45 protein-coding genes (2 of these 45 only partly in view) are annotated in these 57671 nt (G+C 59.3%); 21 read left to right on the forward strand and 24 right to left on the reverse strand.

Annotated features, from left to right (window positions below):
- The 3 genes from TSACC_RS08320 to TSACC_RS08330 all read left to right on the forward strand — a co-directional run.
- Positions 1–1700: the final stretch of a DUF4962 domain-containing protein gene (locus TSACC_RS08320; RefSeq protein ID WP_153811340.1), read on the forward strand. 1813 nt of this gene lie to the left of the window's left edge; 1700 of the gene's 3513 nt are visible here — the last part of the coding sequence; its start codon lies off the left edge, out of view; it ends in the stop codon at positions 1698–1700.
- 108 nt (positions 1701–1808) lie between these two features.
- On the forward strand, positions 1809–2594 hold the full coding sequence (locus TSACC_RS08325; RefSeq protein ID WP_075078876.1) for an alpha/beta hydrolase: 786 nt from the start codon (positions 1809–1811) through the stop codon (positions 2592–2594).
- 112 nt (positions 2595–2706) lie between these two features.
- Positions 2707–3888: a hypothetical protein gene (locus TSACC_RS08330; RefSeq protein ID WP_153811341.1), complete on the forward strand. Its 1182-nt coding sequence runs from the start codon at positions 2707–2709 to the stop codon at positions 3886–3888.
- 81 nt (positions 3889–3969) lie between these two features.
- Here the strand turns inward: TSACC_RS08330 and pyk are convergent, their stop codons facing one another.
- From pyk to TSACC_RS08360, 6 genes are all read right to left on the reverse strand, one after another.
- Positions 3970–5373, reverse strand: coding sequence for a pyruvate kinase (gene pyk / locus TSACC_RS08335; protein WP_075078878.1), 1404 nt, complete (start codon positions 5371–5373; stop codon positions 3970–3972).
- A 77-nt stretch (positions 5374–5450) separates the two neighbouring features.
- Positions 5451–6335, reverse strand: coding sequence for an ABC transporter permease (locus TSACC_RS08340; protein ID WP_075078879.1), 885 nt, complete (start codon positions 6333–6335; stop codon positions 5451–5453).
- A 3-nt stretch (positions 6336–6338) separates the two neighbouring features.
- Positions 6339–7463: a polyamine ABC transporter substrate-binding protein gene (locus TSACC_RS08345; RefSeq protein ID WP_075078880.1), complete on the reverse strand. Its 1125-nt coding sequence runs from the start codon at positions 7461–7463 to the stop codon at positions 6339–6341.
- Positions 7460–8305 (reverse strand): ABC transporter permease, encoded by an 846-nt coding sequence (locus TSACC_RS08350; protein WP_075078881.1) that lies wholly within the window; start codon positions 8303–8305, stop codon positions 7460–7462. The genes TSACC_RS08345 and TSACC_RS08350 overlap by 4 nt, the downstream gene beginning before the upstream one ends.
- A 62-nt stretch (positions 8306–8367) precedes the next feature.
- A complete protein-coding gene (locus tag TSACC_RS08355) occupies positions 8368–10779 on the reverse strand; it encodes a glycosyltransferase (protein WP_084400318.1) in 2412 nt (803 codons plus the stop codon).
- Positions 10776–11525 (reverse strand): DUF2334 domain-containing protein, encoded by a 750-nt coding sequence (locus tag TSACC_RS08360; protein WP_075078882.1) that lies wholly within the window; start codon positions 11523–11525, stop codon positions 10776–10778. The genes TSACC_RS08355 and TSACC_RS08360 overlap by 4 nt, the downstream gene beginning before the upstream one ends.
- Positions 11526–11561: 36 nt before the next feature.
- Here TSACC_RS08360 and ftsH point away from each other — a divergent pair, with 36 nt between their 5' ends.
- Positions 11562–13607 (forward strand): ATP-dependent zinc metalloprotease FtsH, encoded by a 2046-nt coding sequence (gene ftsH, locus TSACC_RS08365; RefSeq protein WP_075078883.1) that lies wholly within the window; start codon positions 11562–11564, stop codon positions 13605–13607.
- 56 nt (positions 13608–13663) lie between these two features.
- On the opposite strand, the gene TSACC_RS08370 is transcribed toward ftsH, so the two are convergent.
- A complete protein-coding gene (locus tag TSACC_RS08370; protein ID WP_075078884.1) occupies positions 13664–17653 on the reverse strand; it encodes a PAS domain S-box protein in 3990 nt (1329 codons plus the stop codon).
- A 244-nt stretch (positions 17654–17897) separates the two neighbouring features.
- On the opposite strand from TSACC_RS08370, the gene dnaE reads away from it, so the two are divergent.
- The 3 genes from dnaE (at position 17898) to TSACC_RS08385 (ending at position 23479) form a co-directional block, all read left to right on the forward strand.
- Entirely contained in the window at positions 17898–21320 is a 3423-nt protein-coding gene (gene dnaE, locus TSACC_RS08375; protein WP_075078885.1) for a DNA polymerase III subunit alpha, read from the forward strand.
- A gap of 53 nt (positions 21321–21373) precedes the next feature.
- Positions 21374–22348: a UDP-glucose 4-epimerase GalE gene (gene galE / locus TSACC_RS08380; RefSeq protein WP_075078886.1), complete on the forward strand. Its 975-nt coding sequence runs from the start codon at positions 21374–21376 to the stop codon at positions 22346–22348.
- A gap of 69 nt (positions 22349–22417) precedes the next feature.
- A complete protein-coding gene (locus TSACC_RS08385) occupies positions 22418–23479 on the forward strand; it encodes a L,D-transpeptidase family protein (protein ID WP_153811342.1) in 1062 nt (353 codons plus the stop codon).
- A gap of 7 nt (positions 23480–23486) precedes the next feature.
- On the opposite strand, the gene TSACC_RS08390 is transcribed toward TSACC_RS08385, so the two are convergent.
- Positions 23487–24305 carry a helix-turn-helix transcriptional regulator gene (locus TSACC_RS08390; RefSeq protein WP_169809581.1) on the reverse strand — a complete coding sequence of 273 codons (819 nt, stop codon included), beginning with the start codon at positions 24303–24305 and terminating at the stop codon, positions 23487–23489.
- 108 nt (positions 24306–24413) lie between these two features.
- Here TSACC_RS08390 and TSACC_RS08395 point away from each other — a divergent pair, with 108 nt between their 5' ends.
- Genes TSACC_RS08395 through TSACC_RS08410 form a run of 4 tightly spaced genes read left to right on the forward strand, consistent with a single transcriptional unit; the run spans position 24414 to position 28223 of the window.
- Positions 24414–25205, forward strand: a complete 792-nt coding sequence (locus tag TSACC_RS08395; protein ID WP_075078889.1) for a 3-ketoacyl-ACP reductase — start codon at positions 24414–24416, stop codon at positions 25203–25205.
- Between the two features lie 6 nt (positions 25206–25211).
- Positions 25212–26588, forward strand: coding sequence for a glycoside hydrolase family 88 protein (locus TSACC_RS08400; RefSeq protein WP_075078890.1), 1377 nt, complete (start codon positions 25212–25214; stop codon positions 26586–26588).
- On the forward strand, positions 26585–27040 hold the full coding sequence (locus TSACC_RS08405; RefSeq protein ID WP_202815931.1) for a cupin domain-containing protein: 456 nt from the start codon (positions 26585–26587) through the stop codon (positions 27038–27040). Before TSACC_RS08400 ends, TSACC_RS08405 begins: the two co-directional genes overlap by 4 nt.
- Before the next feature lie 31 nt (positions 27041–27071).
- Complete coding sequence (locus TSACC_RS08410; protein ID WP_075078891.1) at positions 27072–28223, forward strand: Gfo/Idh/MocA family protein; 1152 nt, start codon at positions 27072–27074, stop codon at positions 28221–28223.
- 42 nt (positions 28224–28265) lie between these two features.
- Here the strand turns inward: TSACC_RS08410 and TSACC_RS21725 are convergent, their stop codons facing one another.
- Together TSACC_RS21725 and pdxR are read right to left on the reverse strand one after the other, a co-directional pair.
- Positions 28266–28424 (reverse strand): hypothetical protein, encoded by a 159-nt coding sequence (locus TSACC_RS21725; protein ID WP_153811343.1) that lies wholly within the window; start codon positions 28422–28424, stop codon positions 28266–28268.
- A gap of 81 nt (positions 28425–28505) precedes the next feature.
- Positions 28506–29981 (reverse strand): MocR-like pyridoxine biosynthesis transcription factor PdxR, encoded by a 1476-nt coding sequence (pdxR, locus tag TSACC_RS08415; protein WP_075078892.1) that lies wholly within the window; start codon positions 29979–29981, stop codon positions 28506–28508.
- Between the two features lie 77 nt (positions 29982–30058).
- Here pdxR and TSACC_RS08420 point away from each other — a divergent pair, with 77 nt between their 5' ends.
- Positions 30059–30526, forward strand: a complete 468-nt coding sequence (locus TSACC_RS08420; RefSeq protein WP_075078893.1) for a carboxymuconolactone decarboxylase family protein — start codon at positions 30059–30061, stop codon at positions 30524–30526.
- Positions 30527–30539: 13 nt separating this feature from the next.
- Entirely contained in the window at positions 30540–31289 is a 750-nt protein-coding gene (locus tag TSACC_RS08425; protein WP_075078894.1) for an SDR family oxidoreductase, read from the forward strand.
- Positions 31290–32118: 829 nt separating this feature from the next.
- Here the strand turns inward: TSACC_RS08425 and ybiA are convergent.
- Complete coding sequence (ybiA, locus tag TSACC_RS08430) at positions 32119–32571, reverse strand: riboflavin biosynthesis intermediates N-glycosidase (protein ID WP_075078895.1); 453 nt, start codon at positions 32569–32571, stop codon at positions 32119–32121.
- A complete protein-coding gene (locus TSACC_RS08435) occupies positions 32568–33884 on the reverse strand; it encodes a hemolysin family protein (RefSeq protein ID WP_075078896.1) in 1317 nt (438 codons plus the stop codon). The genes ybiA and TSACC_RS08435 overlap by 4 nt, the downstream gene beginning before the upstream one ends.
- 189 nt (positions 33885–34073) lie before the next feature.
- Here TSACC_RS08435 and speA point away from each other — a divergent pair, with 189 nt between their 5' ends.
- Genes speA through gcvP form a run of 4 tightly spaced genes read left to right on the forward strand, consistent with a single transcriptional unit; the run spans position 34074 to position 40259 of the window.
- Positions 34074–35999 (forward strand): biosynthetic arginine decarboxylase, encoded by a 1926-nt coding sequence (gene speA / locus TSACC_RS08440; RefSeq protein WP_075078897.1) that lies wholly within the window; start codon positions 34074–34076, stop codon positions 35997–35999.
- Positions 35996–37063, forward strand: a complete 1068-nt coding sequence (gene gcvT, locus TSACC_RS08445; RefSeq protein WP_075078898.1) for a glycine cleavage system aminomethyltransferase GcvT — start codon at positions 35996–35998, stop codon at positions 37061–37063. Before speA ends, gcvT begins: the two co-directional genes overlap by 4 nt.
- Positions 37060–37440, forward strand: coding sequence for a glycine cleavage system protein GcvH (gcvH, locus tag TSACC_RS08450; protein WP_075078899.1), 381 nt, complete (start codon positions 37060–37062; stop codon positions 37438–37440). The genes gcvT and gcvH overlap by 4 nt, the downstream gene beginning before the upstream one ends.
- Positions 37437–40259 (forward strand): aminomethyl-transferring glycine dehydrogenase, encoded by a 2823-nt coding sequence (gene gcvP, locus TSACC_RS08455; protein WP_084400319.1) that lies wholly within the window; start codon positions 37437–37439, stop codon positions 40257–40259. The genes gcvH and gcvP overlap by 4 nt, the downstream gene beginning before the upstream one ends.
- Here the strand turns inward: gcvP and TSACC_RS08460 are convergent.
- The 9 genes from TSACC_RS08460 to miaB are packed head-to-tail and all read right to left on the reverse strand — an operon-like array spanning position 40202 to position 52405.
- Complete coding sequence (locus TSACC_RS08460) at positions 40202–43093, reverse strand: glycosyltransferase family 117 protein (protein ID WP_075078901.1); 2892 nt, start codon at positions 43091–43093, stop codon at positions 40202–40204. The two genes, gcvP and TSACC_RS08460, sit on opposite strands and share 58 nt — an antisense overlap.
- On the reverse strand, positions 43086–46214 hold the full coding sequence (locus TSACC_RS22275) for a polyprenol monophosphomannose synthase (protein ID WP_202815932.1): 3129 nt from the start codon (positions 46212–46214) through the stop codon (positions 43086–43088). The genes TSACC_RS08460 and TSACC_RS22275 overlap by 8 nt, the downstream gene beginning before the upstream one ends.
- Before the next feature lie 33 nt (positions 46215–46247).
- Complete coding sequence (locus tag TSACC_RS08470; protein WP_075078902.1) at positions 46248–47558, reverse strand: hypothetical protein; 1311 nt, start codon at positions 47556–47558, stop codon at positions 46248–46250.
- Positions 47559–47567: 9 nt separating this feature from the next.
- Positions 47568–48089, reverse strand: a complete 522-nt coding sequence (gene def / locus TSACC_RS08475; protein WP_075078903.1) for a peptide deformylase — start codon at positions 48087–48089, stop codon at positions 47568–47570.
- A 2-nt stretch (positions 48090–48091) separates the two neighbouring features.
- The gene (locus TSACC_RS08480) at positions 48092–48511 is read right to left on the reverse strand and encodes an ExbD/TolR family protein (RefSeq protein ID WP_075078904.1); all 420 of its coding nucleotides are present in this window, start codon (positions 48509–48511) and stop codon (positions 48092–48094) included.
- Between the two features lie 16 nt (positions 48512–48527).
- Positions 48528–49163 carry a MotA/TolQ/ExbB proton channel family protein gene (locus tag TSACC_RS08485; protein WP_075078905.1) on the reverse strand — a complete coding sequence of 212 codons (636 nt, stop codon included), beginning with the start codon at positions 49161–49163 and terminating at the stop codon, positions 48528–48530.
- Between the two features lie 2 nt (positions 49164–49165).
- Complete coding sequence (locus tag TSACC_RS08490) at positions 49166–50233, reverse strand: hypothetical protein (RefSeq protein ID WP_075078906.1); 1068 nt, start codon at positions 50231–50233, stop codon at positions 49166–49168.
- Complete coding sequence (locus TSACC_RS08495; RefSeq protein ID WP_075078907.1) at positions 50230–51069, reverse strand: DNA-3-methyladenine glycosylase family protein; 840 nt, start codon at positions 51067–51069, stop codon at positions 50230–50232. Before TSACC_RS08495 ends, TSACC_RS08490 begins: the two co-directional genes overlap by 4 nt.
- The gene (gene miaB / locus TSACC_RS08500) at positions 51047–52405 is read right to left on the reverse strand and encodes a tRNA (N6-isopentenyl adenosine(37)-C2)-methylthiotransferase MiaB (RefSeq protein WP_075078908.1); all 1359 of its coding nucleotides are present in this window, start codon (positions 52403–52405) and stop codon (positions 51047–51049) included. The genes TSACC_RS08495 and miaB overlap by 23 nt, the downstream gene beginning before the upstream one ends.
- Positions 52406–52522: 117 nt before the next feature.
- On the opposite strand from miaB, the gene TSACC_RS08505 reads away from it, so the two are divergent.
- From TSACC_RS08505 to TSACC_RS08520, 4 genes are all read left to right on the forward strand, one after another.
- On the forward strand, positions 52523–53566 hold the full coding sequence (locus TSACC_RS08505) for an agmatine deiminase family protein (RefSeq protein WP_075078909.1): 1044 nt from the start codon (positions 52523–52525) through the stop codon (positions 53564–53566).
- A 69-nt stretch (positions 53567–53635) separates the two neighbouring features.
- The gene (gene rpsN / locus TSACC_RS08510) at positions 53636–53905 is read left to right on the forward strand and encodes a 30S ribosomal protein S14 (protein WP_075078910.1); all 270 of its coding nucleotides are present in this window, start codon (positions 53636–53638) and stop codon (positions 53903–53905) included.
- A 96-nt stretch (positions 53906–54001) separates the two neighbouring features.
- The gene (locus TSACC_RS08515; RefSeq protein ID WP_075078911.1) at positions 54002–54247 is read left to right on the forward strand and encodes an FmdB family zinc ribbon protein; all 246 of its coding nucleotides are present in this window, start codon (positions 54002–54004) and stop codon (positions 54245–54247) included.
- Positions 54248–54292: 45 nt separating this feature from the next.
- Positions 54293–55579 carry an STAS domain-containing protein gene (locus tag TSACC_RS08520; RefSeq protein ID WP_075078912.1) on the forward strand — a complete coding sequence of 429 codons (1287 nt, stop codon included), beginning with the start codon at positions 54293–54295 and terminating at the stop codon, positions 55577–55579.
- On the opposite strand, the gene TSACC_RS08525 is transcribed toward TSACC_RS08520, so the two are convergent.
- The 3 genes in view from TSACC_RS08525 to TSACC_RS08535 are tightly spaced (at most 20 nt apart) and all read right to left on the reverse strand, a layout consistent with a single transcriptional unit that may run on beyond the window.
- Positions 55576–57006 (reverse strand): SpoIIE family protein phosphatase, encoded by a 1431-nt coding sequence (locus tag TSACC_RS08525; RefSeq protein ID WP_075078913.1) that lies wholly within the window; start codon positions 57004–57006, stop codon positions 55576–55578. The genes TSACC_RS08520 and TSACC_RS08525 overlap by 4 nt on opposite strands.
- A 1-nt stretch (position 57007) precedes the next feature.
- Positions 57008–57397, reverse strand: a complete 390-nt coding sequence (locus TSACC_RS08530) for a response regulator (RefSeq protein WP_075078914.1) — start codon at positions 57395–57397, stop codon at positions 57008–57010.
- A 20-nt stretch (positions 57398–57417) separates the two neighbouring features.
- On the reverse strand, positions 57418–57671 hold the final stretch of the coding sequence (locus TSACC_RS08535; RefSeq protein ID WP_075078915.1) for a response regulator. It continues 2254 nt past the right edge of the window; the window shows 254 of its 2508 coding nt (coding positions 2255–2508); the start codon falls outside the window, past its right edge; it ends in the stop codon at positions 57418–57420.

The following is a 57671-nucleotide window of genomic DNA, read 5'->3' on the forward strand; positions in this document are numbered from 1 at the left end:
ACTTGCTCAAGTACATGGACGTCTCGAAAAAAATCCTTGGCGTCGACTTCTTTGGCACCCCATGGTTCGGAGAGACTGCGGATTACCGGCTGTACTTTGATCTGCCGCGCAATGGTCAGACGGGATCGCAAACGCACATCAATTTCGCGGATAGTGTCGGGTATGATTGGGCAGGCCCCAACTACATCCTGAGAAAGCTGGCGGGGGAATATAACATCCCGACGGCTCAGTGGCAGGCCGCCGAGTACGACGCAAAGAAGATCAACTACTCGAACAACGTCACATACAACACCGGTACATCCCCCTGGCTCAATCTCGTATGGTATAATCTGGCGGTGCCTGAGAACTCTCCCATAGCGGAGGGGCTGTCGACCTTTGGGTATTTCGATGATCTCGATTTTGCTGTCATGCGAACGGGGTGGGATGGCGATGAATCCGTCGTGGCTTATCAATGTGGGCCTTTCCTCGGCCATGGGGTTGAAGCCAAGAACACGACGAATTATGTGAACTGGGGCGGCAATCACGTCCACCCGGCAGCGAGTAACTTCTGCATTTTCGGCAGCGGCGAATGGCTGCTGCAAAACGCGGGCTATACGTACAAGATGACCGCCTACACAAACTCGCTCTTGATCAATGGCACCGGCCAGCTGGGCGAGGGCGCCTTTACCTTCAACTCCAAACCAGCGAGTGCGGCTGATCCAAATGGCACGCTCAACCCGGCGATCGACAATGACCTGAGCTTTACCAGTCCCGAGCTCGATTATGTTGTCGGCAATGCCACCGCATGCTATCCGGTTTCGGCGGGGTTAACCAAGTTCCGGCGGCATTTGCTATTCCTCAAGCCGGACGTGCTGGTGGTGGTGGATGATATTGCCTTGTCCGCCCCCAAACCGCTGGAACTCCGGTTCTTCCCGAAGCAGCAGACGGTCGTCCAGCAGGGAAATGTCTTCAAGACCCAGGGGCCAAAGGCGAAGCTCGATTTCGCGGTCCTGCGGATTCCTGCGGAGGTGCAGGCTTCCACCAAGACGGTCCCGGTCACGATCAATACCGGCGGCACTTCCAATCGCACCGCATACAGCCTCTCGACTACCAGCAATCTTGCCAGCATGTCCTCTGCGGTGGCTTTTTCCTGGTCGCCCAATGCGAGCACTCCCCGAGAGGTGACCTTCGTGGCCGAGCCCGATGGCTCGGTTTGGAAATTCAAGGCCGGCAAGCAAACAATCGTGCTGAATCGCAGCGACGATAGCGTCCGCCTGTTTACCTGCCTGGAGGCCGAGGGAGGGGCGCTGAGCGCGCCGATGGAGATATATGGCGACGAGGCTCAGACGGGGAGCGGCCGGTACGTGGCAGCGAAAGCAGGCTCGATCACCAACAGCCCCGATACGCTCACCGCACCCAGCGCACAGTATGCATTCAGCGTTCCTGCCACCGGGAATTACGCCATATGGGCGCGGGTGAAGGCAGCGGACGGTGGGAGCCATTCTTTTTACTTTGCGCTGAATCCGGGAGCGAGCACGGCTTACACGCTCAAGTCGACCTACCCCAATTATGGAAGCTGGGTCTGGATCAAACTCAACGGGGCGGCAGCACTCAACGCGGGAAATAACATCCTTGCGATTCGGTACCGGCAGGCTCTTTGCAAGATCGACCAGTTTTTGGTTACCGAGGACAGTTACTTTGTTCCCTCCGGCAGTTACTAGCCGATTTGCTCCGATGCCATGCGTCTGAGGTGGGCGCATGGCATTTCCAGGCTATTGAAAGACCGTAAAGAAGATCGCCTCCTGCCGCACTTTTGATACGACGTTCCCATGGCTTTTCTGGAATGTCGTTTCTTCTCCGAGTCCCTTGGTCTGTCGTGTTCGATGAATGTGATCCTGCCTCAGGCAACCCGAGGGCAGATCGGAATGAAGGGACGGGTGCGCGGAAAGAAGCACCCGGTGCTGGTGCTCCTGCATGGCATGAGTGACGACCATACGATCTGGGCGCGACGCACCTCGATCGAACGGTACGCCGCGGATCTCGGTCTGGCTGTGATCATGCCGGCTGGAAACCTGAGTTGGTATCAGGACATGGCGTCGGGTCCGAAATACGCCACCTTTTTCCGTGAGGAACTGCTGGAAACAGCACGCAGTTTCTTTCCGCTTTCAGAGAGGCGGCAGGATAACTTCATCGCGGGGCTATCCATGGGCGGGTATGGCGCGCTTTATCTCGCCCTGACCCAGCCGGAGAAATACGCGGCCGCGGCGAGTCTCTCGGGGGCGGTGGATGTGGCGAATATCGCAGACGGGCGCGACGAACATTGGCGGACTGTGATGCGGTCGGTCTTTGGGGATTTCACGAAGATCGGCGGCGGTGCATCCGACCTCTTTGCCATTTCCCGGAAACTCGTTCGTGCGGGAGTCAAACTCCCGGCGATTTATTCCTGCTGTGGTACGGAGGATCACTTGTTACTAGGAAATCGACGATTTGCAGCTCACGCAACGAAGCTCAAGATGCCGTTTACCTACGAGGAGCACGAGGGGTTTGGTCATAGCTGGGACTACTGGGATCAGCAAATCCAGCGAGTCCTGCAGTGGCTGCCTCTCAAGCGATGACGGGGTGCTCCCGTGGCGCGTTAGCTAATCCTGCACCGTTGCGGCTTTACTAATGCGCCCTCTTTACAAGGGCGATGGTTTCCCTTATTGGACTCGCAGAGTCCCATTTGCCGTGAACCTTCGGAACTTTTTTTTGCTCGCTGCTGCCGTCATCGCAACCTCTTCCTCCTGGGCCGAGATCGAGTGGGAGCCCGTGGTGTACCCCAAGGACGAGCTCTATCCATCGATGATCTTCAGCACGGCGACGCTCAAACCGGGTGAGGATGTATTTGCCAAGTGGGCAGGGCATGTTCTCGGTCAGGAAAACGGCGTCGTAGGGGTCAGTATCGATGGGCTGAAAAGCGGCGATATGGTACGCGTCGAGGTGAAACCCAATGCGGTAATGGAAGGGGGAGTCTTCGAGGGAAAAATCCCAAAACGGGCAGATACGTGGAAGATCTTTCCTAACCCCAAGTTTCGCTTCGATGCCTTGTTGTCCACGAAGCAGGCGACGCCGTTGAGCGTGACTTTCAAGGTATCGGTCAATGACAAGGATCTCGGCGAACAAACGCGCGATGTCACCTTGCAAACCATCAACGATTGCATGTTTGCAGTATCCGAGTCGGACGAGGAGGGGGATGTTTCGGATTACAGTTGGCTGTTTGCTGCTTATGTGAATGAAAACCATCCGTGGATTGATGGCATTCTCCGGGAGGCTCTGGATACGGGGATTGTGAGCTCCTTCGATGGCTATCAGAGCGGCGATCCCGCAGTGGTGGCGGATCAGGTGTTCGCCATCTGGCACGTGTTGCAGGAGCGGGGATTCCGGTATAGTGACATCACGACCACGGCGACGGATTCCGATGATGTCGCTCGCCAGCACGTCCGGCTATTCGATGACGCGATCAAGGCCCGTCAGGCCAATTGCGTCGATGGGAGTGTGCTCATGGCGTCGATCCTCAGAAAGATCGGCCTCAATCCCTATCTCGTCAGCATTCCCGGCCACATGTTCCTCGCGGTTGATCTTGATGAGGAAGGGGAGAAGACGATCGCTATTGAGACCACCATGATGGGTGAAAAAGCCGATGAGGCCTCGGAGGGTGTTGATTGGATTTCAAAAAAGGATCTCAAAGTTCGCCGGAAAGCTCCGGGCTGGTTTGCCTTTGAGGCGGCGGTGCAGGCTGGCAATGAAGAGCTTAACGACGCATGGGACAAGCTTGAGGATCCCAAGGAAATGGATTACCAGATCATCGACATCGCCGAAGCGCGCAAGATGGGCATCATCCCCATCAGCTATCGCGAGCCGTCGAAATAGGCGCGAAGTTCCAGCAAAGAAAAAAGCCCCCTGCGAGATGGATCCCGCAGAGGGCTGAGATGATCGGTTTGGCTGAGCGCTTTAGGCGACGCGGCGAACCTGGATCGAATCGAAGCGGTCCTTGCCCGTCATGACATCCGTGAGGACGACGAGCTGGGTGCCGACTTCGACCAGACCGAGTCGGAGAAGAACCTTCTCGGCTTCGGCAATGGTGTACTCGGGATTCAGGTCAAACGGCATCACGATGGGTAGGGTGGCCCAGTTCAGCGTGAGACGTCGCGCCACGTGTGCACTCGGCGTGAAGGCAAAGATGGGTGCCTCCGCCGGGCGCAGCTGGCTGAAGTGATCAGCCATGTATCCGCGCTTTGTGAAGACAACGATCTTCGATCCCGGAATGCTATTGGCGAGGGCGACGGCGGATTTGACCGCCTTTTGACGCACGTCGTTGATCTCGGCAAACTCGGCAAATTCCGCTCCACCGCTGCGCTCGATGCGGCGTGACACGCGGTCAAACACCTGCACGCACTCGACGGGGTACTTGCCCACGGTGGTTTCTCCACTGAGCATGATGGCATCGGCCTGTTCGAAGACGGCATTGGCGACATCCGTGATCTCTGCGCGCGTGGGGAGTGGGTTTTCGATCATCGATTCCAGCATGTGGGTCGCCACGATCACCTGGCGTCCCAGGGTGATGCAACGTTTCACGATGCGGCGCTGAATGATCGGGAGTTCTTCCATCGGGCACTCGATACCGAGGTCGCCACGAGCGACCATCACGACGTCGGCGCTGCGGATGATGTCGTCGATGACGGTGACGGCATGCTGGTCCTCGATCTTGGCGATGGCTCGGGCCTGACTGCCCGACTCGGCGAGGACACGCTTAAGGGCCTCGATGTCGGCGGCTTCACGACAAAAACTGAGTGCGACGTAATCCACGCCGACCTCGACGCCGACTTCGATGTCCTTGAGGTCCTTCTCCGTGAGGGGCGGGAGGTTGACCTTGACTCCGGGGAGGTTGATGTGGCGGCGGGAGCCGAGCACGCCCTGAGTCAGAACTTCACAGCGGATGCGATGGTGGTCTTTTTCGAGCACCTTCATGTGGATCACACCGTTGTCGACGAGAACGACGTCGCCGACCGAGATGTCATTCACGAGGCCCTCGTAATTGACGTCCACCGAATGGCAATCCTCACTCTTTTCACCGCGGACAGTGAACTCAAAAATATCGCCCGGAGTCAGGTTGAGCTTGGCCGGGAGGTCTCCTGTACGGATGGCAGGTCCCTGCGTGTCCATGAGTATGCCGGTGATGACACCCAGTTCGGCTGAGATGGCGCGAATGCGCTTGGTCACCTCCCGCACCCAGTCGTGCGGAGCGTGGCTCATGTTCAGACGGAAGACATTCGCGCCGGCGAGGATAAGCGCGCGGAGTTTCTCCGGCGAGTCCGTCGCAGGACCGAGGGTACAGATAATTTTCGTTTTTCGCATTAATGGATCGTGTGTGGAGTGGTTGCCCGGTGCCGGGCGCCGTCTCACCTGACGTGTTTAGCCTCGGGAAGCAAGTTCTATTCCTCGCTCCGCCTCCGCCCGATCCATAGGGTAAAGATAAAGATCAGCAGCAGCAGCGTTCCCAGGGCGGCGCCAAAGGGTTGGGCTCGGCCGGAGGTGAATTGTTTGTAAATCACCTCGCCGATGGTCGGGGGATCGCCTCCGCCCATGAGGTTGGTGATGGCAAACATCGCTATGGAGGGAACAAAGACGAGAAGCGCTCCGGCGACGATGCCGGGGCTGGTGAGAGGAATGATGATCTGGGAAAAGGCGCGAACTGGCCGAGCCCCGAGATCATAGGCGGCCTCGATCATGGCATTATCCAGCCGCTCCACGCTGGTATAGATCGGCAGGATCATGAAGGGTAGATAGTTATAAACGAGTCCTAATACCGCGGCGAAAGGGGTATAAAGGATGGTGATCGGCTCGGGCACGATCTTGGCTGCAACGAGGAAACTGTTGATCAAGCCTTCCTTGCTCAGGATGGTGATCCACGCATAGGTGCGGATAAGGAAGCTCGTCCAGAATGGGATCATCACCAGGGTGAGGAGCATGTTCCTCATATTCTCCGGTGATCGACCGATGTAATAGGCGACCGGGTAGCCGATGACCATGCAGATGCCGGTCGTGAGCAGGGCGTACCAGATCGAGGTCCAGAAGACCTTCAACCATGTCCAGTTGAAGGCTCGCTGGTAGTTCTCGAGGGTGAAGGTGAACTCGATTGTGCCCAGGCCGCGCTGTTCGCCGAAGCTCAGCGCGACCAGGGTCAGAGTCGGAACGATGACAAACAGAATCAACCACGCTGCCAGCGGGGCAAAGACCAGCCAGGCGACCCAACTGGGCCGCCGTTTATAGGCGGATGCTCCGAGGTTATCCGTTGCAGCGGCGCTGATCCCGGCCATCGGTTATTCGGCTTTCAGAGAGGTGACGAGTTCGTCGACCTTGGTCGCCTGTCCGCCGATATCCTTGAAGGTCTGCATTTTGGAAATCTGCTCCGCCGTTGGGAAGCTGGCGGGGTTTTCCTGCTGTTCCTTGGTGAGCAGCGGCCGGGCGGCGGCGTTCGGGTTCAGGTACGGAAATGCGTCGGACATTTTCACGCTGATCTCCGGGCGCAGGATGAAGTTCATGAACTGCTGCGCATTCGTCGGGTGCTTGGCGATTTTTGGTATGGCCAGGCTGTCGATGAAAAGGTGGGTGCCTTCTTTCGGAATGACCCACTTGAACTTCTTGTCGGCATTCAGCAGGAGCGCGCCTTCGCCGCCCCACACAACGCCGAGAGCGACATCGCCGTTGAGCAGCGCGGTCTTCGGGCTGTCGGAATCGTAGACCTTCACGAGCTGCACCCATTTGGCGACAGTCGGTTTGACCTTCTCGAGGTCGGCGTCGGTCATTTCATTGATCGGAATGCCCTGGGTCAGCATGGCCCAGGTGACGATCTCGCGAGCATCGTCGAGGACGACGATGTTTTTCTTGTACTTGTCCTGGAAGACATCGTTGAAGCCCGCGACTTCGTCTTTCACGAGTTCGGTATTTACGACGATGCCCACCGTGCCAGCCATGTAGGGGACGGTGTATTTATTGCCCGGGTCGAACGACATATTCAGGAACTCGGGGGCGATGTTCTTGAGGTTGGGAATCAGCGCATGGTCGATCGGGATGAGCAGGTTCTCCGCGATCAGGCCCTCAATGGCGTATTCGCTCGGCTGGATCAGATCATAGCTGCCTCCCCCCGCGAGGAGCTTGGCCAGCATTTCCTCGTTGGAGGCGTAGTTCTCCACCGATACCTGGATGCCGGTTTCCTTGGAGAAGGCATCGATGACGTCCTGCGGGATGTACTCGGACCAGCAGAAGATATTGAGCTTTTTCTCCTCCTCTTGCGGGGCGGGAGTCGTGGCAGCAGCCGCTGGCGACGAGCCTGGAGAAGATGCGGGTGTGGGCGTTGAGGCGCTGGGCTCCGGCGGTTTTCCACATCCGGCAAGCGAGAGCATTGCCAGGGCGGACAGCATCAGGTGGCGTGCGTTGTTTTTCATGGGCTTTTTCTACGGGTTAGTAGTTCGCTGGCGATCACCAGCACGACTGTGCCGATGACAAAAAGGGTGCTGAGCGCGTTGAGTTGCGGGTTCAGGCCCACCTTGGCCATGCCATACACTTTGAGAGGCAGGGTCTGGGATTGAGCATTCGTGGTAAAAATCGACACGATGTATTCGTCGAGCGACAGGGTGAAGGACATCAGCGCACCGGAGACGATGGCGGGAAAAAGATAGGGGACGATGACCTTCCAAAAGGCTTGCGCCGGAGTCGCACCCAGATCCTGCGCCGCCTCCTCGAGAAAAGGGTCGAGGCCTTGCAGGCGGGCCTGGACGCCAACGAGGACAAAAGGGAAGCAAAACGTCGTATGGGCGATGATCATCGCGACATGACCGAGTGGTAATTTGAGCAGATGGACAAATTCCGCACGCATGCTCACGCCCATGAGCACCTCCGGGATCACCATCGGGATAAAAATAAGCAGGCCGATGGCGCGTTGGAACGGGAACCGGTAGCGATAAAGCATCCAAGCTCCGATCGTTCCGAGAGCGGTGGAGATTACCATGGTGGCGGTGGCCACGATGAGGCTGTTCTGGAAGGCGTGGAGGATGGGGGCGTTGGTAAAAAGCTCGCCGTACCACTTCCAGGTAAAGCCCTCCCAGCGGATATTCAGCTTGGAGTTGTTGAAGGAGAAGATGATCAGCAGCAGGATCGGAATGTACAGGAACGCAAAAACGCCAATCGTCCAGGCTCCAAAGAGCCAGCGCTGTACCACCGGGCCGTGGATTTTACGGAAGAAGGCCGGAAAGGAGGAGGCCGCCATTCCGGGATCTGCTGCGGACATGCTTCAATGTAAGCAATTTCCGCGCCGAGCGTCCAGTTTTTGGGGCGGGTGTTCGGAGCTGTTTATTCCGGGGAGTTCGTCCAGAATTTCTGAAAGGCTTCCGTCCAGTCTCGGTTCTCCACCTTGGCGCGAGCAGCCGCGCCGAGACGTTCCCGCAATCCCGGGTCCTCGCTCAGGCGGCGAATCGCCTCGGAGAGTTCGATCGAGTCGAGCGCCTTGGTGACAAAGCCGTCCTTGCCGTGGCTCACAAGGTCTCGCGGTCCGCCGACATCGGAGACGATCACGGGCAGCCCGCAGGCCTGGGCCTCGATCACGACGTTGCCGAAAGTGTCCGTAGTGCTTGGGAAGACGAAGAAATCCGCGGAGGCGTAGGCCCTGGCCAGGTCCTCGCCCTTCAAATATCCGGTGAAAATCGCATCGGGGAGGAGCTTTTTCATCTCGGCGAGATACGGGCCATCACCCACGAAAAGCGGGCGTACCGGTGTCTGCCATTCGGCGAGGCGGCGCGTCGCCGCGACTAGTGTATCGAGGTTCTTTTCCTTCGAGATGCGACCGACAAAAAGCATGCCGACCTCGCCCTCCCGCAGCCCGCGCGAGCGCCAGAAATCGGCCTCACGCCGAGACCGGCTGAACAGCTTCGTATCGAGGCCTCTTGGCAGAATTTTCAACTTCTCCGCTGGAATGCCGCGATCCACCCAGCATTTTCGGTAGTCCTCGGAGTTCACGTACACGATGTCGAGCTGGCTGTAGAACCAGTGCATGAAATCCCACGTGAGCGTCTCCATGAAGGAGTCGTCGGTGAGGATGCGAACATACTGGGGGAAGTCTGTGTGATAGATGCCGACGGCGCGAATGCCGAGTGTCTTGGCGGCGAGCAGCGCGGCGAGGCCGAGCGGGCCGGGCGTACTGATGATGAGTTCGGAGTAGTTCTCGCGGATCAAATGCTCGAGGATTGCGAGCACAGGCGGGAAGCTGAGCCGCTGGAGTTCATACTCAGGGAGCTCAAATTCGCCCACCGGGGGGAAATTCATGAGTGGAATCCCGTGGTCGCCGATCTCGGACCGGCATGTCATCACCTTCACGTCGTGACCGGAAGCGACACCGGCAGCGATCATCTTGCGGATCGTGGTGGCCACTCCGTTGACGTCTTCCAGCGTATCGGTGAACCACGCCCGTTTGGTGTTTTGCAGGAAGGGTGGGATGGTCCCGGCAGCCGTGCGGGTGAGTTCGCGTGCCATCTCGCGCCGGGGCTGGCGCAGGGCATGCAGGTACGGGCTGAGCAGCCCGGCGATCGGCACGAGCGGGCTGATCGTCTGGATGCTCTCGATGAACTTTCCCGCCGAGAGCTGGGCGATGAATTGCGTAAAGAACCGATAGCCGAGTTGGTTGGCCACGAGATTGGCCATGAGGAACGCGCGACGCTCGGGCTCGACCACCCCAGCGGTTTCCCGGGCCATCGCGGCTTTCACCTCGGGCTTGGAGAAGTAACTGGAAAGCTCCTTCCAGAGCGAGGTATTACCTGCCATCGCGAGCTCGAACACCTTGCCCGAGGCGATGCCCTGGGCGAGGAAGCCGATTTTCTCGGCGAGGGTGAATTCCGTCGGGTCCTTGCCCTCCATGAAACGCGAAAACCCTTTCTCGATCAGGCCGGCCGCAGGGTCGCCCGGCTTGAGGGCAAACTTCGCCTTCAGGAACTGAAATGCCGTATTGTACGTGCCATGGGCGAGGGAGAGGGGAGTGCCTCCTTCTCCGGATGGGCTGCATTGCCCTTCGCGGATGTTTTTAAGAAATTCCGCCGCCGTGTCGCATCGGGGTGTTTCGGTCCAGGCGCGGCCTGGATAAACGCCGCCATGGTCGTCGGAACCGCCGACGAAGACTTTCTTCCAAGGCTCCCCGTGTGTCGGTTCGATTCCCGTGCGGGCGACAAAGGTCTCGATGGTGCGCGGAGTGAGCGCCTTGAGGCTGAACTGGGCGGCCTCGCTCCAGCGCGCCAGATAGCGCCCATTGATGCCCTCAAAATGGCGGAAGAGCAGGATGAGCTTCTGGAAGTGGAGGGGAGTGAGCTTGTCGTTGGGGCTCTGGAAGGGGTGGGCGACGGCGTGGGCGAGATTTGCCGCGGCGAGATACTTTTGAAACTCGAAGATATTCTCCCGCAGCGCCTGTATCTCCCGGTGTTGAGTCTCGGTAAGCCCCCAGACCAGTATGTGAACCCGGCACTCCTCATCGGGAAAATGAACCGTGACCTCCTCGCCAAAAATCACACCCGGCAGGTGGGCGATCTCGAGGCAGCCCGCGATCGTGTTGTGATCCGTGATTGTCACGTACTGCATTCCCGCGTCGCGCAGACGCTGATAGGTTTGCAGGGGATCGGAGTAGCTGGCGGGAAAGTCGAACCGGCGGAGCACCCAGTCTGCCGCCCGGGTACTGAACCGGGAGTGAATGTGAAGGTCGGCCTTGGAAATCGGTTGGTTCATACGCGCGCCCGGTGGAGCCAACCCTCATAGGTGATCGGCTCGCGTGCGGCAAGCGTTGCTCGCACAATCCTGAGCACCTGGCGACGGATGGCCGGATGCGACCAGTCCGGCGGATGCAGCCCGATACGTACTAGCGGATTCTCACCAAGGCGGTTCAGCAGGTAGGCGTTCCAACCCAGGCTGATTATCCTCCGCCAGGCCGCCCGTACGCTCCAGACGAGACTCTGGCTGAGATCCTCCCGCCCGGTCGCCAGATCCTTGAACGTCTGGAGGCGGGTGGTGTATTGAAAACCGGCGTCCTTTACCGCCGCCTCCGCCTCGGCGCCCAGCAGCCAGGCTGGGGCGATGAACCCGACCGGATGCAGGCCATTCTCCGCAAATTCCCTCTTTGCCTTCGCGAGACGTTCGGCAGCCTCCTCTTGCGAGAGGTCGAAGAACTCGCCCTCTCCCGCCGTGTAATGCTCGGTGATGAGAGACTTGAGCAACGTTGTCTGCTTGGGCGGGCGCAAATGATAGTAACCGTGGAGGACGACTTCGTGGCCGCAGGAGACGAGATTGCGCAATTCCCGGCAAAAAGATGCGTCATGGGCAACAGGCGCTTTTTTATGGTGATCCGGCACCACGAGGAGCGATGTACGGGATACTCCCGCGTCGGCGAGATCCGCCAGCATGGTGTGCACGACGGCCTGCGTGAGCGGGCTCACATCGTGAATTGAAACGACAAGACTCTGGCGCGGCGTTTGCATTTACGAAAAGCGTATGGTACGGGATGATGTTTACCGATGGCCGAAGACAACAAAAATCCACAACGAGAGCAGCGTCCGCCCGGCGGGAATGACCCGCAACTGAACTGGAGAGGCCTCGTCCTCTTCGCTATCGCGCTGGCTCTGATCGGTGGCGCGTTCCTTTTCCGGAACGGCAATTTCAATCAAACCGAGGTCATCACGACGAGTAAATTTCTCCAGCTCATCAAAGATGGGCAGGTCATCTCGACGGACCAGAAGCCGCTCGAGATCGTGGTTGAGGAAGGCCGCAAGACCGAAACGATCACCGGATTTTTCAAGCAGAAATCTGCGACAGACGGTCAGGAGGTCGAGGTGCCGTTCCGCACGCCGATGTTTGCTCCGATGAACGGAGCGGAGATTCGCGACGCGCTCACCACCGCGGGGCTAACCTATAATGTGAAGCCGGAGTCGAATCTCCTCGCGTCGGCGATCCTGAGCTTTCTGCCGATCGCCCTCTTCCTCGTGATCCTGTATTTCTTCTTCCGCTCGCAAATCAAGATGGCGGGCCGCAGCGCGATGAACTTTGGCAAGAGCAAGGCGCGCATGCTTTCCAAGGAAAAGAACCGCGTGACGTTCAAGGACGTCGCCGGTGTCGAGGAGGCGAAGGAAGAGGTTTCCGAGCTCGTCGATTTCCTCAAGGACCCAAAGAAATTTCAGCGCCTCGGCGGTCGCATCCCGAAGGGCGTGCTGATGGTCGGCCCTCCGGGCACCGGCAAGACGATGCTGGCCCGCGCCATTGCGGGAGAGGCGGATGTACCGTTCTTCTCGATCAGCGGTTCGGACTTCGTGGAGATGTTCGTCGGCGTGGGAGCCTCGCGTGTCCGCGACATGTTTGAACAGGGCAAGAAGAGCGCCCCGTGCCTGATTTTCATCGACGAAATCGACGCGGTCGGTCGTCACCGTGGTCATGGCCTCGGCGGCGGACACGATGAGCGCGAGCAGACGCTGAACCAGCTCCTCGTGGAGATGGATGGCTTCGACACCCAGGATGGCGTGATCATCATCGCCGCCACGAACCGCCCCGACGTGCTTGACCCCGCGCTCCTGCGTCCCGGTCGCTTCGACCGTCAGGTCAATGTCAGCCTGCCGGATGTGAAGGGCCGCGAGGAAATCCTCAAGGTCCACGCCCGCCGTGTGAAGATCTCGGCCGATGTCGACCTCTCCGTCGTGGCTCGCGGTACGCCCGGCTACTCCGGTGCGGAACTCGCCAACGTGATCAACGAAGCCGCCCTCCTCGCCGCCCGCAAGGGACTCAAGGCCATCACTATGGCGGAGATGGAAGAGGCCCGCGACAAGGTGCGCTGGGGCAAGGAGCGTCGCAGTCTCGCCCTCTCCGAGAAGGAGAAGGAAAACACCGCCTACCACGAGGCTGGGCACGCGATCCTGCTGGAGCTCCTGGAGCACACCGAACCCCTTCACAAGGTGACGATCATTCCTCGCGGACCGTCGCTCGGTTCCACCATGTGGCTGCCTGAGGAGGACAAGTATACGACCCGTAAGAACGAATTGCTCGATCAGCTCGTCGTGACGATGGGCGGTCGCGTTGCCGAGGAAATCGTTTTTGGCGATGTCACCAGTGGTGCTCGCGGCGATATCGGTCAGGCGACGGCGATTGCCCGCAAGATGGTTTGCGAGTGGGGCATGAGTGAAAAGATGGGCATGGTCGAGTACGGCGAGCACGATGATTACGTGTTCCTCGGGCGCGATCTCGGTCGTTCACGGGGTTACAGCGAGGCTACAGCCCAGGAGATCGATCGCGAGGTGCGCAAGCTTTGTGACGACGCCTACGCCCGCGCCAAGGAATTGCTGATCAAGCACCGCGACCGCCTGGAGGCCATCGCAAAGGCCCTGCTCGAGTACGAGACTCTCGACGGCATTCATATCCGGGAGATCATGGAGTTCGGTGAATTGCGGAACCCGCCGCGCAAGTACAAGGCGCCGCCGCCGCTTCCGCCCGAGCCGACCGATACCCCCGGCGGCACTGCCGAGCCGACTCAGGAGGACCTCCCTCCGGGTGGATTCCCTGCACCGGCACCAGCCTAGTCGGAAAGACCTCTTAAGCCGCATACGGGTGAAAATCCGTATGCGGCTTTTTTGCTCTAGATCGGGGTCTTCGCCTGAAAAGCCCGCCTTAGTACGGTGGCAAGAGTCTCGGAGCGAACTGGCTTGCTTAGGTAGTCGTTCATGCCGGCGGCAATGCAGTCCTCCCTGTCGCCTTCGACTGCGTGCGCCGTCAGGGCCACCAGCCAGGGACGCTTGGTCTCTGGATATTCTCGGCAAATGGTGCGGGCTGCTTCCAGGCCGTCCAGCTCCGGCATTTGTATATCCAGGAACACCACGTCATAATGTGACTCCCTCAAGCGATCCAGGGCCTGCCTCCCATCGCTCACGATATCGGCCTCATAGCCGAGGCGTCGCAGCAGCAGCGCGGCGACTCGCTGGTTCACGAGGTTGTCCTCGGCTACCAGGATGCGGAGAGGGCATGCTACGGCAAGATCCTCGTTCTGTTCCTGTGGTCTCGATTGCCGGTGCATTTTCCTGAGACCCATCGCATTGCGGATCGCGTGCGCCAGTTGACTGTTCTTGACCGGCTTGGAGAGGACCACAGAAATGCCAAGGTCTTCCGCGGACATGCGCTTCTCAGGCCCGATGGAGGTCAATACTATGATGGGTAATGCCGGGAGAGCTTTGCGGATCTCACGAATCAAGTCGTAGCCATCCATGCCCGGCATCACCACATCCAGGATGGCGAGATCGAAATTCTCTCCGAGGTGATCGAGGGCTTCCCGTCCGTTTTTGCACAAGGTAGCTGCCATTCCCCAGGACTTCACCTGCATCTTGAGGATGCCGAGGTTGGTCGGGTTGTCATCAACGATCAGTGCCTTCAGACCGGTGAGATCAAGCGTCTCGACAGACGCGTTCGCGGGGATCTCATCTGTCGGGTGCAGAGGAATTTCAAATTGGAAAATGGAACCTTTGTCGACGACGGACTCCACCCAGATTCGCCCCTTCATCATCTCGATCAGGCGCTGCGTGATGACGAGGCCGAGGCCGGTGCCGCCGAATCGTCGGGTGGTCGATGAGTCCACCTGGCTGAACGCCTGGAATAGCCTCTCCATTCGGTCAGTAGGAATCCCGATCCCTGAGTCCTTCACCTCCACCCGCAGAAGTGGCGTTCCGTCGGAGGAATTACGCTTTATCAACTTGATGAATACCTGGCCGCGCGGGGTGAATTTAATGGCATTCGTCATGAGATTGACAAAGACCTGCCTCAATCGCGCCGGGTCACCGAAACTGGCTGCAGGCAGAGCGGGGTCGAGCCAGCAAAGAAGTTCCAGACTCTTTCCGGCAGCCTGCGGTGACACGATGTCGACAGCCGACTCCACGCATTCGCGAATCGAGAAGGGGATATTCTCGAGTTCGAGATGGCCCGACTCGATTTTCGAAAAGTCCAGGATGTCGTTGATGATCGACAACAGCATGTCGCCGCTGCTGTGAATCGTGTCGACAAACTCTCTTTCCCGCGCATCGAGTTTCTCGTGAGTGAGCAACTCCGACATGCCGATGACGGCGTTGAGTGGTGTCCGGATTTCATGGCTCATGTTGGCGAGAAACTCTGCCTTTGCCTTTGCGTGAGCTTCTGCTCGCTGGGTGGCAATCTCCAGCTGGCGGTTACGCTCAGCCAGGAGGTCCGCCGCCCGATGGCGATCATCGATATCCTGGATCACGCCCCGGAGCGCGATCAATCGGCCAGAGTCATCCGTGACAGGTTCTCCACGAGTCTGCACCCAGCGGATATTTCCTTTTGCTGTGAGGAGACGGGCTTCAAATTCAAACGGCCGGATTTCTTCTGTAGCCTGGCGAATCAGGCTCTCCACCCGTTCCTGATCTTCTGCCAGATAGCAATTTATTGCGTCCTCCAAAGACACGCGTGTGCCAGGCGGGACTTCGTGGATTTGACAGGTGATGTCTGACCAGTAGGGCGAGGAGTCGCCGATTTTAACCTCCCAGTGCCCGATGCGTGCGATGCGACCGGCGGCTTTCAATAGCGCCGAGGCGGCTTGCTGGGCGGTGATCGCCGAGCGCAGTTCCTGCTCGATACGCTTGATCTCCGAGATGTCCTGCACGATCGAGCAGATCATCGCGCCCCTTTGGGGGTCATTGATGAGCATGCCTTGCAGCAATACTGGAAACCTATCACCGTTCTTTTTGATGAATTCCTTCTGGTAGGGGCCATATCGTCCATTCACTCGCAGGAGCCGGAGTTGTTCCTCTTCCTGCATTTGGTATTCTTGAGGCGTGATATCCCAGTAGGATAGGGCGGCAAACTCGGCCTGCGTGCATCCTACGCTATCGAGCAGCGATTGATTGGCTGCGATGAACTGGCCCGTTTCGAAATCATTCAAGGCCATCCCGACTGGTGCAAACTCGAAGATTCCGCGAAACTTTTGTTCGCTCGTCCTCAACTCGCTTTCCATTTTCCGCCGTTCTGTGATGTCCACTGATGTGCCGAGATACCCGGTGATTTCTCCGGCGTTGTCCCTCAATGGATAGACATACAGGTCGATGAATTTACGTGACCCATCTTTGCAGATGTAGGTCCATTCGCGTCGTTCGCTCCCCAGACGGTCTGCGATCGAGGTGAAGACCCGAAAGCCGGTGATCGGCTCGCCGAGTTGCTCTGTCAGCTCACGGGAGCGCTGGGCGATTTCTTCCGGGTCATGAATGATCGCCGGGGTCTGCTGGCCCACCATTTCCTCGCTCGTATAGCCGAGAAGGGATTCCGCGCCCCGGCTGAAATACGTAATGACTCCCTCTGGGTCCGCCGCGACAACTGCTACTCCGGTGGCGGCATTGAGAACAACGCGGAGCCGTTCTTCGCTTTCGCGCGCTCGTTCTTCGGCGGCTCGACGATCCGAAATGTCCGAGTGCGTCCCGATCACGCGCAGGGGGAGTCGATCGGCGCTCCACTCAAGTATTCGTCCGCGGTCGAGGATCCATTTGTACGTGCCATCGCGACAGCGGAGGCGGTGTTCGCTTTTGTAAATCGATGCTTCTCCGCTGACATGGCGAAAAAACTCGCGGCGAACCTCCTCCAAATCATCTGGATGCACCAGTGCCTCCCAGTCGGCCAGAGTGTCTCCGATTTCTTCCTCCCGATATCCCAGCATTTCCTTGCATCGCGCTGAGAGGAAGAGAGTCTTGGAGGTGGGATCGTATTCCCATATCCCATCGCCCGATGCCTCGAGCGCAAGCCGTAGTCGCTCCTTGCTCTCCCGGAGCGTTTTTTCTCCGAGCACTCTTTCTGTGACATCGGTCTGGAGGGCGACGAATTTGCGAACGGCTCCGGTCTCAGAGAGCACCGGGTCGATTCTCATCTGGAGATAAAACGGCGATCCGTCCTTGGTGTAGTTCAGGATGGTCTCTTCGCAACATCTGCCATCCCTCAGAGCGGTGCGAATGCGGTCCACCGTGACGGGATCTGTTTCGGGTCCCTGAAGGATTGCCCCCGGCTTTCGTCCGAGAACCTCGGAAAGACTGTAACCGGTCAGGTGCGTAAAGCTGTCATTAACCCATTCTATCAGTCCTTCCTTGTCGGTGATGACGACGCCGTTGATGGTGTGAGACGCCACGAGCGACAATCGCTCCAGCATGAGGTCCTGTTTCTTCTGGTCCGTGATGTCGGTGCAGGTGCCGATCACCCTCAATGGCATCCCCTCAGGATCCCTAAGGAAGACCTTTCCCCGCTCCAGGATCCACTTGAACGAGCCATCCCGACACTGCATGCGATGTTCGCTCACATACGAGGGGGATTTTCCATCCAGGTGGTTCTGGAGGGATGCTTCGGCGGACGACCGATCATCCGGATGAATGAGTGCGAGCCACTCGTCGGAGCAATGGCCGATTTCTTCTTCGGCGTAGCCCAGGATCACCTTGCAGAGATGCGAAACAAAGATCGTCTTGGCGGGAATATTCCTGTCCCACACTCCATGTCCCGAGCTTTCCAGGGCAAACAGCCAGCGCTCTTCACCCTCTTCAAGCGAAGCTTTCTGGCTTAGCTGACCCTCATTTGCGATGTCTCCTGGCATGAGCGTTTGGAGGAAAGGAGAGGTGGGAAATCGATAGCTTCTTAAAATCGGTTCAGACCAGCGTGCAGGTTTGCTCTCCGGCCAATCCTGCTCGTGCCTACGAAGTTACCTTGAAATCATAAAAACGTCACAGAAAACCGATCAAAAATACGCAGAAGTTCCGAATAAAATGCATGCAACTGGTTTTTCTCGGAAATCCCATCGGCACCTTGCCACTTTGACCCCCAGCCACTAGGTTGTCCCCATGTCCGGAAAGTCGTTCGTTCACCTGCATTGTCACACCGAATATTCGCTGCTCGACGGTGCGATCCGGACCAAGGATCTGGTTAAAAAGGCCGCCTCTCTCGGCATGCCAGCCGTCGCCATGACGGATCACGGCAACATGTTTGGCACGGTGGAGTTTTTTCAGGCTGCCCAGAAGGCGGGGGTGAAGCCGATCGTGGGCTGTGAGGCCTATGTCGCACCGGGGTCCATGCTGGACAAGGCGGCGGGTTCTGCTCGCGACGCTGCCTATCACCTGACGCTCCTCGTGCAGAATGCCGAGGGGTACAGCAACCTCGTCAAACTCATCAGTGCTGCCCACCTGGAAGGTTTTTACTACAAGCCGCGGATCGACCGGGAACTGCTGGCCAAGCACTCGGATGGCCTTATAGCGCTCAGTGGTTGCCTCAAGGGCGAGGTGAACCATCACATCCTCGCGGGGGACGGGGGCAAGGCCCGGGAAATTGCTGGACTCTATCGCGATATTTTCGGACCGGAGCGCTATTTTATCGAACTTCACGACCACGGCATCGACGCGCAGCGCCGCTGTAATCCCGAGCTGATCAAGATCGCCCGGGAAATGAAGCTCGACCTCGTCGCGGCCAACGACGTCCACTTCCTGGACCGTGCCCACCACGAGTCGCATGATGTGATGCTCTGCATCGGCACCGGCTCGATGGTGCTGGACGAGAAGCGCATGCGTTACGCGACCGAGCTGTATTTCAAGAGCCGTCAGGAAATGGAGCAGCTCTTCGGCGACATTCCCGAGGCCCTCGACAACACCCTCAAGGTGGCGGAGTTGTGCGACTTCCAGATGGAGTTCGGCAAGCCGAAGTATCCCGCCTTTGAGCCGCCTGCCGGGGTGACGCGCGAGCAATACCTGCGCGATCTGTGCTGGCAGGGATTGCGAGAGCGTTACGGCAATGAACGGGCCGAGAAGGACGAGGAACTCCGCAAGCGCCTCGAGTACGAGCTCGGGGTCATTGAGAAGACGGGATTCGTCAGCTATTTCCTCATCGTCTGGGACTTCATCAACTACGGCAAGGAGAACGACATCCCGGTCGGTCCCGGCCGTGGCTCGGCGGCAGGTTCGCTCATCGCGTACGTGCTGCGCATCACAGACATCGATCCGCTGCGGTATGGACTGATCTTCGAGCGATTCCTCAACCCGGAACGTATCAGTCCGCCGGATATCGACGTCGATTTCTGCATGGAACGCCGTGGCGAGGTGATCGACTACGTGCGCCGCAAATACGGCGAGCGCTGTGTGTCGCAGATCGTGACATTCGGTACGCTCGGCGCGAAGAGCGTGGTGCGCGACGTGGGCCGCGTGCTGGGCTGGAGCTATGGCGATGCCGACCGGCTCGCCAAGATGATTCCGAACGAGCTGAATATTACCTTGTCCACCGCGGCGGAAAAGAGCCCGGAGCTCAAGGCCGCGCTTGAGACCGAGCCCGCGACGCGCCAGCTGTGGGATCACGCCTCGGTGCTGGAAGGTCTCTGCCGCAATACCGGCATCCACGCGGCGGGCGTCGTGATCGGCGACCGTCCGCTGGACGAGTACATCCCTCTTTGCCGCGGCAAGGACAATGAAGTCATCTCGCAGTATGAGATGAACGCCCTGACCGAGCTGGGCATGCTGAAGATGGACTTTCTCGGCCTCAAGACGCTGACCATCCTGCAGCACGCCGTGCGGCTGATTCATGAGAAGAATCCCGGTTTCGATCTCGCGGCCATTCCGACCGACGACAAGGAGACCTTCGACATCTACAACCGGGGCGAAACTCTTGGTGTGTTCCAGATGGAAAGCGGCGGCATCACGAACTGCTGTAAGCGCTTCGATGTCGACAAGATCGACGACATCATCGCCATCGGCGCGCTTTATCGTCCGGGCCCGATGCAGTTCATCGACGACTACATCGCGCGTAAAAAAGGTCTCAACAAGATCGAGTACGCGCATCCGCTGCTGGCCCAGGTCTGCGCCGATACCTACGGCATCATCGTTTATCAGGAACAGGTGCAGAAAGCGGCGAATATCCTGGCCGGCTACTCCCTTGGCGACGCTGACCTGCTCCGCCGGGCGATGGGTAAGAAGGACAAGGAAAAGATGGCCAAGGAGCGCGTGCGCTTCGTCGAGGGCTGCGGCAAGGTCAACAACATCCCGCCTGGAACGGCCGACGCGATCTTTGACTTTATCGCGAAGTTCGCGGAATACGGCTTCAACAAAAGTCATAGTGCCGCCTACGGATGGGTTTCCTACCAGACGGCCTTCGTCAAGGCTCACTACCCGGTGGAGTTCATGGCCGCCTTGCTCACGCATGACGCCTCGACGACCGACCGCCTCGCCGTCGTCATCGCGGAATGCACGCGCATGGGCATCAAGGTGCTCCCGCCTGATGTGAACAGCAGTTTCCTGTTTTTCACCCCCGAGCTGTTCGGCGATCAGCGCGCCATCCGGTTCGGCCTCGCCTCCATCAAGAACGTGGGCGCGGGAGCGATGCAGGCGGTGCTGGAGGATCGGGAAAAGAACGGCCCGTTTACCTCGCTGGAGGATTTTTGCTCGCGCCTCGATTCCCGCACGGTGAATCGCAAGATCTTGGAAAGCCTCGTGAAGTGCGGCGCCTTCGATGGCTTCAAGAAGAATCGTGCCGAGCTCTTCGAGGACATCGAGCAGGCCATGGCCGCTGCTGCCGCCGTGCAGAGGGATCGCGCATCGGGGCAGGTGTCGCTCTTCGATGCGATGGACACCGCGCCCCAGAAATCCAAGGGTACTGCTCGCAAGGTGGAACCGTGGCCGCAGAATGAGATCCTCGCGCACGAGAAGGAACTGCTCGGCTACTACATCACAGGACACCCGCTTGAGGCTTACGCTGGTCACTTCGACAGCATAAAGGTAAGCAAGATCGCCGACGCCCTCCAGGTCGAGGAATCCGCCACCTTCAAACTGGCCGGTCTCATCACCTCGGTGGAACGCAAGTTTACCAAGAAAGATGGTCGTCCCTTCGCCATCATCGCTTTGGAGGACTTCACCGGGCAGGTGGAACTCACGGCGTGGGATGAGACTTATTCCGAGAATGCCGAACTGCTGGTTTCCGGGACGGTCGTGGCGGTTTCCGCCCGTCTTACGCGGCGGGAGGAATCCATCCGCGCCACGGCGAATTCCTTCAAACCGCTCAAGCCCAAGGCGTCAGCCCGCCCGGTGTGTCTGCGTCTTGCCCATGAAAAGCTGAGCGATGCGAGCCTCGCGTCCGTGCTGGAGGCGGTAAAGCGCCACCCGGGGAAGCGACCTCTGCTGCTGGAGTTCGTTCGCAAGGACGGTCCGCCGGTGGTCATTGAGGCCGACGACGATTTTTCCGTCGGCGACGAGGGTGCTTTACAGCGCGAACTGGCGATCTTTGCGGCTTGAGGGAAGTTTCGGAATTGCCTCATGACCAGCCTTCCAGCTAGGTTTCCCGGCGCATGAGTACCATTTTCGTCACCGGCGGTGCCGGTTACATCGGCAGCATCTGCGTCGAGCAGCTGCTCAACGAAGGCTATCGCGTAGCCGTCTTTGACAATCTCACTGAAGGCCACCGCAAAGCCGTCGATACCCGCGCGGATTTCTTCCAGGGCGACCTTTCGGACCGGACTGTCCTGCGTCACGCCTTTGACGAGGCCAAACCCGATGCCGTGATGCATTTCGCTGCCAGCGCGCTGGTGGGCGAGTCGATGTCGAATCCCTCGAAGTATTTCCGCAACAACGTTGCGAACGGTGTCAATCTTCTCGATGTTGCCGTCGAGTCCGGGGTGAAGAAGTTTGTCTTCTCCTCGACTTGCGCCACCTTTGGCATTCCCGAGCGCGTGCCGCTCGACGAGACGCTTCCCCAGCAGCCGATCAACCCTTACGGCGAATCGAAGCTCCTTTTCGAAAAGATCCTCCGTTGGTACGGGCAGATTCATAATCTGAATTTCACCGCCCTGCGTTACTTCAACGCCGCGGGCGCGACGGAGAAATTCGGCGAAGATCACCGCATCGAGACGCACCTGATCCCCAACGTGCTCAAGGTCGCTCTCGGCCAGAAGGAGTCCGTCGACATCTTCGGCACGGACTACCCGACGCCGGATGGCACCTGCATCCGCGACTACATCCATATCCTCGACCTCGCCCAGGCGCACATCCTGGCGCTGAAGTCTGAGAAGTCCGACTTCTACAACCTCGGCACCGGCGGCGGTACTTCCGTCCGCGAGGTCATCGATGCCTGTAGCGAAATCTCGGGCAAGAAGATCACGGCAATCGAAAAGCCGCGTCGTGCGGGCGATCCTCCGCGACTCGTGGCTGCCTCGGACAAGATCCGCACCGAGCTCGGCTGGGCTCCAAAGTACCAGGACATCCGCCAGATCGTCAAAGACGCCTGGGCCTGGCACGTCAAGAACCCCGGTGGCTACGGCGACTAGGATCGCCTGATCAGTCATTTATCTCATCGAAAGGCGGGCGTTTGCCCGCCTTTCGCATTTCCGGCAGGGGTGAAAATTTCCTCTCTGGGTATTTGCCGACTGTCTCCCGCTGTGCTGCATTACCGCATGCTTTTCTCCACGCGTGTGTTTTCGGCCCCTCAGGCCGGTTTTCGGCGAGTCCGGTTTTCCAGTGCAATCCTGGGGGGACTGGCCGCAATGGCCTGGCTCGGCGGCTGCGCCACGGTCTCCGATCGTCCAGGTGACGGAAAGACGGCGCGGGATGAAACGGTGAAGCTTCAGATCGTGCTGGATGCGTGGAAATTCGGTCCCGGGGTGGTGGATGGGCATCGCGGCGAGTTTACGGACAAGGCCCTGGAGTTCTACCGCGAGGCCAAGGGCCTGCCGAAGGGCTACCTGCCCGACACCTCCAACATCCAGCCGTACACCACGTACACGATCACTGCGGAGGATAAGGCCATGATCGGAACCATGGCCGAGAAACCGGAGGAGCTCGCCAAGCAGAAGCGCCTGCCGTACGTCTCCATGGCCGAACTCCTCGGAGAACGCTTTCATACCACCCCCGGTTTCCTGGCCGAACTGAATCCCGGCGTGAACATCGAGGCGTTGCCAGTTGGTGCGGTCGTCAAGGTGACGAATGTGCATCGCCCATTCCGGGTGGGGGACTATCCGTCGGCCTACCCGGCGGCGCCAAAGTCGGTCGCATCGATCCGGCACGTCTATGTGGATACAAAGACGCGAATGCTGGAGGTACGTGATAGTGGAAAGCTGATCGCAGCCTTCCCCATCACTCCCGGCTCGGAGGAACATCCGGCTCCGTTGGGTGACTGGAAGGTCGTCAAGGCCGTGCCGTGGCCCTGGTACCGCTATGATGAGGGCGTGCTGGAGCGCGGCGAGCGCACAAAGGTTTACTACATGCTTCCTCCCGGCCCCAATAGCCCGGTGGGCATTCTCTGGACGGGCCTGAACCGCCCGGGCATCGGCATTCATGGCACGACTTCGCCGGATACGATTGGCCGTGCGGGCAGCCATGGCTGCATCCGCCTGTCCAACTGGGACGCGGCGACCTTCTACACGCTCGTGCAGAAGAACGTGCCGGTCACGATTCGCTAAAAGAAGCTTAACGCGGCAGCGCTGCCCGCTGGTAGGCGCGGGGACTCATCCCCGCCTGCTTGCGAAACCAGCGGGCGAAATAATTCTGGTCGGTGAAGCCGAGCGCGTCGCAGGCCTGTTTGATCTTCGGATAGGTCTGCAGCGCACGTTGGGCGCGTTCCATCGCCACGGCGTCGCGGTATTCGCGCAGGGTGCGGCCTGTTGCCGCTTTGAAGAGGCGGTTCAGGTGATCTGGCTGGTAGCCCATCGCTCCGGCCAGCGCCGCGACCTCGGGTAACGGCTTGTCCGCGCCGCGCAGGAGCTTGTCAAAGCGCCTGACGTATCCCGGGAATTCCCCCGTACGCACCGGCAGGATGCCCACACAGCGAAAAAGCGTGTCGAGGATGCGCAGTACCGAGGCCGCCACGATCAGTCGATGCGCGGGGGCATGCGGATCGCTCAGGCGGGTGAGCTCGGAGAGTTCGCGCCGGACCGCGCCTGCCTCGGATTGCGTCAGCCTCGCGAGGGAGACGCCGTGTTTGACCGATCCCCGCCAATCCACATCCAGCACGAGACAGAGCGGACGGCGCCCTGTGGATTCCCGAAACGAGTGCTCACTGCGGGCAGGAAGGAAAATCACGCTGGCTGGTCCGATTTCCAGGTTGGCCCCGTCGGCGGTCATCACGCCTCGTCCACTCAGGTAGCAGAGCACCTGCGAGAAGGAATGCGAGTGCCGGGCGAGTTGGTCCACCTCGGGCAGGTGACGGTTCAGCCGCAGACGGCGAATGCGTGCGCCCGGCAGGCGAACGTCGAGTTCCTGGAAGAGGAGGGGGCGGTACGTTTTCACCGGCAACCAGAAGAAATTCAAATGGAGACAAAAAGAAAGTCGTTTTTGTGCTAAATGGCGCGGGTGGGGCCATGGCGCAGGAAAAGAAGCGCGTGTAAGGTCGCCAGCATGTCAACCCCCGCAGTTGTCCTCGTTACAGGTTCCAGCCGTGGACTGGGCCGTGGAGTGGCGGAAAAGCTCGCCGCCTCTGGCTACAGTGTGGCGATCCATTACGCCAATAACAAGCAGGCCGCGGAAGAAACCGCGGAGGCCTGCCGCAAGCTTGCGCCGATTCCCGAACAGCAGTTTGCCATCGTCGGCGGCAACGTTGGTGTCGCGGCCGACCGCCAGCGCATTCTTGATGAAACGCTCGCTGCTTTCGGCCATCTCGATGCGCTCGTCAACAATGCAGGCATCGCTCCGCGCATTCGCGCCGACATTGTCGAGGCGACGGAGGAGATTTTCGACGAGGTCATCGCCGTCAATCTCAAGGGGCCGTATTTCCTGTCCCAGCTCGCCGTCCAGTATTGGCTGAAAAACCCGGGCAAGTCCCGCCTCTCGACCGGCTACAAGCTCGTCTTTGTCAGTTCGCTTTCCGCCAATACCGCCTCGGTCAATCGCGGCGAATACTGCATCTCCAAGGCCGGTCTCTCCATGGCCTCGCAGCTTTGGGCCGTGCGCCTCGCCGCCGAGGGCATCCAGGTGCTGGAGCTTCGCCCGGGCATCATGGCCACCGACATGACCTCTGGCGTGAAGGAAAAATACGACAAGCTCCTCGCCGACGGTATCGTGCCGCAGAAGCGCTGGGGTAGCCCGGATGATGTCGGCCGCGCGGTCGAGTCGATCCTGGGCGGACATTTCCCGTTCTCCTGCGGGGATGTCATCAACATCGATGGAGGCTTCCACCTTCGCAGACTTTAATTTCGCATGATTACCATTCGCCAAGACCTCACGACCGCCTCGCTGGCGCCGAAGATCAAGAAACTCTGGGACGCCTCCGCTCCCAAGATCCTCTCGATCGACGCCGCGGAGAAACCCGGCGCCGCGACTCCCGTGTTCACCGTCCAGGGCAAGTACACCGCCCGCGGCTGGACCGAGTGGACGCAGGGCTTTGTCTACGGCTCCGCCATTCTTCAATACGACGCCACCGGCGATGAATCGTTTCTGACCCTCGGCCGCGACCGCACCCGCGAGCGCATGGCCCATCACATCACGCACATCGGCGTGCATGACCACGGGTTTAACAACGTATCGACCTACGGCAACCTGCTTCGCCTCATGGTTGAGGGACGTATTGCCTTTAACCAGCAGGAGAAGGATTTCTACGAGCTCGCGCTTAAGTGCACCGGCGCTGTACAGGCCGCCCGCTGGAGCCGCATCTCCAATGGCGAGGGTTATATTTACTCATTCAATGGCCCGCACTCGCTCTTTGCCGACACGATCCGTTCGCTGCGCGCCCTGGCCGTTTCCCACCAGCTCGGCCATGTCCTCATGGGTGAGCGCGATGCCCGCATTTCGCTTATCGAGCGTCTCATTCAGCACGCTCGTACGACCTCGCAGTTCGCCGTCTTCTTCGGCGAAGGCCGCGATTACTACGACGAGCGCGGACGCGTGGCCCACGAGAGCGTATTCAATCTCAACGACGGCAACTACCGTTGCCCGAACTCCCAGCAGGGGTTCTCGCCCTTTACCACGTGGACGCGCGGTCAGGCCTGGATCATCGCCGGGTATCCCGAGCAGCTGGAATGGCTGGCGACCCGCCCGGATGCGGAATTCGAGCCCTTTGGCGGCCGCGCCGCGGTGGAGGAGCTTTTCCTCAAGACCGCGCTCGCGAGCTGCGATCATTATATCGAAAACACGCCGACCGACGGCATTCCGTACTGGGATACCGGCGCGCCGTTCCTGCACAAGCTCGGCGACTACATGAACCAGCCGGCTCAGATTCACAACGACTGGGAGCCGGTCGACAGTTCTGCCGCCGCCATCGCTGCTCAGGGTCTCCTCCGTCTCGGTCGCTACCTCCAGCAGAAGGGCGACGCCCGTGGCGATCGCTACTGGCAGGCGGGCCTTACGGTGGCCGATACGGTATTGGCTGAGCCGTACCTTTCCACCGACGCGAATCATCAGGGCCTCATCCTGCACTCGATCTACCACCGTCCGAACGGTTGGGATTACATTCCGGAAGGCAGCAAGATTCCTCTGGGCGAGTCCTCCATGTGGGGTGACTACCACGCCCGCGAACTTGCGATCTATCTCCAGCGCATCATCGAAAACAAACCCTACTACACCTTCTTCTCCCTATGAGCATCATCGTATCGGATCTCGCACAGATCGAAGGTCGCCGCTTCCCGGCCCGCCGCCGCACGCAAAATCTCGTGAATGGCGTGGCCCCGATCAAGGCGACGAACTTCAGCATGGGCAACGTCACCCTCGACCCCAAGGGCGGTCAGGTGCCGTGGCACAATCAGGAACAGGAAGAAACCTACTTCATCGTCGAGGGAACCGGTGAGTTCTGCCTTGGCACGGAGCGCCAGGTCGTGACGACCGGCCAGATGGTGTACATCCCGTCCGGCGTGTTTCACCAGCTCACCAACATCGGCGATACTCCGCTGCGCATGATCTACTGCTACGGCCCCGCCGGAGACGTGGCTCACTGGCGTCAGGAGCTTGACGGCACCCTTCCCAAGGCGGGAGTGGAAGCTCCGCCGCTGCCCGAGGGCGCATGGCCGCAGTGCACCGATAAACCCACTGCCTAAGCATTACAGAAATCTCACACCTAAACTTTCCATGAAAAAACATTCCATCGGCATCATCATGAACGGCGTCACCGGACGCATGGGCACGAATCAGCACTACATCCGGTCGATCCTCGCCATTCGCAAACAGGGCGGCGTGAAAATCAGCGATGACGAAGTCATCTGGCCCGAACCCGTCCTCGTCGGACGCAGCGTGGCCAAGCTCCAGGCACTCGCCGCCATGGACAGCGGCGTCCGCTACACCACCGACCTCGACGCCGAACTCGCCAAACCCGAGAACATCATTTACTTCGACGCCCAGACGACGGGCCGCCGCGCTGACGCGGTGAAGAAGGCCATTGCCGCCGGCAAGCATGTCTATTGTGAAAAGCCGACCGCAGTTTCCACCGAGGCCGCCCTCGATCTCTATCGCGTCGCCACCAAAGCGGGTGTGAAGAACGGCGTCGTGCAGGACAAGCTCTGGCTGCCCGGCCTTCTCAAGGTCAAGCGTCTCCAGGAGCAGGGCTTCTTTGGCAAGATCCTCAGCGTGCGCGGCGAGTTCGGTTACTGGGTGTTCGAGGGACACAACATCCCGGCCCAGCGCCCGAGCTGGAACTACCGCAAGGAAGACGACGGCGGCATCATCGTCGACATGCTCTGCCACTGGCGCTACGTCATCGACAATCTCTTCGGTGAGGTGAAATCGCTGACCTGCCTCGGCGCGACCCATATCCCGGAACGCGTGGACGAGCAGGGCAAGACCTACAAGTGCACCGCCGACGATTCCGCCTACGCGACCTTCGAACTCGCGAACGGCGTGGTCGCTCATTTCAACTCAAGCTGGAACGTCCGAGTGCGTCGCGACGACCTCCTGACTCTCCAAATCGACGGAACCCATGGTTCCGCCGTGGCGGGTCTTCGCGAGGTGTGGATTCAGCACTACGGCAACACGCCGAAGCCGGTTTGGAACCCCGACATCGCGCAGCCGATCGACTTCTACGGTGGCTGGTCCAAGGTGCCGGAGCAGGAAAACTACGACAACGCCTTCAAGGTGCAGTGGGAACTTTTCCTCCGCCACATCGTGCTCGACGAGCCATTCCGCTGGACGCTGCTCGAAGGCGCAAAAGGCGTACAGATGGCCGAGCTCGGTCTGGAAAGCTGGGCCAAGCGTACCTGGCTGGACGTGCCTAAGCTTTCCGCCTAGGCATCGCCCTACCGGGTTTATTGTTTTGTGGAGTGGGCCGCGTCAGCCGACGGGCTGCGCGGCTTCCCGCTCCTGTTTTTTATCTTTCCGTTCGTCCTTCGGGGATTCCACCTCGCGGCGAACCTCTTCGTAGAACTCCTGGGATTCGGTTTCAGGGCCATGCAGGTCCTTCTCGGGGATATTGACGAAGTCTGCTTTCATAGCACCTCTAACGAAAGGCCGTTTCCGGCTTTTAGCCAGTGGGGGAAAGTGCTGATTGGCCTATCGGGCCGAACTCGCCATTTAGTCGAGCAGTTTTGCTACGGCCCGCACGCCACGGCGGAGTTCCTCAGGCTCCACAGCGGCGAAGCCGATTTGCACGGCGTTTCGCTTCTTCCAGTTCGTTGCCCATCGTGAAAGCGGCATGAGAGCAACGCCGGCACCACGCGCGGCGAGGCAGAACTGTTCATCATCAAAACCTTTGGCCAGCCAGCCCACGGTTTGGAGGCCGCAGCGAGCGGGCTGGATTTTCAGCCGGTCGCCCCATTCCGCTTCAGCTGCGTTCGTTAGCGTGGCGAGATGCTCGGCATAGATTTGCCGCATCCGGCGGAGGTGTCGGTCGAAATGTCCCGCTCCGATAAAGTCTGCGAGTACTGCTTGCGCCAGGGGGGCGGTGAAGCGATCGAGGAGTGATCTCGCCTCGGTCATCGCGTCGACGAGATGCGGCGGCACCACGACATAGGCCATGCGCAGGGAGGGAAAGAGCATCTTGCTGAAGCTGCCGGAGAAAATCACATTGCTGTCCGGAGCGAGGCTGCGCAGGGCGGCGAGCGGGCGACCATCGAAACGGAATTCACTATCGTAGTCGTCCTCAAAGATCCATGCGCCAGTTGAGCGAGACCATTCGATCAACTGCAAGCGGCGATTGAGAGGGAGAGCCACACAGAGCGGAAACTGATTGGCCGGGGTCACGTAGGCGAAACGTGCGCGGGGAGCGAGAGAAAGGCCTTCCTCCACCTGGAGACCATGGTGATCCACCGGTACCGGGACGACCCGGGCTTCCGCGGCTCGGAGGATTCCTGCTGCGCCGGGGTAACCCGGGTCTTCCACCCAGGCTTCGTCTCCTGGGTCCAGGGTGAGCCGGGCGATCAGATCCAGCGCAGGCTGAATGCCCGAGAAGATGAAAATCTGCGCCGGATCGCATACGACACCCCGGGTGGCTGCGAGATGAGATGCGATTCCCTCCCGCAACGAACGCAGACCAGCGACGTCGCCGGCCTGGAGAATTTCCCGTGTCGCCAGACGCATTCGTCGGGAAATAAGGCGGCTCCAGAGATCGGCGGGAAAGTGGCGGACGGAAGGGCGGTTGGCCGTAAAGGCGCGGACTTCGCGTAAGGCTTCCGGCGTTTTCGGAAAGGGAGAGTTCATCAAGAGCCGGCTCCGCTGAGAGAGCCTGCCGGGAACAAACCTCTCGCTCGAGACACTTGCCTTGGGAGCTTCAAAGAAGCGATCCGGGAGGTGGCGGTGCACCGAGGTTCCAGACCCGGGGCGGCTTTCCAGATAACCCTCGGCGATCATCTGCTCAAAGACGGCGACCACCGTTCCCCGGGAAACTCCGCTATCCCGGGCGAGCGTACGGGTCGGCGGCAGTTGGGTTCCCGCCCGCAGTCGACCTTCCAAGATCGCGCTGCGGAGTTCCCGATACAGCCAGTCGCCCAGCTTTTCATTCGCCCTGGGCGGACGGATAGGGAGGGACTGCGGGCGAGGGGTGCGGCTCATGGATAGTGGTCCAGTCCATAAATGGAAACTGGACCTTACGGGGAGACCAATATTCGCCGAGATTCCCCTCAGCAACCATGAATACCCGACTCAACTACAAAAAACACGGGCCCGACGCGGTAAAGGCAATGTGGGACGTTTCACTGTTTGTTCGGCAATGCGGCCTCGAATCTCGTCTGCTGCACCTCGTCTTCCTGCGGGCATCCCAGATCAACGGATGCGCCTTCTGCATCGACATACACGTGGAGGAGGCCATCGCGGATGGGGAAAATCCGACGCGGCTCCACCTGCTTTCCGTCTGGCGGGAAACGCCTCTTTTCAGCGACCGCGAACAGGCGGCCCTGGAATGGACCGAGGCCGTGACCCGAATCACGGAGGGCGGTCCCTCGGATGCCGTGTACGAGCGGGCGATGAAGCACTTTACCGAGGAGGAGTTGGTGAACCTCAACCTCGCCGTCGTGACGATCAACGGGTGGAATCGGTTCTCCATCGCCTTCCATGTCCCTCCGGCTCTCAAGAGCTTCTCCGGCCATGCCAACCCTTAACCCAAAGACAAAAATGAAAATCCTCATCGCAGGCGGAAACGGACTCATCGGAAAGAAACTCGCAGTTCTTCTCGAAAGAACAGGAAATGAAGTTGTGGCGGCCTCGCGTTCTTCCGGCGTGGATTTGATGACGGGGAAAGGACTTGATGCGGCAATTCGAGGCGTCGACGCGGTCGTGGACGTGCTGAACTCTCCCTCCTTCGAGGACCAGGCGGTCCTCGAGTTCTTCCAGGCAACCACGACCCATCTCCTCCAGGCTGAGGCTGCCACAGGTGTGAAACACCACGTGGCACTCTCGGTCGTCGGGAGCGATCGGGTGCCGGATTCCGGATACCTGCGCGCCAAGTCTGCTCAAGAGAACCTCATCAAGGCCGCTAACGTGCCGTTTACCATCTTACGCGCTACGCAGTTTTTTGAGTTCGCGCCAGGGATTGCCCAGTTTTCGGTGGTAGACGGAAAATATCGCCTGCCAACGGCCCTCATGCAGCCCGTGGCGGCGGATGATGTGGCGGCCTGTCTGGTAGAGGTGGTTTCTGCCGCGCCGCGGAACGGAATCCTGGAACTCGGCGGCCCCGAGAAGATCCGGCTCCATGAGTTCGTCGATCGCTATCTGAAGGCGACTGAGGTGCCCCATACGATTGAGATTGATCCGACCGCGACCTATTTTGGAGCGGCAATCGATGATCGCAGTCTGGTTCCACAAGGTCATGCCGTTTTGGGGAATCTTCGGTATCAGGACTGGTTGGAGAACCTCCGCTTCTAGCAAGGGCATTAACCCGTTCTCCTGCGCCTTTATGTTGGTCGGCGGAGATACGCTTGGCATGTTGCGACAGCCGCCCATTCCGCCGCTCAATACCTGAGGAGTTCTTCAACTTGTCGGCACCTTTCTTGGATGTTCCCGAAGAGCTGCCCAGGGCTTCTCGTTGGGTCGGTTCGAACTCTGAGGGTTTCCGAATGATGCGCGCTTCCCCAGAGTGAACTGCATAGTCGGCATGGTCTGTCCGTGGGCTGAATCTTTCTTATTTGCTTTCAGTTAGGCAGTTATGGTGTTTTTCATGGTTTATTCTTAAATATGCATGTCTGCGTATATGCTTTCATACAAATATGCATCTTTGCACATATGCGACCGTGGAATTTCTCTAGTTTCACGCTGTGCTGAAGGGCGCATTCGCTCTCGTGCGAACGGAGAGATTTGGGAATGATTTTGCTTATTTAAATAACGCATAAACGCCTGTTCGCATCAATGCGTTCAAATTGGCGAACGATTAATGCCGGCCATTCGTTGAATTCGCACTTGGCCGGATGTCCGCGGAGCCGGCAAGAAGCAGGGCAACCACGAGAGTCCCGGCGCTGGCTTTCGCATAATGTGCCAGGTGAATGAGGACCCGGTTTAGGGATTAAGAGCTCTCAATTGCGAAGGATGTCCCCGACTGGAGAGAAGCCGACGAGGGGATACCGGGGAAGGATGAAAGCCTCGGGAGTACTCGCATTGGTGGTCCCCAACGAAGATTACCGGACGCAGATGCTATGCTCACCAAGGGGCGACCCAACAAGCGAACGCCTACCTCGCCTCTGAGGCGAGATCCTATCGGCTACAGCTCTCCAGATCGCAGCTTGCTCCGGGCTTCCATCAGGATCTTGCCCAGCATGTTCTTTCCGCTCCCGTCTCCGCCATTGCCCCAGTAACTGTCCCGTGGGGTATGTTCGACGAGGAGGCTGTCTCCCGTGGAGAGCAGGACATCGCGGACGGATTGATGCTGTCGGACTTTCTCCGCGATGGCACGGCGCATGACGTCGTCCTTGATCTCTTCCCAATCCGGGCGGAGCGGGACATCCCGGCTGCGGCCCAGGTCGGCGGCTTCCCGTGGTGTCTCGGCGGCACGGATACATTCGCGGTAGGCCTCGTCGTGGAATTTCTGCGCTTGGAAATAATGCTCCGTCGTCGGCCAGACCTTCCCCTCCACCTCGATCGGGAGCCGGGCGAAGTTCGTCAGGAGGCCAAAAGCCTCGTTCGGTTTGTAAAAGCAGACAGACGTCGGATTCATGATTGCTCTTGTTCGCTGACACGCGTAATTCTGACGCGCCGGATTCCAGAGGCCTGAACAACAACGATTTCGACGCGGAACTCCTCCAGCTTCAGCTCGGCATCCCGGGCGATGGCTTCCGGGAACTGCCGCTTGATCCACGTCTCAACCGTCTCCCGGGGTTGGTACTCAAAGTTCCATCCTGTCTCCGCACGCAGTTCCCGCATGGAGAGGCTTCCGTCGACAAGGATCGAATTCTCGGTCTGCTCGTAGATGGGCCCCCGCTCGATATCGAGTTCATCGCGGATTTCGCCGACGATTTCCTCAAGCGCGTCTTCAAAGGTGATGATGCCCGCCATTTTCTCGTCGGCGTCCAGCACGACGGCAAGGTGGCTGCGGGAACTCCGGAAAAGCTCCAGCAGGGTCGGCAGGGGAGTGCGCGGGGTGAAAGTCAGCACGGGCCGGATCAGCGGCTGGAAAGATGCCTCTGGACCGAGCGCCTGGATCTGCCAGAGCCATTCCTTCACCAGTACCATCCCCAGCACGTCATCAATGCTGCCCTGACAGACCGGATAGCGACTATGCCCGCTGGCCTGGGCGATGCGCAGGTTTTCCTCCGTCGGCTTGTCGGCCCACAGGGCGATCACCTGATCGCGAGGCAGCATCACCTGCTGGGCGGTCACGTCGCGCAGGCGAAGGGAACGCACCATGATCTTGTTGATCAGGGCGTCGGAGCGATGGACGTGGCGGGAATGGCTCAGGACGTACTCCAGCTCGTCGGCAGAGAAGCCATGTTCCCCCTCCGATGCGGGCTGAAGCCCCGCCCAGCGCAGGAAGGTGTTGGCCGTTCCGTTCAGGATATAGATGAACGGGTAGAAGATATAATGAAAGACCAGCAGCGGAGCAGCCACCCCGAGCGAGACCTCGCGTGGGCGCTGGATAGCGAGCGACTTCGGTGCAAGCTCACCCAGGACGATGTGCAGAAACGTGATCGTCGCAAAAGCCAGCGTAAAGGCGAGCGTATGGTGGAAACTGACCGGAATGCCGAGCCAGTGAAAAATCGGCGTGAGCCAATGGGCGAGGAAGGGTTCGCCCAGCCAGCCGAGGCCGAGACTGGAAAGTGTGATGCCGAGCTGGGTGGCGGAGAGGCAGGCATCGAGGTTGTTGACCGCCTTGAGCGCCATCGGTACCCGCCAGTCGCCTTGGCGAAGCATGGGTTTCAGCTGACTGGCCCGGATCTTGACGATGGCAAACTCCGCCGCCACGAAAAAGCCGTTGGCGAACACGAGGAGGAGGATGACCAGCAACTGCCAGCCGAGAGTAAGTAAGGTCATCTAGATCAGGGGCGAACCAAGAGGCATTTTCTGCCGCCTGTCCCTCAAAACAAGCTTCGATACTGCGATTTTCATCACCTCGTGAGCCGCAGATTTTGTACCAGATTTGGCCTAAAGGAAAAAAATCGCGAGGCGGGCCGATAAGATGCATTGAAATGTAGGCCCGGAGCCTGTTATGTGCGCGCGACCATGTCTGATTTTGGTCGAGAAGATGCCATTGCTCTCTACAACGTGGATCGTTGGGGCGGAGGGTACTTTACCGTTAATAAACGCGGCAACGTCACTGTGATGCCGAATGGGTCGAGCGACCAGAAAATCGATCTCACCGAGATCATCCGCGAAGCCAAGTCGCGAAATCTCAGTTTTCCGCTGACCGTGCGTTTCCACGACCTCCTGCGTGATCGGGTGGAGACGATCAACCGCGCTTTCGCCGATGCCATCGCGGAATCCGGTTACCAGAACGTCTACCGCGGCGTATTTCCCATCAAGGTGAACCAACTGCGTGAGGTGGTGGAGGAGATCCTGGATGCGGGCAAGCCATGGCATTTCGGCATCGAGGCGGGCAGCAAGCCTGAGCTCATTGCCGCCATGGCGCTGCACAGCGACCCTGAGAGCCTGATTATTTGCAACGGCTACAAGGACACGTCGTTCATTCGCAATGCCCTCGTCGCTCGCAAGCTCGGCAAGATCGTCATTCTCGTGGTCGAGAAGCTCGAGGAGCTCAAACACATTCTCAAGGTAGCTGCCGACATGAACGTCGAGCCGATGATCGGCCTTCGTGTGCGCTTGCTTTCCAAGGGCGCTGGCAAATGGGCCACCAGCGGTGGTGAGAATGCGAAGTTTGGCCTGTCGACCGCCGACCTTGTACGCGCCAGCGACATGCTGGCCGAGAACGGACTTTCCCAGGCTCTCAAGCTCGTCCATTTCCACGTCGGCTCGCAGGTGCCCGATATCGGCACGATCAAGCGCGCGGTGAAGGAAGCCTCCCGCTTCTACGCCAAGCTCTCCAAGATGGGCCACCAGATCGAGTACCTCGATGTCGGCGGCGGTCTGGGCGTTGACTACGACGGCTCGCGCACGACCTTTGACAGCTCGACCAACTACTCGCTGAACGAATACGCCCGCGATATTGTTTACAGTGTCATGGAGGTGTGCAACGCCGAGCATGTCGCGCATCCCACCATCGTGAGCGAAAGCGGACGCGCCATTGTGGCCCACCATTCCGTGCTCATCGTTGAGACCTTTGGCTCGATTGAGAAAAACTCCATTAGCACCGATACGGTGACCGCCGAACCGGGCGACCCGCCGCTGGTGCAGGATATCATCGAACTTTCCGAGAACATCGGGAAAAAGAACCGCCTGGAGAGCCTGCACGACGCGCAGGAAATCCGTGAGCGTGCGCAGTCGATGTTTGACCTCGGTATGCTCGACCTTCGCGCCAAGGCTCGCATCGAGACCGTCTACTGGCAGATTGCCGAGGAGGTCGTCGCGATGTTCCGCGGGATGCGTTACATCCCCGAGGAAGTGAAGGAAATGGAAGTCGCGCTCGGCGACCAGTTCCTGTGCAACTTCAGCGTTTTCCAATCGCTCCTCGATCACTGGGCGCTCGGCCAGCTTTTCCCGGTCATGCCGATTTCGCGACTCAACGAACTTCCCGACCGTAACGCCACGATGGTCGACATCACCTGCGACTCGGATGGCAAGGTGAGCAAGTTTGTCGACCTTCAGGACGTGAAGGAAACCCTGCCTGTGCATCGCTGGGTTCCCGGCGAGCCCTACTATATGGGTTTCTTCCTCGTAGGCGCCTATCAGGACATCATGGGCGACATGCACAATCTCTTTGGCCGCGTCAATGAGATGCACATCTATCTCGATGAGGACGAGGATGCCGGCTACTATGTCGAGGAGGTGCTCCCCGGTAGCACGATCGGGCAGGTGTTGACCCTCACGCAATGGGACACCAATGAGCTGGCCCGCCGCATCAAGGCCCAGGTCGACGCTGCCATCAAGGGCGACCGGCTCAAGCCTAATGAGGCGATGAAGCTTCTCGACGACTACGAAAAGAGTTTAAATACCTACACCTACCTGAATTTCGACGACCAGAACACGAAGTGAGCGCACGCCGCACCCCATTATATGATAGCCATCTCGCCGCAGGCGGCCGGATGGTGGACTTTGCCGGCTGGGAGATGCCGGTTCAATACACCGGAATCCTCCAGGAACACTCCACGGTACGAACCGCTTGTGGAGCTTTCGACATCTCCCACATGGGCGAGTTTTTCGTCTCGGGTGCGGGTAGCGTAGCCTGGCTCGATGGCCTGCTGACCAACAAGGTCGCGGCGCTGGAGATCGGGCAGGCACAATATTCGCTCATGCTCAACGAGCAGGGCGGTGTGATCGACGATTTGATCGTCTACCGCATGGGCGAGGAGAGTTTTCTCATCATCGTCAACGCAGCTAAGATCGACGAGGACGAGGCCTGGATGCGGAAGCATCTCGTTCCCGGCATCGAGTTTGCCAACAAGAGCGACGACTACGCTGCTCTGGCGATTCAAGGGCCCAAGTCGGGCGCGGTTTACGAGGCGCTCTTTGGGCAGCCTCTTCCGGAGCAACGCAATCGCATCGTGGTGCATGGCGACATTTACGCCGTGATCACAGGATACACGGGCGAGGTGGGATTTGAGATCGTGGTTCCCGCTACCAAGGCTGCCGAGTACTGGGACAAGGTGCTCGCCGCCGGAGCTGTACCGGCGGGCCTGGGCGCACGCGATACCCTGCGCCTGGAGATGTGCTATCCGCTCAATGGCTCCGACCTTTCGCCGGAGCATACCCCCTTGGAGGCCGGACTCGGCTTTTTCGTGGATGTGCTCAAAGGCGACTTCATCGGCCGCGAGCGTCTGCTCGAGCAGAAGTCCAAGGGACTGACACAACGCCTCTCCGCTATCGAGGTCATTGGAAAGTGTCCGCCGATTCGTTCGCACTACCCGGTGCTCGCCTTCGGCAAGAAAGTGGCCGAGACGACCAGCGGCGCGCTTTCGCCCAGTCTCCAAAAGGGAATCGCCCTCGCGTATCTGCCAATCGAGCTTGCCAAGGTCGGGCAGGAACTTGAAATTGAAGTTCGCGGAAAAGCGTACAGCGCCGTCGTAGTGAAGAAACCTTTTTACCAGCCGAAACCATGAATGTTCCCGATGATTTGAAATATGCCGAAAGCCACGAATGGATCCGAGTCGAAGGAGACATCGGTACGGTGGGAATCACGGATCATGCGCAGGAAGAGCTGACCGATATCGTCTTTGCCGAGCCTCCGAAAGTCGGCGAGACCTTCGGCGTCAAGTCGGCTGCGGCCGTGGTGGAATCCGTCAAGGCGGCCAGCGACATTTACACTCCGGTTTCCGGTGAGATCGTGGAGATCAATCCCGCCATCGTCGACAATCCGGCTCTGCTCAACACCGACCCGCATGGCGAAGGCTGGATCTTCAAGATCAAGCTCTCCAACCCGTCCGAACTCGACGCGCTTCTCGACGCTGCTGCTTATCGTGAGCTGATCGCGAAATGAGCGGGGTGCCATTCGCCCGCCGTCACATCGGTCCCTCGGCAGCCGAAGTCGCAGAAATGCTCCACACCATCGGTGTGGAGACGCTCGACGCCCTCATCGATCAAACCGTGCCGGCGGAAATCCGCCGCCGCGAGTTGCTCAATCTCCCGGACGCCCGCTCGGAGGAAAAGGCCCTCAGCGATCTCGCCGAGATCATGGAGCACAATGAGCTCAAGCAGAGCCTCATTGGCATGGGCTACGCGAATACGCATCTTCCCGCGGTGATCCGCCGCAAGATCCTGGAGAATCCTGGCTGGTACACAGCCTACACGCCGTATCAGGCGGAAATCTCCCAGGGTCGCATGGAGGCGCTGCTCAATTTCCAGACGATGATCTGCGACCTCACGGGGATGCAGATTTCCAATGCCTCCCTGCTCGACGAGTCCACCGCCGCCGCCGAGGCGATGGCGATGGCTCGCGACATCAAGGGCGGCGACACGCTTTACGTCGCGGAGGATTGCCATCCGCAAACCATCGCGCTGCTGCGCACTCGCGCGGAGCCCATGGGCATCCGCGTTGTCGTGGGCTCGGTCCACCAGCTTCCCTCAGAACCCGTTTTTGGTGTGGTTGTTCAATACCCGGCGACCGACGGCGTGATTCACGACCTGCGTTCCGTGGTGGAAAAAATCCACGCGGCAGGAGCTGTTGCCATCGTGGCGGCGGATCTTCTTGCTCTCACGCTGATCACTCCTCCGGGAGAATGCGGCGCGGATATCGTGGTCGGCTCGGCCCAGCGCTTTGGCGTTCCCTATGGCTACGGCGGACCTCATGCCGGTTTCCTCGCCACCAAGGATGAGTTCAAACGCAAGATGCCGGGCCGTTTGATCGGCATCTCCCGCGACGCGGAGGGCCGTCCGGCCCTGCGTCTCACCTTGCAGACTCGCGAGCAGCACATCCGTCGCGAAAAGGCGACGAGCAACATCTGCACGGCTCAGGTTCTGCTGGCTGTCATTGCCTCGATGTACGCGGCCTATCATGGCCCGGAGGGGCTGAAAGGTATCGCCCGGCGCATCCATGGAACGACCCGTAAACTCGCGGCTGCCCTGCAGGCGAGGGGATGGGCGGTTCATCAGGGGCCCTACTTCGACACCATTCGGCTATGGCTGGCGGGTGACTATGCGAAGGACCTCCTGCGTCTGGCCGAGTCTCGCGGCATCAATCTCCGCAAGCTCGACGAGCACGCGATCACGCTGACGCTGGACGAAACCTGCGACGACATCTCGGCCCTGCTCGATCTCTTTGAGTTGACGCCTGAGGACGTGGCTGCCGAGGTCGCCGAGATCATTCCCGCCGCCCAGCAGCGTACGAGCGAGTTTCTTACCCATCCGGTCTTCAATTCCTATCATACGGAAACGGAACTGCTGCGCTACATCCAGCGCCTCGAGTCGCGCGACTTGTCGCTCACGACCTCGATGATTCCACTCGGCTCCTGCACGATGAAGCTGAATGCGGCAGCTGAGATGTACCCGGTCACCTGGGAAAAGGTCGGCGGTTTGCATCCCTTCATCCCGAAGCATCAGGCCAAAGGGTATCATCTCATGTTCCGACAGTTGGAGCGCTGGCTCGCTGAGATCACGGGCTTTGCCGCCGTTTCGCTCCAGCCGAATGCCGGTTCCCAGGGCGAATACGCGGGCCTGCTCGCGATCCGCGCCTACCTTCATTCCAAGGGCGAAACCCAGCGCAATATCTGTCTGATCCCGACCTCCGCGCATGGCACCAATCCCGCCAGCGCCGTCATGGCCGGTCTCAAGGTGGTGGCGGTGGCGTGTGATGCGCTCGGCAACATCGACGTGGCCGACCTCGACAAGAAGATCGAGGCGCACCGCGATTCCCTCGCCGCGCTCATGGTGACTTATCCGTCAACGCATGGCGTCTTCGAGGAGGGCATCAAGGCGATCTGCGCCAAGGTTCACGCCGCAGGCGGTCAGGTTTACATGGACGGCGCCAACATGAATGCCCAGGTCGGCCTCTGCCGTCCGGGCGACATCGGCGCGGACGTCTGCCACCTGAATCTCCATAAGACCTTTTGCATTCCGCACGGCGGAGGCGGTCCCGGTGTCGGGCCGATCTGCGTCGCGGCGCATCTGGCTTCCTTCCTGCCCGGTCACTCCGTGATCAGCCTCGGACGCGAACACACCGTTGGCGAAATCGCCCAGGCCCCTTGGGGTAGCGCGAGCATCCTCGTCATATCCTGGATGTACATCGCCATGATGGGACCGAACGGTCTCGTCGAGGCGACCGAAGCCGCCATTCTCAACGCGAACTACATCGCCGCCCGCCTGGAGAAGTATTTCCCGATCCTTTACAAAGGATCGCAGGGCCGCGTTGCGCACGAGTGCATCGTGGACTTCCGCGAGTGGAAGCAGCGCGCCGGGATCGAGGTGGAGGATGTGGCCAAGCGCCTGATGGATTACGGCTTCCACGCTCCGACCATGAGCTGGCCGGTACCCGGCACGCTCATGATCGAGCCAACCGAGAGTGAATCCAAGGCCGAGCTGGATCGTTTCTGCGATGCGCTCATCGCCATTCACCAGGAGCTCGTCGAGATCGAGCTGGGAACGCTTTCCAAGACGGACAATCCGCTCAAGAACGCTCCGCACACGGCGCAGGCCGTGATCGCTGACGACTGGGCGCATCCGTACAGCCGCGAACGCGCCGCCTATCCGGTGCCGCGCTTGCGCGAGCACAAGTTCTGGCCCGCCGTTGCCCGAGTGGACAACGTCTACGGCGACCGCAACATCATGTGCTCCTGCCCTTCCGTCGAGGAAGTCGCAGGTTGAGTCCCGCTGCTCGGGGGAACTCCACCGCCTGGTGAGAGGTTCCCTCCGGGCTGGGCGAGGCTCTGGAATTCCGGCTCATTCCTCCACGACTTGAAGAAGTCGTCATTGAGGATTTGCTCACGCATGCTGACGCCGCCGATCTCGATGGCTTTTCGTGCAGTGTCGTAGAATTCCTTCTTCTTGTTTAGCGAATAATAGACGCGGGCGAGCAGGAGGAAGTTTTGCGCATTGGTCGGTTCGATCCGAATCAATCGTTCTGCCGGCGCCAGAGCATCCTGCCACTTGCTATTTACTCCGTAGTAGGTGACAGCAATTCTCAGCATAGCGGGATCGTCCGCCAGGTCGTTGGTACCTTTGTTGACGACTGCCTCAGCCTTTTCCGACTCTCCGACTCGGGAATAGAGCTCGATCAGCTTGTCGACGATTTCGCGGTTGCGGGGCTGCTGTGCGAGGGTGTCCTTGAGCCCGCGTATCTCTCCCTCTGTTTTCTTGCGTTCCTCAGCCATGATGGCGAGACGCCAGAGCGGGAGATTGTTGTAGTCCTTTTCCAGCGCCTTCTGGAAGAGCGCGATGCTGGTGTCGAAGTCTCCCTTGTCCCACAGCAGGCGAGTCAGCACTGCAATGACTTCGATGTTTTCCGGCCAGAGCTCAAGCGCTTCAAAATACGCACGGATCGCCTCATCCTTCATTTTGCGATACTTGTAGATGTTGCCAATCGTCTGTCGCAGTTTCGAGAAGGAACGCTGGGCGTCGTAGTCGCTGGCGTATGAGGGATCGTTGAGGAGTTTGGCTTTGTAATCCTTCCAAAAGGCAAAATCCCTGGCGACCGCTTCTGGCGGGATGCGGTCCAGCTTTGTCTTGCTTAGCTGGTAAACAAGGCCATGCGGTATCGCGTAGTCATAGGTCCACGGGATGGAGAAGCTCTCCTCGATGAAGAAGTCGTGCCGGTCCTTGTTTTTCTCCCAAATCCATTTCAGGATGGCTCCCATTTCAAAGGAGTAATCTGCCTGCTCTTCCTTGGAGGCCGTCTTTTTTGCATCTTCGGTGATGACCTTGCACTCCTCGGGAGAGGGGAGAGCTATGGTTTCCTGCGGGTAGGTGTTTTCCCGGCCCAGCCATTTCTCAAAGGCGTTCTTCGGCTTCGGACGCGCGGTCGTGTAGTGATCCCGCAGATACTTCATGTAGTTGGACTCACCGAGCGCGTTCTGGGTGATGATGTAAAGGTCGCGTCGATCAAAGCCCGGGTCACGCTTGAGCGCAGCTGGCTGCGGGCTTTCCCCGAAAATCATGTACGTCGGGACGAAGCGCCCGGGATCCGAACCGCCAATCACGATGGACCCCTTGGGCAGGTCCTTCAGCATGTCATGGCCAAACATCCAGCCAAACCAGTGATTTCTCTGGCTGGCCTCGGAGAAATTCACCAGGAAACCGTAGGCCGGCATGATCGGAAGGAGCGCCGTGATCCAGATGAGCTTCGTCCGTCTCCGCGTCAATGCATCGAGCAGGTAGCCGCCGCCCATCACGCACAGCAGTGAGAAGATGAGGTTGGTATAGGTGTGATACGGCATTTGCAGCCACCACCCGTCAGCGTCGATCTTGGCACCGTCCAGGATGGGCTGAAGGAACGCGGCGAGAACAAATGCGATGTGTAGCAGATAGATCCAGGTGCGGCGGTTGAGCGACAGTCGGAGGGCAGCCAGGATGGAGCAAAAGTAAAAGATGATGCTGAATGGCGTGAAAGACCGGTTGAGCTGAAGCCAGAAGAATCCAGCCCACTCCACGAGCACTTCCCGCTTGCTGCGTTCCACCTCTCCAGCCTTGGGCTTCGTTTGCTCGCCCGGATAGGTGCCCATGAAGCGCCCGAGAGTCTTGATGCTCTGTTCTGTCAGCGGCCCTTGATATTGGGAGCGGTTGATGGAATAGAAGAATCCCTGCGCCTCTCGCGTGTAGCTCCAGTTCATCGGCGGATTCGTGGACGATGCCAGCGGCATGTACACATAGGAAAGAAGTCCCGCGATTACCGCAAAGGGAAGAAATGCGATCAACTTGACCCGGATGCGCAGTCGTCGCTTCCAGAGCAGAAATGCTCCTCCGATTGCAACGCAATAGGCGAGGCGGATGGCGGTTTTAAGGACCAGGACATCGCCTGAAAGGATGGCAAAGCCCAGATAAACAAGGAGCGCCGTGACCATGGCAGCGAGCAGCCAGTCCCAAAATGCACGGCGGCGCAGGAGGAGGATGAGGAGAAAAGGCAGCGGGGAAAGGACGAGCGTGAGATGGTGATTGCCAAATGAGAGAGCCAGGACAAAGAAGGCTCCGATCATGAGGCTGTCCCGTTGCGGGCCATGCACCCACCGGTAGAGCAGCAGGAGAAAGATCGCCGTCATCAGGGCATGCAGGCCGTAGACCTCCGCGATGACTGCCTGCGACCAAACCGAGAAGCTGAAGGCAAGAGTCAGGGCGAAAGAGCCGGATATGACGATGTTGGCCCAGCGTTGACCGGCTTCCCCGAAAAAGCCCATCCATCGCAGGATGTTGTTGCTCATCATGGCGGCGATGCCGACAGCTCCCGCCGTGCAAACTCCGCTCCACACAGCGACCTCCCAGGCCATGTTGCCGAGTGGCAGAAGTTGGAAGAGCCAGGAGGTGAATGTCCACAGCGGATATCCGGTCGGATGCGGCACGCCGAAATGCCCTGCGGCGACGAGAAACTCCCCTGAGTCGAGCAAGGTGACATTGGGGGCTGCGGTGTAACCATATACCGCCAGGGAGACGAGGAATGCTCCCAATCCACAGAGCCAGTCGGCGCGGGAGAAAATTCGACGCTTATTCATGATTCGATTCCTTGGGAGTCTGGGCTGGATTCTTCGTCGCGAGGCCCAGTTGGAGGGTGCGCAGAGCTGCCTCGATCGCGATGCCGATGGTCATCTTGGTCTCTCCATCGCGGCGCTCGGTGAACACGATCGGGACCTCGACGAGCCTCGCTCCTGCCTGCCAGAGGAAATAGTGGAGTTCGACCTGGAAGCCATAGCCCTCGGTCTTGAATTTCTTCCAATCCAGCGGACGAAGCACAGAGGTGCGAATCGCCTTGAAGCCGCTGGTCGCATCGGTCAGCGGGAGTCCGGTGACTGCGCGGACATAGCGCGATGCCGTCGTGCTCAGGAGCAGTCGATGCTCCGGCCAGTTCATGACGCGCACACCGTGGAGATATCGGGAGCCGATCGCGACATCTGCTCCCCCATCGAGAGCGTCGATCAGGTGAGGCACATCTGCCGGATCGTGAGAAAGATCGGCGTCCATCTCGAGGCAAGCCTCGTAGCCATGCTCTATACCCCAGCTAAAGCCATCGCGATATGCGCTGCCCAGCCCGAGCTTGCCTGATCGAGCGAGGAGATGGATGCGCTGGCCAAATAGTTCGTGCTTCTTTACCCAGTCGCCAGTGCCGTCGGGAGAGTTGTCATCGACGATGAGGACATCCACTCTCGAGTCTGCCGACAGCACCTTGGCCAGCGTGACGGGGAGGCTTCGGATTTCGTTGTAGGTCGGGATGATCACGACTGCCCGACGGATGGGAACCCGCTCTGCCGGACCCGCGTTGGGCGAGGTTATCCCAGTCGGTCTATCCGATATCAGAAGCGATTTGAAGCCGGGTGCGGGAGATTTTGGTAAAAGTCCGATGGCGACAACACCCAACCACCCGAGCCATCCCAGAGCACTGAGTGCCAGGCTTGCGCCGTACCACCAGGGAGGCGCAAACCGAAACTCCACGCTTTTGGCGCCCGGAGGCACGTAGAGCCCGAGAAGAGCGCCATCGACCTCGTCCGTCCCTGCCGTGCGGCCGTCGATGGTTGCCCGCCAGTCCGGATGAAAGGCGAGAGGTAATACAAGCCAGCCCGGGGAGGGAACCGTGGGCAGCGAGATCGTACGGTATCCGAACCGGGTTTCCGGGGAAACCGGCGAGAGGCTGGGCATCGAAGGATTGGACCTTTCATTCAAGACGTAACCATCATTTTCCAGTCGACCGATCCTGCCAGGGATCGGCTCATCCTGGGGCAGGACGGCGATCGATTCCACCTTGGCGAGCCGCAGGGAGGCCTGGGCAAACTCGGCCATCTTGACGTCGCCATCGACGTATTCGTGCGCCATGAAGGCGGGGAAGAGCGCGGCCGGATTTTCCAACACGAGAAAATGCTCGTTTTCAAATGCGGTCGGGAGCATCCGGGAGAACTTCGCCTGCGTTTCCGTATCGAGATCAGGGTCCTTTTTGTCGATCAGGACGTAAGCGATGCCGCCGATCTTGAGATAGGCTTGCAGGTAATCGGGAGAGATCCATGCGACGGACTGCAGGTAGCTCATTCCGCGCTGCATGAGATAGGCGTTGAAGGCCTCATTGTTAAGCCCTCGACCGGAAAGATGGGGCGTCAGCAGATAGAAATATCGGCCCGACATGGGATAGACCCATCCCGCCTTCGGGGCTTTTTTCAGGAATTCCTGCGTAGCCAGAAAGTCTGTGAACGTCTGGCGATCCAGCGGACTCTGGAAGAATGGCTTGAAGTAGGCCGAGGTGTCGGCAACTGCCAGGACAAGAGCTGCGGCGCCCACCGCCCATTTGGGAAAGCGGGAAGGCAGGATCAGGTAAAGCAGATATCCCGCGGTGCCGGTCGCTCCCGCGAGAAAGAAAATCCCGATGATCTGGGAGAAATCATGAGGAGCTCTGAGGTCGGCGTAAAAGGGAAGCCAGCCGATCAGGCGGAATCCCGGCACGAGGAGATAGATCGCGCAAAAGACCGCTCCGATGCCTGCGCGCCCGGCAAGGCTCCTGGGCAGGAGGGAAAAGATAATCCAGGGTTGGATGAGAAAGAGCACCCATGAAATGGGCACCGCCACATCGTTGGCCGTGACGGCGAGTTTCAGGAATTCCAACTGGCCAGTGAGAATCGAGAACGGCCCGAAGGACAGCCAGTGCAGAAAGAGAAACAGGGCGATGCAGAGCCGGCAGGCCTTTCCTGCCACGCTGTCGTAGAGCGCTGCAGGCTTGAGCAGAAGGACGGCTCCCAGAATGATTGCGGGAACGAGCCCGAGATAGTTGCCGCCCTGCGCCGTCGTCGGAGCGAAGACTGCTTTCATGCCGGAGGAGAGCAGCCCATCCCGGTCCAGCCACAGCAGGTTCGATTTCAGGGAAAAGGCACGCAGCCAGCCCTGGAAAGGGGCGATTTCAAAAAGCGTGACAAAGCGCATTTCCCGTACGGCCGGCAGGTTGGGCAGCACGCCGAGGAGGGAGATGACGATGATTGCCAGCAACCACGGCGCGGCCGCGACATGCCACGTGCGCTGCTTCCAGAGAATCACTATGGCGAGGTAGAAAAACAGGGCGGGAGCGAGGAGCGCTGCGGCCTTTCCATACGTGAGGAGGAGGAGGGAAAGAGCCCCGCTGAATAGCAGGGCATTTAGGAAGGTGGAGCGCTCCGCCATCGCTGTGGCGCTCCACATGACAAAAGGAATGACAGCAAAAGCCGCGACAAACACCATATGCTCCACCCCACCGAGGCGGACATAGATCGATGCGGTGAGGAGGAATGCAAAGGAGGCTATCGTTCCGGACAGAGGATTGCCGGTGAGGCGACGAATCCAGCCGCAGACGCCGAACATCGCAATGAGCAGGCAGAGCATCCCGCCCACCTTTGGTCCAGCAAAGATGCCACCGATGGCCGACGCGGCCAATAGCCACAGGCTCGTCACTGTATGGCTGATCAACGGCGCAAGCGAACTGCCTTGCAGAAAATTCGATGTCCACCAGGCCGGTCCGCTCCCGCTGTTCCAGCCGTCCTTGATGTCAATAGCGCGGGCGACGTTTGCCAGCATCTCCTGGTTGGAAGGAGGTTGCGCTATCCAGAATGCTCCCAGGATACTTAAGAGAACGACCGGAAAAAGCCATTTCAGCCAGCCACGCTTCATAAGGAACTCCTGCTATCGTTGGAAAGGATCGTGCTAGACATGCGAAGGGGAACCGGGCTTGGGACGGAGTGCCACCATGATCATGACGAACACCGCCAGCATGTAGTAGTAGTTGCAAAACGCCTGTTTGCCGAAGAGGAACATCACAGAGTGAATTGCGACCAGGGTAAATGCCCAGTCCCAAAGTGTGCAGGAGCGCTTCACCAGAAGATAGAGGGCGCCTGCACTGAGAATGGCGATGTAGATCGCGAGCAGCAGAAGTCCAGGCAGCCAGAAACCGAGTGTTCTTTTGCAAAGTGCGACGATCGACAAGGCATCGTCCCGGAATGGCATTCCGATGAGAAGGTCGATCGTGCTGGTGTGGAAGCCTTTGATATCCCAGAGGAGGAATGGGCCGAAAATGAGTGCGCATGTGAGGGCCATCACCCCGGCGCCTTGCAGGGCTTTTCTCCACCCGACTGAACGAAGGATGTAGATCAATGAGGGTACGGCCACGAGGAAGCCGTATTGTTTTGTTGTGACGATCACTCCGAGCACGGCGCAGGCGAGCAGCCAGCGCTGTTTGATCAAGAGGACGGCAGTGAGCACTGTCAGGGCGGCGGGAATGGTGTCCACCCAGGCTTGTTCCAGCATGAAAAGCCCGACAGGGAAGCTGAGAAAGAGCAGAGCGCCTTGCTGGCTTTCCGTGACATTGCGACCCGCTGTGCGGTTGAGCCAGTAAAAGCAGACAGCAGCGAGCGCGGTGCAGATCACCGTCGCGTATCGGATGTCACCCAGCAGCCATGTCGGGATGGTAAAGAGAAGCAAACCCGGCCAGTAGGTGAAGCGGGGCACGTAGTCGTAGGCTCCAGAGTACATATCCGGAAACTCGATCGAGTACGGGTTCTGCCCGGTGAAAAGATATCCGACAGCGTCCCGGTCGATCATGAAGACATCGATCTGAGGATCTGGCGATGCCATGAGGGTGAGAAACTGCGTGTAAAACAGCAGAATGATCACGGCCACGAATGCCCAGTACCGACGCCGCTCCGAGAGCGCCAGGCCGACGGCATACACGATCAGCGCGATAAGCAGGGTGAGCTTGATCGCGAAATAACTGGCGACCATGGGCATCGCGACCGGCACATACATGATCCTGGGTTGGATGATGGCGAGACCGATAAAAAGCAACGTCGCTCCCGAGATGACCTTGGGCACACTCTCTTCCCGATATTTTGCGAGCCGGTAGCTGAAGAAAAAGAGGATCGTCGCCAGAGCCAGCACGACGATCGCGCCCCAATGGTACATGCCGCGCGAAACCCACAGCACGATACCTAATGCAAGCGTGTAAAAGACGGGAATCATCCCTCCGGTCTAGAAATTAAGCGCCTTGCGATCCTTGTCCGACATGCGATCGATGAAAAGCACGCCCTGCAGGTGGTCATACTCGTGCTGGACCGCGCGAGCGAGGAGTCCATCAGCTTCAAAGTTCAGGGCCTGACCCTCGGCATCGATGGCCTTGACCTTGACCCGAGGCGGGCGATCGATGTCGGCGCGTATGCCGGGAAAGCTGAGGCAGCCCTCGACTCCAGCCTTGGGTTTGCCGATGAGTTCCAGCTCGGGATTGATAAGGACCATGGGCATGTACTCTTCCAGAGCGACCTTTTTGCCATCCACCCACATGGTACTCGGGCGGTCCTTGATGCCGTCGACATCGATGACGCAAAGCTGGAGGGGGCGGCCGACCTGCTGGGCCGCGAGTCCCACGCCATCGGCCTCATACATCGTTTCGAGCATGTCGGAGATCAGTTGCAGAAGATCGCGGTCGATCTTTTCGATATTGCGTCCTTTGGCTCGCAGGGCGGGATGCCCATATTCGACTATCTCGAGGATCATGGTCAGGGAGTGTTTGGCGGTTGGGTGAATGCCGGGATATTGCTGATGCCCGCCTCTTTGAGGGCATCGAGGACCTGCACGACCACGCCGAATGGCGCTTCACGATCGGCCTTCATTGCTATGGATCGCTCCGGATGTTGTTGCCGGGCTTGCTTGAGCGTGTCGGCAAGTGAGGCGAGAGCAACAGGCTTGCCGTCCAGCGTGATGGCATCGGCATTTTTGACTTCCAGGAGGACGGGGGCGTTTTTCTCGGCTGGTCCGGCTTCGGCCGTCTTTGAGTCAGGGAGATTGATCTTCATCGTCGGCTGGTTCTTTTGGAACGTCGTCGTGACGATGAAAAAGATGAGCAGGATGGCCAGGATGTCGATCAGCGAGACAATGATGACCGAGGGCGCCTTTTTCTTTCGGGTATAGAACCGCATGGACCGGTCTCCTGGTTTATGCGCCGTGCTGGGGATAGCACTTGGCGATGAGATCGGAAACCATCGACTCCATCTCCACGCTCATAACCTCGATACGGCGTTGAAAGTGATTATAGGTAACCAGGCAGGGAACCGCCACTCCGAGGCCCGCGATCGTGGTGTTCAGCGCTTCAGCAATTCCCCGTGCGACCAGCACGGGATCGGACCCGATGGAGGCAAAGATGCCTACCAGACCGGAGAGAGTACCGAGCAAGCCGAGCAGCGGAGCGATGCCGGTGGCGATCTCCAGGACGACGAGACCGGCTTCCAGCCGCGCCACCTCGTGGCGGGCTCGAGTCTGGACGGCTTCGATCGTCTCGCCGCGCGGCCAGGAGAGGTGGCTGATCACGGTATTTACGATACGACCGAGAGCGGAGGGGTTCTGTTTGATGAGCTTTTGCAGCGGCTCAAGGCTGTCGCCCGGTTGCAGGCGCTCAATTTCTGCGCTGATTGACGGGGGAAGAACCGCGTTTCGGCGAATGGCAGTACCTCTCAGGATCATTACCGTGACAGAGATCACGGATAGGATCAGCAGGAGGAGCATGAAGAAGCCTCCCTTGATGAAGAAATCCAGGGCTCCTTGAATGATCGAGGCGAGCGGGAGTAGTTCCATGGTCAATTACCGAGAATAGTAAACGAGTATTCGATTTCAATGCGCCCGCCCTCGAGCAAGGGGACGAGTTCCGGCGGGATGCGCGGGATCTCAGCATCACTGATTGCCCGTACACTGCAAGACGCAAAGCTTTCATTGGAGGTGTTTTCCAGCACCTTCAATTGCTCGATTTTTCCGTCCTGCCGGACGACGAAGCTCACCCTCAGAGTACCCACATTAAGCAGGCTCATGTCCTGCCTCACGTAGTAGTACCAGCGGGAGCCGATGGCGTCCGAAATCATCTTTTTGTACCTGCCCAGAGGCGTTCCCGTGGCTTCCAGAGAGGCGCGGCCGCGGTTGGAGATATTGCCCTTGAGCCGTGTAATACGTGTCTGCGGTTGGTAACCGGGAGCGCCCGGGGGTTGGGGAGGCTGCTGCGGCTGCGGGGGCTGTTGGGCAGTCTGCTGTGTTGGCTGCTGCTGAGGTTGTTGAGGCTGTGGCGGAGTTGGTCGCGGGGTCGGCGTGGCTGTAGGAGTAGGCTCCAGCAGGGCAAGGGGTGTGGTTTGCCGGGGAGTCATTACCGGGCGCGGCGTGGGGGTCGCTGTCGGTTGGGGCGTTGGCTGTTGTTGCGCCTGCTGCGATTGCGGTTGTTGGGCCTGCTGTTGCTGAGAAGGCGGAGGCACCTGCTGGCCGGGCCTCTGGCTATCCGTATACTCGCGGTTACGCAATTCCATGCCCGGCGAATCCTCGCCGTCCTGGGTCGGGATGGGAGCCTGGACGGAGCTGGTTTGCTCGGATGCTCCCTTGGTATCCCGATCCGATTCAAAGGGGGAGTTCTTGGGCGGAGTTTCCGACGGCTGGGAATCGGTGCTGTCGACGAAGATGGGCTTGGTCACCTGGGGCGGAGGTGTCGGAGGAGGGGGCTCGACAATGGTGAGTTCAACTGTCTGATCCTCAGGAACGGGCGCGGGGCGGTACATGATAGCCGCAGCCACCATGAGGATGAGCAGCAGATGCAGGAGGATGGAGATCGCGAGGGCAATCGCGACCTTGCGCCTTTCCGGCGTATCTTCTCCGTACAACCACTTCATGCTGCGGGCAGAGTCTTGGTGATTCGGGCGTGGTGGAAAAGATATTGCTGCACATATCCCGCGTAGATGCCGAATTTCCGGGCGGAATATTTCTCCAGGGTGAGGTTCGAACCCTTGCGTTTGCGCATGGCGAGGAGGATGCGACCGATCCACACATCGACGGGCACGGCATCCAGACGTTCGTAGGCAAAGAGCAGGATGCAGTTGGCCACCTTGCGTCCGACTCCGGGGAGAGTGCAGAGAGCCTTGCGTACTTCCGGGGTGGGCAGCGATGCAATGGCCTCAAGGTCGATGGTTTCTTCCGCCACAGCGCGCGCGGTGCCGAGGAGTCCCTTGGCACGGAACCCCAGTTTACAGTCCCGCAAATCCTCCTCCTTCAAGGCGGCGAGCGCGTCTGGAGTGGGATACGCGTTGATCAAGGAGCCTGGAACCTTTTTCCCATACCGTTCGCGCAGGGTGAGGGAGATTTGCCGGATATGGCTCACCTGCTTCATCGGAGAGGTAATAAAGGTGCCGACGCACTCCCAGCGAGGCTGGCGGATGATGCGCAACCCGCGGCACGAGTGCAGAGCCGCAGTACTGAAGGAGTCCTTGGGGAACTCCTCGTAGATGACCTCCAGCGGGTGATCGAAAGAGAAGTACCTGGCTATCAACTCCTCCCTCCCTTCTTCCACGAGGAGCCACTCGCCGTCCTGCTCGATGTAAAAAGGCGTGCGATCCGCCAGCACCTGCCAGCCTTTTCCGACCGGCATGGCATGAAAGACCTGACCGCTTTCCAGCGTACGCTTCAGATCGAATTCCCGAGCCCGGACCTTACAGCAGGGCGGGATCGCCATACAGGGTGGATGTCGAGGCGGAGACGATCTGCACGTCGAAGACCTGGCCGATGTGCCGGGGAGCACCCTCGAAGACGACCACCTTGTTCGTACGGGTGCGGCCGGTCAGGCGTTCCGCGTTGGTCTTGCTCGGGCCTTCGCAGAGGATTTCCACCCGCTGGCCGACATGGGCATCCAGCTTTTCCCGGGACGATTTGTTGATGACAGAAAGAAGGTCCTGGTTGCGGGCTTCCTTCACGTCTTCCGGTAGCTGGTCACCCATGGTTGCCGCCGGGGTGTCACGCCGGGGCGAATACCGAAAGATAAACCCATGGTCAAACCCGACGGTCTCAGCCAGCTGCCTTGTCTGCTGGTAATCCTCCTCGGTCTCGCCGGGAAAGCCGACGATGATGTCCGTGGTGATCGCGATTCCCGGTCGTGCTTCACGCAGACGCTCAACCAGCTTGAGGTATTTTTCGGCGGTATAGCCGCGGCGCATGGCCTTCAGGATGCGGTCGGATCCGCTCTGCAGGGGCAAATGTACGTGCTCGACGAGCTTGGGCAGACGGTTGAAGGCGTTGACCAGATCCTCCCGGAACCCAATGGGGTGAGGGGAGGTGAAGCGCACTCTGGCGATCTCCTCCACCGCGCAGACCGCCTCGATCAACTGGACGAACGGGCTGATCCCGTCGCGTTTCTCAAATTCATGCCGACCGTAAAGATTGACGATCTGGCCGAGAAGGGTGACTTCGCGAACCCCTTGGGCAGCCAGTCCGCGTACCTCGGTCACGATGTCTTCGATGGTCCGGCCGCGCTCGGCGCCCCGGGTCTGCGGCACGATGCAAAACGCGCAATGCATGTTGCACCCTTGCATGATCGAGACAAACGCCGTGGCCTGCTGGGCGGCATCGAGATGCTCTCGGATATGCGATTGCGAGCCCGCCTCTTCCTCAACATCCACGATAGCGAGGCGCTCATTGTCCATGCGTGTCTCCATCTTGCGGCGGATCAACTCGTCCACATAATCCGCCACGCGGTGAAATTTCTGCGTTCCCGCGACGAGGTCCACATTCGGTGAGGTTTTCAGCAACTCCTCACCACGACTTTGGGCCATGCATCCCAGATAACCAAAGACCAGATGCGGGCGTTTTTCGCGCAACCGTTGCAGCATTCCCATTTTTCCAATGGCCTTTTGCTCGGCCATGTCGCGAACGCTGCACGTATTCAGCAGGATCACGTCGGCGTCCTGCTCATCGTTCACCATCTGATAACCCCGGGCGACGAGGGAGCGGGCGACATGGTCGGAGTCGCGCTCGTTCATCTGGCAGCCGTAGGTTTTGATGTAGACGTTTGGCATCGGGAGAAACGATCAGAATACCCACGCCACGGCAAATTTCCAGCCCCGTTGCAGGGCTTTTCGATGTTACAAAAAACGGCTTGTTTTCATTTGGTGAACCCGGGGTACATTCTACCCATGTCCACGAGTACCCCCGCCAAACAGGGATACGCCATGCCCGCCGAATGGCAGCCGCACGAAGCCACCTGGATTTCGTGGCCGCATCCCGAAGGCAACAGTTTTCCCGGCGCCTACGCCAAGGTCATTCCCGCCTTTGTCAAGATGGCGGAAGCTCTCGCCCACTCCGAGATTGTCCGTATCAACGTCAAGGATGCGGAGCAGGAAAAACAGGTGCGCGGGCTGCTCAAGGGCGCCCCGCCGGAGCGCCTGGAGTTTTTCCATATCGCCACGAACGAGCCGTGGTGCCGCGATCATGGCCCGATCTTTGTGGTAAAGAAAGACGCGCCCAGGCTGGCTGCGATCAACTTCGGCTTCAACGCCTGGGGCTACAAGCTCTCGCCCTTCGAGGAGGACGATGAAGCCGCCACTCACATGGGGAAGAAGCTGGGCGTGCCGGTTTTCGAATATGATGATTTCATCCTCGAGGGCGGCTCCATCGAGGTGAATGGCAAGGGAACCGTGCTCACCACGGAATCCTGCCTGCTCAACCCGAACCGCAACTCGCATCTCAATCGCAGCGAGATCGAAACGAAACTCCGCGAATGCCTCGGCGTGTCTCAGGTGCTCTGGCTCGGTGATGGCATCGAGGGCGACGATACCGACGGGCATGTCGACGACATCACCCGGTTTGTCTCCGAGGATACGGTGGTGACTGTCGTGGAGGAGGATGAGGATGATCCGAACTTTGAACCGTTGCGTGTGAATTTTGAGCGCCTTCAGACGATGAATCTCAAGGACGGGAGTCCGCTCAATGTCATCAAACTCCCCATGCCAGCCCGCATCGCCCGCGACGGGCAGCGCCTGCCCGCGAGCTATGCGAATTTCTACATCGCCAACACCAGCGTGCTGCTGCCGGTCTATCAGGATACCAACGACGCCTGGGCGGCCTCGGTCTTGAAGGAGGTCTTTCCGACCAGGGAGATCGTTCCGATCGATTGCCGGGAGCTCATATGGGGGTTGGGAGCCTTCCATTGCCTCACCCAACAACAACCGGCAGTGTAGGCAGGTGAGAAAGACTGAGAAAAGGTCTTGCCAAGTTTGCTGATTTCGATACTTTGGGCGTTCACCCTTATGGCAAAGAAATCATGGCATGAGCGCGACAGCCGCAAGCGCAAGACAGTTGAGAAGTACGCCGAGCTCCGAGCTGAGCTCAAGGCGAAGGGCGATTACGCCTCGCTTTCCCAGCTGCCGCGTGATGCCAGCCCGACCCGTCTGGTCAATCGCTGCCTGGTGAGCGGACGTCGCCGCGCTTACATGCGCCGCTTCAAGATCTCCCGCATCACCTTCCGCGAACTGGCCTCCTCCGGCATGATCCCCGGAGTGACCAAGTCGAGCTGGTAATCCTAAAATAATCCCTTTTGAAACGCCACCAGGCGCAAGCCCGGTGGCGTTTTCATTTTGCCTGCATCTCCCGGTGGGATATGCAATGGTACTCGCATGCCGATCTACGAATACGTGGCAGTTGAGGGAGGTTGTCCGGTTTGCCGCAAGGGCTTTGAGCTTCGACGCCCTGTGTCACGCCCTGCTCTCACGCAGTGCCCGGTCTGTCGTGGCCCGGTAAAAAAGGTGATCTCTTCGGTCAACACCCCTGCGATTTCCAAACCGCTCTCGGTTTCCGATGCCAAAAAGGCCGGATTTGCCGTCTACGAAAAGCGGGACAAAGGCGTTTACGAAAAGCTTTAGCCCGGTGCGATTGACACCCGGCATCCGGGCCTCCATCGTGCCCCCGTGTCTGATCTCGTTATCTCCACGGAAAAGGTTGGCTCTGTTTCTCTACTACGTCTCGTCGGGCGTTTGGATGCCCATGGCGCAGACTTGGCCGAGCCCGCTTTTCAAGCGGTCGATCACAAGACGGCCGTGGTTATCGACCTGGGCGGTGTTCCTTACCTGAGCAGCGCAGGCATACGGCTTTTCGTCGCGCTGCAAAAGAATCTCCAGTCCCAAGGCGGCAAGCTTGTCCTGGCCGAGGTGCAGCCTTATTGCCGCGACGTGCTGAAAGTTTCCGGGCTCGATCAATTTTTTACGATTGAAGAAACGGTTACCCGGGCATTCCTGGAACTCGGGGAGAAGAACTCTGTTTTCACCCGACCGGCGGGACGGTTCGTTTATCAGCATGGAGAGGACCGTATGGGTGCCATCGAAGTGCTGGGTGACATTGGCAACGTCCTGGCTTCACGGATCACCCCGGCCCTTATGGCCGGTAAAAAGTTCTCCTCCAAGGAATACTCGATCGGCTTGGGCGCTCTCGGTCCCAGCGATGAGGATGTCCTGCCTCTGCTCGGCGAAATGATCACCATTGGCGGCACCATGGTCTGGCTGCCGACGGATGGCAACGATACCCCGGATTTCCTCGTTCCCCAGCAGGATAGTGACAGCGTGCTCATTCGCACCGGATTCAATGTCTCGCTGGCGGGAGAGTTTAACGAGTATGTGGAGTTTGAAGCGGCGTCGGAAAATGGTGCGACCCTGGGTGAGATTTACGAATCCCTGATGGCTCTGGCGCGGGAGCGTCGGCCGGATTTTCGCGGCGCCCTCGGCTTGGCCATGCGGGCGGAGGTGGGAGAGCTTTACGGTTGCGGAGTCGTGAAATCTCCCATCGCGGCGAACGCTCCGGAAAACGGCAAACTCATCACCGACCCGGAGAACTACGAGAAGTGGTTCGAGTATGATCAGACTCCGCGATTGCGCGATGTCTCCGCCTTGATTTGCGGGATCGGCGTTGACCAGTCGGCTGATCTCTCGGTTTTTGATTCCAAATACCTCAACTCGGCTTTCTATATCAATCCCGGCAATGCGGACTCTACCGGCCTGAAGCTCCATAACCACGGCGTCTGCTTCCGGCCGTTTCCGCTGGGAGAGAAACCCTGGAGCCTTGAGCGGGAAATCCAGCGTATCGTAAACGATGGGGATTTCGTCGACATGAGACATCTCTTTGATCGCACCACGATCCAGTGGGCGCTGATCGGGGTGGTCTATGTGGAGGATTTCCGTCCGGATTCGTCGCAATCCGTCTAGGCGGGAAAGTCGATTGTGAGGAAGGAGTAGTCGTCGTCCAAGGCCTCCTGCCGGCTGAAGCTACGGATCCAGGTCAGGAGCTCGTCAGGCAGCTTTTCACTGGCGCGATGGGAGTTCAGGAAGGGGAGAAACTCCGTTTCAAAATCGAGCATTTCCTCCTTCTCCCGGCGAATCTCATAGGCACCATCACAGAAGACACAGAGCCGGGAGCCCGGGGGCACCTGTGTGTCCTCGCTATGAAATGTCGCTCCCGGCATCGCTCCAATCAGCATCCCGGGTGAGCGCAGCAGACGAGGCGCATCCTCGCCGGGGACGAAAAGTACAGCTGGAGGATGGCCTCCCGAGGTGTGGCGCAGACGGGCGGTGCCCTTGTGATAGACGCCGTACCAGATGGTGAAGTACATGTTGTTGTGCCGCTCCATCGGAAACGTGTCGTTCAAGCCGCGGAGCACCTCGGCGGGCTCGCGGAAGTCGACATTCTGAAGCGACATCGTGCGCATCACATTGATGGCTGCCACGGACAACAAGGCGGCGCCGACACCATGGCCGCATACGTCGAGCAGGTAGATGGCAAAGTGGTCCTCGTCGATCCAGTGATAGCCGAAGGAATCGCCGCCAAGCTCGGTGGAGGGATTATAGGCCCAGCGGATGTGAAATGGATCGTCGGTTGGCTCGGGCAGGATGCTGGAGACATAGCGGGCGGCCTCCTGGAGCTCGGATTGCAGGCGTTTGCGCGTCTCGTCGATCTGCTCGAGGTAGGCTTGCTCCTGATCTCGGAAGCGCTTTTTCTCGAGACATGCGCCGACCCGGGCGCGTAGCAGAGTGGGGTCGAAGGGCTTGGGAAGGTAATCTTCCGCTCCCGCCTCAATGCATCGGACGACGCTTTTGAGCTCATCGAGGGCCGAGATCATGATGACAGGGATGTGGCGGAGGTTGGGATCGGCTTTGATTCGGCCCAACGTTTCATACCCATCGAGTTCCGGCATCAGGACATCAAGGAGCACGACGTCGAACGGTTTTTCCGCGAGCAAGGCGAGCGCTTCGAGCCCATTCTGTACCTCGCTGGTGCGATGCCCCTGGCGTTCCAATGTGCGCGCCAGGAGATGGCTGTTTTCCGCATTGTCGTCAACGATGAGGAGATGGCCCGTGATCGCAGGGGGCGTGACGGAGTCGACTGGTATTGACTCGTCTTGCGCGGTGATGAGTGCCGGCGGGCGCGGGGAGGGGGCATCGTCGCTGAGGGATTCCGTGATCATCTCCAGCAGGCGACGCGCGGCATCCTCGATGCGCTGGAGGTCGCTGAGTTCCGTGATACCCTGATCCACCAGATCCTCCCGTAAAAGCTCGCCGTAGCCGATGATATGATTGATCGGCGTGCGGAGGTCGTGCCGGAGCTTCGACAGCGACGCTTTATCAAACTCGGGCATTTTATTTCACCGGGGCAGCCTTGCCCACGCGGATCAACTGGGCCTCGATCTTGGCCAGCAAACGGTCAAGTTCGATCGGCTTGGTGTCATAGTCGTCGCATCCTGCCGCGAGAGCCTGTTCACGATCTCCGGCCATGGCATGAGCAGTCAGAGCGATGACCGGGATGCTTGTGGTGGCATCGTTTGCCTTGATCTGGCGCGTTGCTTCCCAGCCATCGACTTTCGGCAGGCTCATGTCCATCAGGATGACGTCTGGAGACGAGCCTGTCGCGTGCGCGATGCCTTCTTCTCCGTCTACGGCTATGACCACCTCGTATCCGCGACGGGAAAGTCTGCGGGAAAGCATGTCACGGTTGAGTTCGTTGTCTTCCACCAGGAGGATCTTCGCCATATATACGTCTTGAGATGGTACTAAACTTTGCGGGATGCTTCCAGCATCGCCGTGATGTCCCGGAGGAGCTTCTCACGGTCGACGGCGCCTTTTTGTAAAATGGAGTTCACCCGCCCGGCGAGTTGGGCACGTTCTTCCGGGGTGAGATCTTTGGCGGTAATCACGACCACGGGGATGCCGGCGTAGTCGGGTGTCTTGCGCAGGAGGTCGAGAAACTCGAAGCCATCCATCACTGGCATCATCAGATCGAGCAGGATCAGAGCAGGCTTTTCCT

The organism is Terrimicrobium sacchariphilum (genome assembly GCF_001613545.1).
Lineage (GTDB): Bacteria > Verrucomicrobiota > Verrucomicrobiia > Chthoniobacterales > Terrimicrobiaceae > Terrimicrobium > Terrimicrobium sacchariphilum.

Coding starts and splice junctions, on each gene's coding strand:
- TSACC_RS08325 (WP_075078876.1), top strand. CDS start 1,809: ATGGCTTTTCTGGAATGTCGTTTCTTCTCCGAGTCCCTTGGTCTGTCG.
- pyk (WP_075078878.1), bottom strand. CDS start 5,373: ATGCGAAAAACGAAAATTATCTGTACCCTCGGTCCTGCGACGGACTCG.
- TSACC_RS08340 (WP_075078879.1), bottom strand. CDS start 6,335: ATGGCCGGGATCAGCGCCGCTGCAACGGATAACCTCGGAGCATCCGCC.
- TSACC_RS08345 (WP_075078880.1), bottom strand. CDS start 7,463: ATGAAAAACAACGCACGCCACCTGATGCTGTCCGCCCTGGCAATGCTC.
- TSACC_RS08350 (WP_075078881.1), bottom strand. CDS start 8,305: ATGTCCGCAGCAGATCCCGGAATGGCGGCCTCCTCCTTTCCGGCCTTC.
- TSACC_RS08355 (WP_084400318.1), bottom strand. CDS start 10,779: ATGAACCAACCGATTTCCAAGGCCGACCTTCACATTCACTCCCGGTTC.
- TSACC_RS08360 (WP_075078882.1), bottom strand. CDS start 11,525: ATGCAAACGCCGCGCCAGAGTCTTGTCGTTTCAATTCACGATGTGAGC.
- ftsH (WP_075078883.1), top strand. CDS start 11,562: ATGGCCGAAGACAACAAAAATCCACAACGAGAGCAGCGTCCGCCCGGC.
- TSACC_RS08370 (WP_075078884.1), bottom strand. CDS start 17,653: ATGCCAGGAGACATCGCAAATGAGGGTCAGCTAAGCCAGAAAGCTTCG.
- dnaE (WP_075078885.1), top strand. CDS start 17,898: ATGTCCGGAAAGTCGTTCGTTCACCTGCATTGTCACACCGAATATTCG.
- galE (WP_075078886.1), top strand. CDS start 21,374: ATGAGTACCATTTTCGTCACCGGCGGTGCCGGTTACATCGGCAGCATC.
- TSACC_RS08395 (WP_075078889.1), top strand. CDS start 24,414: ATGTCAACCCCCGCAGTTGTCCTCGTTACAGGTTCCAGCCGTGGACTG.
- TSACC_RS08400 (WP_075078890.1), top strand. CDS start 25,212: ATGATTACCATTCGCCAAGACCTCACGACCGCCTCGCTGGCGCCGAAG.
- TSACC_RS08405 (WP_202815931.1), top strand. CDS start 26,585: ATGAGCATCATCGTATCGGATCTCGCACAGATCGAAGGTCGCCGCTTC.
- TSACC_RS08410 (WP_075078891.1), top strand. CDS start 27,072: ATGAAAAAACATTCCATCGGCATCATCATGAACGGCGTCACCGGACGC.
- TSACC_RS21725 (WP_153811343.1), bottom strand. CDS start 28,424: ATGAAAGCAGACTTCGTCAATATCCCCGAGAAGGACCTGCATGGCCCT.
- pdxR (WP_075078892.1), bottom strand. CDS start 29,981: ATGAGCCGCACCCCTCGCCCGCAGTCCCTCCCTATCCGTCCGCCCAGG.
- TSACC_RS08420 (WP_075078893.1), top strand. CDS start 30,059: ATGAATACCCGACTCAACTACAAAAAACACGGGCCCGACGCGGTAAAG.
- TSACC_RS08425 (WP_075078894.1), top strand. CDS start 30,540: ATGAAAATCCTCATCGCAGGCGGAAACGGACTCATCGGAAAGAAACTC.
- ybiA (WP_075078895.1), bottom strand. CDS start 32,571: ATGAATCCGACGTCTGTCTGCTTTTACAAACCGAACGAGGCTTTTGGC.
- TSACC_RS08435 (WP_075078896.1), bottom strand. CDS start 33,884: ATGACCTTACTTACTCTCGGCTGGCAGTTGCTGGTCATCCTCCTCCTC.
- speA (WP_075078897.1), top strand. CDS start 34,074: ATGTCTGATTTTGGTCGAGAAGATGCCATTGCTCTCTACAACGTGGAT.
- gcvH (WP_075078899.1), top strand. CDS start 37,060: ATGAATGTTCCCGATGATTTGAAATATGCCGAAAGCCACGAATGGATC.
- gcvP (WP_084400319.1), top strand. CDS start 37,437: ATGAGCGGGGTGCCATTCGCCCGCCGTCACATCGGTCCCTCGGCAGCC.
- TSACC_RS08460 (WP_075078901.1), bottom strand. CDS start 43,093: ATGAATAAGCGTCGAATTTTCTCCCGCGCCGACTGGCTCTGTGGATTG.
- TSACC_RS22275 (WP_202815932.1), bottom strand. CDS start 46,214: ATGAAGCGTGGCTGGCTGAAATGGCTTTTTCCGGTCGTTCTCTTAAGT.
- TSACC_RS08470 (WP_075078902.1), bottom strand. CDS start 47,558: ATGATTCCCGTCTTTTACACGCTTGCATTAGGTATCGTGCTGTGGGTT.
- def (WP_075078903.1), bottom strand. CDS start 48,089: ATGATCCTCGAGATAGTCGAATATGGGCATCCCGCCCTGCGAGCCAAA.
- TSACC_RS08480 (WP_075078904.1), bottom strand. CDS start 48,511: ATGCGGTTCTATACCCGAAAGAAAAAGGCGCCCTCGGTCATCATTGTC.
- TSACC_RS08485 (WP_075078905.1), bottom strand. CDS start 49,163: ATGGAACTACTCCCGCTCGCCTCGATCATTCAAGGAGCCCTGGATTTC.
- TSACC_RS08490 (WP_075078906.1), bottom strand. CDS start 50,233: ATGAAGTGGTTGTACGGAGAAGATACGCCGGAAAGGCGCAAGGTCGCG.
- TSACC_RS08495 (WP_075078907.1), bottom strand. CDS start 51,069: ATGGCGATCCCGCCCTGCTGTAAGGTCCGGGCTCGGGAATTCGATCTG.
- miaB (WP_075078908.1), bottom strand. CDS start 52,405: ATGCCAAACGTCTACATCAAAACCTACGGCTGCCAGATGAACGAGCGC.
- TSACC_RS08505 (WP_075078909.1), top strand. CDS start 52,523: ATGTCCACGAGTACCCCCGCCAAACAGGGATACGCCATGCCCGCCGAA.
- rpsN (WP_075078910.1), top strand. CDS start 53,636: ATGGCAAAGAAATCATGGCATGAGCGCGACAGCCGCAAGCGCAAGACA.
- TSACC_RS08515 (WP_075078911.1), top strand. CDS start 54,002: ATGCCGATCTACGAATACGTGGCAGTTGAGGGAGGTTGTCCGGTTTGC.
- TSACC_RS08525 (WP_075078913.1), bottom strand. CDS start 57,006: ATGCCCGAGTTTGATAAAGCGTCGCTGTCGAAGCTCCGGCACGACCTC.
- TSACC_RS08530 (WP_075078914.1), bottom strand. CDS start 57,397: ATGGCGAAGATCCTCCTGGTGGAAGACAACGAACTCAACCGTGACATG.